At 54.4% G+C, this 51902-nt stretch carries 44 protein-coding genes and 1 pseudogene (1 of these 45 only partly in view); 12 read left to right on the forward strand and 33 right to left on the reverse strand.

The features are described from left to right. The 4 genes from ABNS66_RS06535 to ABNS66_RS06550 all read right to left on the reverse strand — a co-directional run. On the reverse strand, positions 1-468 hold the 5' portion of the coding sequence (locus ABNS66_RS06535; RefSeq protein WP_051171146.1) for a cytochrome P450. The gene continues 894 nt to the left of window position 1, outside the view; the window shows 468 of its 1362 coding nt (coding positions 1-468); it begins with the start codon at positions 466-468; its stop codon lies beyond the left edge, outside the window. Positions 469-1017: 549 nt separating this feature from the next. Then, positions 1018-1419 carry a PaaI family thioesterase gene (locus ABNS66_RS06540; protein WP_084498002.1) on the reverse strand — a complete coding sequence of 134 codons (402 nt, stop codon included), beginning with the start codon at positions 1417-1419 and terminating at the stop codon, positions 1018-1020. Positions 1420-1428: 9 nt separating this feature from the next. Further along, positions 1429-1902, reverse strand: coding sequence for a PaaI family thioesterase (locus ABNS66_RS06545; RefSeq protein WP_051171147.1), 474 nt, complete (start codon positions 1900-1902; stop codon positions 1429-1431). A 145-nt stretch (positions 1903-2047) separates the two neighbouring features. Continuing rightward, a complete protein-coding gene (locus tag ABNS66_RS06550; RefSeq protein ID WP_027873950.1) occupies positions 2048-2557 on the reverse strand; it encodes a MarR family transcriptional regulator in 510 nt (169 codons plus the stop codon). Between the two features lie 40 nt (positions 2558-2597). On the opposite strand from ABNS66_RS06550, the gene ABNS66_RS06555 reads away from it, so the two are divergent. The 5 genes and pseudogenes from ABNS66_RS06555 (at position 2598) to ABNS66_RS06575 (ending at position 10634) form a co-directional block, all read left to right on the forward strand. Then, positions 2598-3764, forward strand: a complete 1167-nt coding sequence (locus ABNS66_RS06555) for an efflux RND transporter periplasmic adaptor subunit (protein ID WP_161624250.1) — start codon at positions 2598-2600, stop codon at positions 3762-3764. Further along, positions 3764-6853, forward strand: a complete 3090-nt coding sequence (locus tag ABNS66_RS06560; protein WP_036256185.1) for an efflux RND transporter permease subunit — start codon at positions 3764-3766, stop codon at positions 6851-6853. The genes ABNS66_RS06555 and ABNS66_RS06560 overlap by 1 nt, the downstream gene beginning before the upstream one ends. Beyond that, positions 6850-7857 (forward strand): conjugal transfer protein TraF, encoded by a 1008-nt coding sequence (traF, locus tag ABNS66_RS06565; RefSeq protein WP_027873952.1) that lies wholly within the window; start codon positions 6850-6852, stop codon positions 7855-7857. The genes ABNS66_RS06560 and traF overlap by 4 nt, the downstream gene beginning before the upstream one ends. 67 nt (positions 7858-7924) lie before the next feature. Then, positions 7925-9101 (forward strand): annotated as a pseudogene (locus ABNS66_RS06570) (IS3 family transposase). Positions 9102-9221: 120 nt separating this feature from the next. Then, complete coding sequence (locus tag ABNS66_RS06575; RefSeq protein WP_205618954.1) at positions 9222-10634, forward strand: TnsA endonuclease N-terminal domain-containing protein; 1413 nt, start codon at positions 9222-9224, stop codon at positions 10632-10634. A 100-nt stretch (positions 10635-10734) separates the two neighbouring features. On the opposite strand, the gene ttcA is transcribed toward ABNS66_RS06575, so the two are convergent. The 6 genes from ttcA to ABNS66_RS06605 all read right to left on the reverse strand — a co-directional run bounded on the left by ttcA (position 10735) and on the right by ABNS66_RS06605 (position 17590). After that, complete coding sequence (gene ttcA / locus ABNS66_RS06580) at positions 10735-11577, reverse strand: tRNA 2-thiocytidine(32) synthetase TtcA (RefSeq protein ID WP_027875038.1); 843 nt, start codon at positions 11575-11577, stop codon at positions 10735-10737. Then, positions 11574-11993 carry a hypothetical protein gene (locus tag ABNS66_RS06585; RefSeq protein WP_051171364.1) on the reverse strand — a complete coding sequence of 140 codons (420 nt, stop codon included), beginning with the start codon at positions 11991-11993 and terminating at the stop codon, positions 11574-11576. Before ABNS66_RS06585 ends, ttcA begins: the two co-directional genes overlap by 4 nt. Beyond that, the gene (locus ABNS66_RS06590) at positions 11994-14321 is read right to left on the reverse strand and encodes a hypothetical protein (protein ID WP_036257006.1); all 2328 of its coding nucleotides are present in this window, start codon (positions 14319-14321) and stop codon (positions 11994-11996) included. It lies immediately after the preceding gene. Beyond that, positions 14308-15942: a hypothetical protein gene (locus ABNS66_RS06595; protein WP_051171363.1), complete on the reverse strand. Its 1635-nt coding sequence runs from the start codon at positions 15940-15942 to the stop codon at positions 14308-14310. The genes ABNS66_RS06590 and ABNS66_RS06595 overlap by 14 nt, the downstream gene beginning before the upstream one ends. Further along, on the reverse strand, positions 15939-17198 hold the full coding sequence (locus ABNS66_RS06600) for a site-specific integrase (RefSeq protein ID WP_036257005.1): 1260 nt from the start codon (positions 17196-17198) through the stop codon (positions 15939-15941). The genes ABNS66_RS06595 and ABNS66_RS06600 overlap by 4 nt, the downstream gene beginning before the upstream one ends. A 203-nt stretch (positions 17199-17401) precedes the next feature. Continuing rightward, positions 17402-17590, reverse strand: coding sequence for a hypothetical protein (locus ABNS66_RS06605; RefSeq protein ID WP_348655287.1), 189 nt, complete (start codon positions 17588-17590; stop codon positions 17402-17404). A gap of 294 nt (positions 17591-17884) precedes the next feature. On the opposite strand from ABNS66_RS06605, the gene ABNS66_RS06610 reads away from it, so the two are divergent. Then, the gene (locus tag ABNS66_RS06610; protein ID WP_204995792.1) at positions 17885-18865 is read left to right on the forward strand and encodes a malate dehydrogenase; all 981 of its coding nucleotides are present in this window, start codon (positions 17885-17887) and stop codon (positions 18863-18865) included. 93 nt (positions 18866-18958) lie between these two features. After that, positions 18959-19612 carry an NAD(P)H-binding protein gene (locus tag ABNS66_RS06615; RefSeq protein ID WP_348655275.1) on the forward strand — a complete coding sequence of 218 codons (654 nt, stop codon included), beginning with the start codon at positions 18959-18961 and terminating at the stop codon, positions 19610-19612. Between the two features lie 5 nt (positions 19613-19617). On the opposite strand, the gene rpoS is transcribed toward ABNS66_RS06615, so the two are convergent. From rpoS to ABNS66_RS06670, 11 genes are all read right to left on the reverse strand, one after another. Beyond that, positions 19618-20595 carry an RNA polymerase sigma factor RpoS gene (gene rpoS / locus ABNS66_RS06620; protein ID WP_204995794.1) on the reverse strand — a complete coding sequence of 326 codons (978 nt, stop codon included), beginning with the start codon at positions 20593-20595 and terminating at the stop codon, positions 19618-19620. A 65-nt stretch (positions 20596-20660) separates the two neighbouring features. Then, positions 20661-21431: a peptidoglycan DD-metalloendopeptidase family protein gene (locus ABNS66_RS06625; RefSeq protein ID WP_348655276.1), complete on the reverse strand. Its 771-nt coding sequence runs from the start codon at positions 21429-21431 to the stop codon at positions 20661-20663. Positions 21432-21603: 172 nt separating this feature from the next. After that, positions 21604-22509, reverse strand: a complete 906-nt coding sequence (locus ABNS66_RS06630) for a DUF368 domain-containing protein (protein ID WP_204995796.1) — start codon at positions 22507-22509, stop codon at positions 21604-21606. 31 nt (positions 22510-22540) lie between these two features. Then, the gene (locus ABNS66_RS06635) at positions 22541-23179 is read right to left on the reverse strand and encodes a protein-L-isoaspartate(D-aspartate) O-methyltransferase (protein ID WP_348655286.1); all 639 of its coding nucleotides are present in this window, start codon (positions 23177-23179) and stop codon (positions 22541-22543) included. A 56-nt stretch (positions 23180-23235) separates the two neighbouring features. Next, the gene (locus tag ABNS66_RS06640) at positions 23236-24258 is read right to left on the reverse strand and encodes a tRNA pseudouridine(13) synthase TruD (RefSeq protein ID WP_348655277.1); all 1023 of its coding nucleotides are present in this window, start codon (positions 24256-24258) and stop codon (positions 23236-23238) included. Then, a complete protein-coding gene (ispF, locus tag ABNS66_RS06645; protein ID WP_348655278.1) occupies positions 24248-24742 on the reverse strand; it encodes a 2-C-methyl-D-erythritol 2,4-cyclodiphosphate synthase in 495 nt (164 codons plus the stop codon). The genes ABNS66_RS06640 and ispF overlap by 11 nt, the downstream gene beginning before the upstream one ends. After that, positions 24742-25452 (reverse strand): 2-C-methyl-D-erythritol 4-phosphate cytidylyltransferase, encoded by a 711-nt coding sequence (ispD, locus tag ABNS66_RS06650; protein WP_348655279.1) that lies wholly within the window; start codon positions 25450-25452, stop codon positions 24742-24744. The genes ispF and ispD overlap by 1 nt, the downstream gene beginning before the upstream one ends. After that, positions 25449-25733, reverse strand: coding sequence for a cell division protein FtsB (gene ftsB / locus ABNS66_RS06655; RefSeq protein ID WP_348655280.1), 285 nt, complete (start codon positions 25731-25733; stop codon positions 25449-25451). The genes ispD and ftsB overlap by 4 nt, the downstream gene beginning before the upstream one ends. A gap of 62 nt (positions 25734-25795) precedes the next feature. Then, positions 25796-27079, reverse strand: a complete 1284-nt coding sequence (eno, locus tag ABNS66_RS06660) for a phosphopyruvate hydratase (protein WP_204995799.1) — start codon at positions 27077-27079, stop codon at positions 25796-25798. A gap of 71 nt (positions 27080-27150) precedes the next feature. After that, complete coding sequence (kdsA, locus tag ABNS66_RS06665) at positions 27151-28002, reverse strand: 3-deoxy-8-phosphooctulonate synthase (RefSeq protein ID WP_204995800.1); 852 nt, start codon at positions 28000-28002, stop codon at positions 27151-27153. A 72-nt stretch (positions 28003-28074) separates the two neighbouring features. Then, positions 28075-29700 (reverse strand): CTP synthase, encoded by a 1626-nt coding sequence (locus tag ABNS66_RS06670; protein ID WP_204995801.1) that lies wholly within the window; start codon positions 29698-29700, stop codon positions 28075-28077. A gap of 188 nt (positions 29701-29888) precedes the next feature. Between ABNS66_RS06670 and suhB the strand changes: the two genes are divergently transcribed. Beyond that, entirely contained in the window at positions 29889-30692 is an 804-nt protein-coding gene (gene suhB / locus ABNS66_RS06675; protein WP_204995802.1) for an inositol-1-monophosphatase, read from the forward strand. 76 nt (positions 30693-30768) lie between these two features. Here suhB and secF read toward each other — a convergent pair whose 3' ends face one another. From secF to purL, 3 genes are read right to left on the reverse strand one after another with little or no spacing between them, the layout of a single operon-like run. Further along, positions 30769-31692 (reverse strand): protein translocase subunit SecF, encoded by a 924-nt coding sequence (gene secF / locus ABNS66_RS06680; protein WP_348655281.1) that lies wholly within the window; start codon positions 31690-31692, stop codon positions 30769-30771. Positions 31693-31702: 10 nt separating this feature from the next. Further along, on the reverse strand, positions 31703-33577 hold the full coding sequence (gene secD / locus ABNS66_RS06685; RefSeq protein ID WP_204995804.1) for a protein translocase subunit SecD: 1875 nt from the start codon (positions 33575-33577) through the stop codon (positions 31703-31705). A gap of 58 nt (positions 33578-33635) precedes the next feature. Then, a complete protein-coding gene (gene purL / locus ABNS66_RS06690; protein WP_286838865.1) occupies positions 33636-37523 on the reverse strand; it encodes a phosphoribosylformylglycinamidine synthase in 3888 nt (1295 codons plus the stop codon). 131 nt (positions 37524-37654) lie between these two features. Here purL and mltF point away from each other — a divergent pair, with 131 nt between their 5' ends. Next, the gene (mltF, locus tag ABNS66_RS06695) at positions 37655-39106 is read left to right on the forward strand and encodes a membrane-bound lytic murein transglycosylase MltF (RefSeq protein ID WP_286838867.1); all 1452 of its coding nucleotides are present in this window, start codon (positions 37655-37657) and stop codon (positions 39104-39106) included. Between the two features lie 94 nt (positions 39107-39200). Here the strand turns inward: mltF and ABNS66_RS06700 are convergent, their stop codons facing one another. From ABNS66_RS06700 to ABNS66_RS06720, 5 genes are read right to left on the reverse strand one after another with little or no spacing between them, the layout of a single operon-like run. Continuing rightward, on the reverse strand, positions 39201-39965 hold the full coding sequence (locus tag ABNS66_RS06700; RefSeq protein WP_286695757.1) for a crotonase/enoyl-CoA hydratase family protein: 765 nt from the start codon (positions 39963-39965) through the stop codon (positions 39201-39203). 47 nt (positions 39966-40012) lie between these two features. Beyond that, entirely contained in the window at positions 40013-40795 is a 783-nt protein-coding gene (locus ABNS66_RS06705) for an enoyl-CoA hydratase-related protein (RefSeq protein ID WP_204995810.1), read from the reverse strand. Positions 40796-40844: 49 nt separating this feature from the next. Continuing rightward, a complete protein-coding gene (locus tag ABNS66_RS06710; protein WP_286838870.1) occupies positions 40845-41870 on the reverse strand; it encodes a phosphotransferase family protein in 1026 nt (341 codons plus the stop codon). A 12-nt stretch (positions 41871-41882) separates the two neighbouring features. Then, positions 41883-43112: an acyl-CoA dehydrogenase family protein gene (locus ABNS66_RS06715; RefSeq protein WP_286838871.1), complete on the reverse strand. Its 1230-nt coding sequence runs from the start codon at positions 43110-43112 to the stop codon at positions 41883-41885. A 45-nt stretch (positions 43113-43157) separates the two neighbouring features. Next, positions 43158-43817 carry a histidine phosphatase family protein gene (locus ABNS66_RS06720; RefSeq protein ID WP_286838873.1) on the reverse strand — a complete coding sequence of 220 codons (660 nt, stop codon included), beginning with the start codon at positions 43815-43817 and terminating at the stop codon, positions 43158-43160. A 106-nt stretch (positions 43818-43923) separates the two neighbouring features. On the opposite strand from ABNS66_RS06720, the gene ABNS66_RS06725 reads away from it, so the two are divergent. After that, complete coding sequence (locus tag ABNS66_RS06725; RefSeq protein ID WP_286695762.1) at positions 43924-44859, forward strand: LysR family transcriptional regulator; 936 nt, start codon at positions 43924-43926, stop codon at positions 44857-44859. Here the strand turns inward: ABNS66_RS06725 and ABNS66_RS06730 are convergent. Beyond that, positions 44856-47003 carry a 3-hydroxyacyl-CoA dehydrogenase NAD-binding domain-containing protein gene (locus ABNS66_RS06730; protein WP_286838876.1) on the reverse strand — a complete coding sequence of 716 codons (2148 nt, stop codon included), beginning with the start codon at positions 47001-47003 and terminating at the stop codon, positions 44856-44858. The two genes, ABNS66_RS06725 and ABNS66_RS06730, sit on opposite strands and share 4 nt — an antisense overlap. Positions 47004-47049: 46 nt before the next feature. Further along, a complete protein-coding gene (locus tag ABNS66_RS06735) occupies positions 47050-48258 on the reverse strand; it encodes an acetyl-CoA C-acetyltransferase (protein ID WP_286838878.1) in 1209 nt (402 codons plus the stop codon). Positions 48259-48412: 154 nt separating this feature from the next. Between ABNS66_RS06735 and ABNS66_RS06740 the strand changes: the two genes are divergently transcribed. Together ABNS66_RS06740 and ABNS66_RS06745 are read left to right on the forward strand one after the other, a co-directional pair. Further along, positions 48413-49456 carry an AraC family transcriptional regulator gene (locus tag ABNS66_RS06740; RefSeq protein ID WP_286838880.1) on the forward strand — a complete coding sequence of 348 codons (1044 nt, stop codon included), beginning with the start codon at positions 48413-48415 and terminating at the stop codon, positions 49454-49456. Positions 49457-49538: 82 nt separating this feature from the next. Further along, positions 49539-51089: a long-chain-fatty-acid--CoA ligase gene (locus tag ABNS66_RS06745; RefSeq protein WP_286838882.1), complete on the forward strand. Its 1551-nt coding sequence runs from the start codon at positions 49539-49541 to the stop codon at positions 51087-51089. A gap of 80 nt (positions 51090-51169) precedes the next feature. On the opposite strand, the gene ABNS66_RS06750 is transcribed toward ABNS66_RS06745, so the two are convergent. Together ABNS66_RS06750 and ABNS66_RS06755 are read right to left on the reverse strand one after the other, a co-directional pair. Beyond that, positions 51170-51607 carry a YtoQ family protein gene (locus ABNS66_RS06750; RefSeq protein ID WP_027875003.1) on the reverse strand — a complete coding sequence of 146 codons (438 nt, stop codon included), beginning with the start codon at positions 51605-51607 and terminating at the stop codon, positions 51170-51172. Between the two features lie 118 nt (positions 51608-51725). Beyond that, positions 51726-51875: a YdeI/OmpD-associated family protein gene (locus ABNS66_RS06755; protein WP_348655282.1), complete on the reverse strand. Its 150-nt coding sequence runs from the start codon at positions 51873-51875 to the stop codon at positions 51726-51728. Positions 51876-51902 lie beyond the last annotated feature (27 nt).

The following is a 51902-nucleotide window of genomic DNA, read 5'->3' on the forward strand; positions in this document are numbered from 1 at the left end:
TATGGCTGGGAAAAACAGGAAGTCTTCGCGACCGTCCCAGCCTTCCACAGCCTCCTTGAGCATAGGCCCCATAGTGCCGAAGTAGCCGCGCATGGCTTCGGTCTTGAACGCGCTCTGCATAATGCGGCGCTGGAAGCGATGCTCGCCGTGATCCCGCAGCAGCAGCGCTCCTTTGTAGAAGCGACCCAGAGTGCGCGCGTACCCCATCTCAGCGGAAAAATTCTTATCCTTGTCGAGGTAAACCTCCCCGTAGAGATCCGGCCCGATCAGCAGCACTCCCTTGAGGTACGCCACTCCTAGCCGCGATACTGGCCCGTAGCGGCAATACTGTCGGTCGATGGTGCCGTAAAGATCCGTCACCATCTCGAAGAAGTGCCCTATAACGGGAAGGCCAAAGGAGCCTGGAATGTGTTTCAGGTCGCGGTTGTCCGCGGCCTGCTTGTAGTTGTCCAATTCGGCAACGCTCATAATAGAATTCTTCACCTGTCTGGGGGTGTCGACACGGTTGTGCGGACACATCAAAAATTAGCTGCGGCCCTCTGCTTAAAAATCGCCTTCTGGCCCGCTGAAAGAGAACAGTTCACCGGGTCGTCCTACGAACTTTCCGTTTTCCCGTAATTGGTGACAGCCCAATGATTGGACTTGTGGATCCAATACAAGCGGGACTTTCGTCCTCAACTGTTGCGCGTACTGCGCAGGATCAACGGTATTATTGGGAACCAGCATGGGAAATGAATTTTGGCCATGCGCTTTTAGCTCGCGCCCCCAAAGTGTTGGCCTTTTCACTTGGGTAATCTAGCAACAGGCACCTCGAAAAAAATAGAGGCATTTGATCTAAAGATGGATACTTGTGATATGAAGGGTGTGGCGAGATGTGTTTACTCAGTCAGTAAAGATCACGCTTTGCCATGACGACAAAAGCAGTTTTGGTGAACGCTTAGGGCAACTCTTATAAAAATCCTCAATCGGGATTGCAATTGAAGTGGATGCCCCGGACTTTCTGCAGACCATGAGTTACTACTTTCCTGCGAACGTTAATGATGCGATTGCTGTTGGTTCATCCGGAGAGTTTTGCCACACAACAGCGCTGACCGTATGAACACGTTTTCCGCTTCGAACGACAGTGGCACGGCTAAACAAACTTTTATCACCTAAGGCTGGACGAAGGTAGCTCGTGTTTATAGAAAGCAATGCGCACTCTTTAGTCTTGGCAGAATTTATGACGGCGAGCGTCCCGGTCAGCTCAAGAACACCTGAAACTACGCCTCCGTGCCAGGCACGCAAAAGTGGGTTACCCGTAAAAACATTCTGCCACCGGGTTACGCACTCCGTCTCTGGTATTGAAGTAATTATTTCGGTCCCGTAGTTACGGGCATAAGGCGTTTCTTCAAGAAAATCGATAAGCTTTTGGTTTATCATTCGGCGTGCCTACGTTATTTCCATGCCAAGCACGGGGCCCGGCGTGTCAGATTTAAATATGCCAACAGCGTTGCAGCACATTATTTTTGAATTTACCTGATAAGCCGCCGCACCAACATAGATAAAATCCTCCGCATATTGATAGCAACTAGCTTCGATAACCAAGCCCCGCCCAGGCTCAGGTTTGCGCATGTAATCGATTCTTAGATTCACGGTCGCGATGGCTGCCGGCTTGCCGAGATGAAGCATCACCGCACAGCCGCAGGCGCTATCAATGGCCGTCGCTATTGCGGTTGTATGAAGACTGCCATTTTCTATTGAGTCAGCATGCTTACTCTGAAAAGGAAGATGAATTTTAGCGATATCTCCCTCTATATTTTGGAGCGTCAATCCAAGGTCACGATGCGTACCAACATGCGTGAAGAACATATCAAATAACTTTTCAGTGCTGCCAATACCAGTTTTTCCTTGCTCAAACACCATATTTTCCTCATTTAGATATTTAATAAGGCTCCGGATGCTCGAGGCATGCCTGGCATAGCATCGGCAGCTGCACGCAAGTCACAGCGTAGCGGAAATAATTATTACTAAAAGTTATTGCATCTTCTCTGTCTGCCCGAACCTGCAATCAGGTAAGCTCACGGACGCCGACCATGCGTGGCATATACGAATCCATTTCGCTAACACCATCATTTTCAATCTCTGCCTTACCGATTAAATTTTCGCGGACCTTGGCTAACATAGCGGTAAATTGCTCGCACTGCTTGACACTAAGCCCGCGCAGGGCGTCGGAGTAGAGTCGTATTGATTCTGCACGCATTGGCGCGACCAGCCGATCAAATGCTTTTGTGATGTAGATAAGATTGGCCCGCCTGTCTTCAGGGTGGGGACGTCGCTCAATTAAGCCCTTTTCCTGGAGGCGGTCGACAACTTTGCCCAGCGTGGCCCTGTCCATATCCGCCAGTTTCGCAAGATTAGTCTGGGTGTACCCATCTTCCCGATAAAGCTGTGCAAGCACAAACCACTGTGCTCGCGTCAAACCCAAGTGTCTGATTCGCGCATCGAAGGCCCGCCTCATCAGCCGCGCTGCATCGTCTAGCAGGTACCCTAAATTCCACTCCAAGTCCTCTCGCTTCATGGAATAACCTCTGTTTACATATGTTATGTATACTTATAGTATGTACAACGCCTTATTGCAAGAGGGTATTCCACTGCGCCTTATCAGCAAATCGATTTTTCTTGTGTCGCTGCCACTGATCGCCGCTTTTCATAGTGGCAAAGCATTTGCATCGGCAGAGAACGAAATTACTGAGCAAGCACCGCCATCCGAGCACTCTCAACCATCCCAATTCGCCTTACATACCGTCACTACTGAAAACGTTGTAAAACCCATTTTGGCAACCGGTACGATAATGGCTGCAAAATCCAGCAATATTGGCCCCAAGATCGAAGGAACGATTGAGGAAATCTATGTGCGCGTTGGCGATCGAGTGAAAGCTGGCGACGCCTTGTTTCGAACGCGAGACGTCGTACTCAGGTTACAAAAGCAGGAACTCGCTGCTTCATCCGCCCTATACGCGGCCGAATTTCGAAAGGCAAAGATTGAATTTAATCGGGTCTCCAATCTGCGCAACAAGGGAGTAGCTTCAGCAGCGCAATTTGACACCTCGGCCGCCGCTTTAGAAACTGCGAGAGCCCGTGTCGATATTACAAAGTCAAAACTCGCCCAGGTTGAACAGAGTCTTGAAGATGCTATTGCCCGCGCGCCCTACACCGGCGTAATCACCGAACGGTTTGTGGACGAAGGCGTTTTCATCTCAAGCCGAGCCTCAGGCATGGGAAACTCGGCCGTGGTCCAGGTAAAAAAAGCCGATCCTGTCGTAGCCGTCTGGAGTATAGCTGCCAAGTACTTACCCGAAATCACGTTAGGCACGAAAGTCGAAATCCGTATCGATGGTATACCGGATGTAATTGAATCTGAGATTCACATTATTAACGACCGAATCGATATAGCCTCTCGGTCGATTGACGCACGTTCAGTTATCACCAATGACGGCTACAAAATCAAACCGGGCCTTTTCGCGCGAGCCGAGATTTTTCCCAAGCCGCACAAAGTCGTTCTCCTCCCCCGTTCTTTATTGCGTGGCCCGCCCAACGACCCCTATGTCTTGCTCTACGAAGATGGCAAGGCAAGAATACGCCACTTAACAACACGTGACCACAACACTGATTCGGTTGAGGTGCTTAGTGGACTGGAGGCCGGCATGCGCGTATTGCCGAGCTCGCACCTTACTGACGTTTCTGACGATGTCGTCATGACCAGAAAAGAAGGATTGGAAAACTGATGTGGATTTCCGATCTGTCTATCCGACGACCGGTCTTTGCAACCATGCTAATCGGTGCACTGGTTGTACTTGGATCGATTTCGCTAGCACGTCTAGGTGTTAATTTTTTCCCCGAACTGGACATACCCTACGTATCTGTAACCACAGCGCTCGAGGGGGCATCGCCGGAAACTATTGAGACCGAAGTCACTGATGTCATTGAAGAAGCTGTAAACACCATAGCGGGCCTCAAACTTCTCCGTTCTGTGAGCTCAGAAGGACTGTCACAAATCTTTCTCGAATTTGAGATGGAGGACAACCTCGATGTTAAGGTCCAGGATGTCCGGGACAAGCTGGACGTTGCACGGCGTAATTTGCCCTTAGATATCGAGCCACCCATTGTTGAGAAAGTCGATCCTGCATCTGCGCCGATTTTGTCCGTCATGATCGCAAGTACGGTGCCAATCAGCGAACTGACAGTGTTTGCAGAGGACACCGTTAAGAATCGCCTCCAACGCGTTACCGGCGTCGGAACTGTAACAGTCGTTGGTGGACGTGAACGGCAAATACGAATTTGGCTAAATGCAGAACGCCTGCGCGCTTATGGTCTAACCGCCGATGAAGTAGTTCAGGCTATAAAGCGAGAACATGTGGAAGTACCAGGCGGCCGCATGGAAACCGAGATGAAAGATCGCGAATTCGGCGTTAAAACAAAAGGCGAGGTCGGTTCAATCCGTGAATTCGAAGAGCTCATCGTCGCATTTGACCGTCAAGCGCCTGTAAAGCTCGGTGATGTGTCCCGCATCGAGGATGGGTTGGAAGACGAGCGCACCTACGCGGAGTTAGACGGCCGCACCGGTATTTCCCTTGATATTCGCAGGCAATCTGGCACAAACGTCGTCGAAGTCGCCAACGCCGTAAAAGAGGCACTCGATGAGGTGCGGGCTTTAGCGCCAGAGGGAACAACTATCGTCACAGCTCAAGATGCATCTCTCTTCACCGAGGCCGGCATTCGAGACACATTTGCGGACATGATATTTGCCATCGGTCTCGTAGCTATCGTCACCTGGTTCTTTCTCCTCAGTATAGGGGCAACGCTGATTGTCTCTATCGCCATGCCATGTGCTTTAATTGCTACTTTTTTTGCCTTCTATACCGCAGACTTCACCATCAACATGATGACGCTGATTGCCCTCGCCATGGCCATCGGTCTTCTGGTGGACGATGCCATTGTTGTGCTAGAAAGTATTCAGCGGGAAATAGAAGGCGGCATGAGCCCGGCGAACGCAGCCTCCCACGGCGTCGATCGGGTGGGCGGTGCGGTCATTGCAGCGACAGTAGCAATCATGGCGGTTTACGTGCCCATCGCTTTTATGGAAGGGGTGATTGGCCGTTTTTTCCGTGAATATGGATTAACGGTAGTGTTTTCCATTGGAGTGTCGCTGCTCGTGTCGCTCACGCTCACACCTGCGCTGTGTGCTCGAATTTTAAAACCACAAGCGCACAAAGGCGCAATTAGCTCCCTAATCGATCGGGCTCTATCGCGCCTGGAAAACTGGTATAGCCGAATGCTGAGCATTTCCATTCGCTATCGCTATTTTGTGGTCGCGGCCGCGCTGGGTTCCGTGGTGATTGGCGTGCTCGTCGCTCAACGCTTGGCCATCGATTTTATCCCTTCGCTTGACAGGTCAGAGTTCATCGCCGACGTTGAATTGGAGCAAGGCGCAGGCATATCCCAGTCACGAGAGCTTGCGAAGCGCGCTGCCGCTGAGCTCGCAAAAATAAAACACGTTGATAACGTATTCTTCACCGTCGGCGGCAACCAGACCGAGCGGGTGAACGAGATTAGTTATTTTCTCAAACTTGTCCACAAAAAAGATCGCTTATCGGATCAATTTGACGTTATGGCCGAAGCGCGCCAGGTGCTCTACAAGGTTATACCCGAGGCCAAAACGATCTCTGTTTCTGAAATGCCCATCATGACCGGTGGCGGTCTTACGTCCTTTGATATGGAATATGCGTTGACCGGTTCAGATCTGGGGGAGCTTGAACGGATTACCGACGAGGTCATGCGACGTATGCGAGAAACCGGCATTTATGCGGATATACACTCTACGTACAAAATTGGCCGCCCAGAACTACAAATTGATGTCGATCGTGCCAAAGCGGCAGATTTAGGCGTCTCGATCAAAAGCCTTGCCAACAACGCGCGTATTATGCTGGGCGGGATAGAGGTCACTTCCTATGAGGAAAATGGAGAAAGGATCGAGGTGCGCGCCCAGATGGAGGAAGACGACCGCGCTGACATGCGCTGGGTCGAGCTCATTCAATCGCGGGCGTCGGACAGATCGCTCATTGATTTTGCCAATGTGGCCGACCTTCGCTTTGCTTCAGGCCCAGCCCAGATTGAGCGCCAGTCTCGATCCCGAAAAATTGGTATTTTCGCCAACACAAAGCCTGGCGTTGCGCTCGGGACTGCAACAGAGGAGCTAGACCGCATCGTCGCTGAGGTCGGCCTGCCCGAAGGTTATTCCGGCCTATACCTTGGTCAAGCCCGACGCATGCAGGACAGCACAGACGCGATTATTTTCGCCTTCGTTTTAGCCCTCGTGTCGCTTTACATGATCCTGGCGAGCTTATTTAACAGCTTTGTGCAGCCCCTAATTGTCATGGTCACGGCTCCCCTCTCTTTTATAGGCGCTTTCTCAATGCTCTATTTTTTCAATCAACCTTTGAACATTTTTGTTCAGATTGCACTCATTGCGCTCATGGGGCTTGTCATGAAAAATGGCATCCTGCTTGTAGACCTTGCAAATCAGTTCCGCGAGGCAGGGAAAGCGTCGAGGGACGCGGTGTTGAGTGCAGGCCCTCAGCGACTACGGCCAGTACTAATGACTGCTTTGTCCACTGTCTTGGGCATGGTGCCTGTGGCGTTAGCGAATAGCGACGGCTCTGAACTCCGTAATCCAGTCGGTTTTCTTGTCATCGGTGGTATGTCTTCGTCGACAATTCTCACGCTTCTGGTTTTACCAGCCGCCTATGTGATCGCGGACGATGCCGCACGATCGCTAAGAAAATTTAAAAGCGTAGCGCTAAGGAAGCGTGCGTGAAACATCCATTTATCATCCTGGTTACTTGCATCCGGCTAAGTACGCAAGTGCCTGTCGCAATCGCCCAACAGGCGCAATTAGTAGCGGCAGCGTTTTCCCCGTCACTTTTACCGGATAAACAGAGCGATAGCCCGCCATTACTGGGCATTACAGGGCGTGTTCGCATTACTGACAATGACAGATTCCTGAGTGAAGTGCTGGATTTAGCTGAACAAGCAAGAGGGCTCGGTGATCGTTCCGAATCCGGTGTGTTATTACTCGACTTCGAAACCGACTCTCTTATCGCGGAGATGAAAGAGCTGGATGGTCAATTCGCTACGGGTCGAGCTAATTTCGCGGTACTATTTGATGCGCCATTGCTACCAGAAGGTTGGCACCTGTGTGCTTGTGGCCAAGGGCGATTCGCCGGCACCTTTGTCTACGACCCCGAGGACGAACAGCGACTGCAATTGGCAACGATGACCGCGGGTCTCATGCCAGCCGATCTGGAATCCACGATAGAAACCGCCGGTGTAGCGGTAATCGATCTGGCTTTAATGAAACGCTTCAACGTCAACTGGCTAAAGGGTTTCAATTTCGGCGCCAGCTTCAAATACCAATACATTATCGTGCATGAACGAAAACTCCGATTGGTGGAGCACGAAGACGACGATCTTTTCGATCCCAGTCGCGACAGCAACGAGCATCATTTTGGCAATATCGATATAGGGCTAACCAAAAAATGGGCTTCATGGGATATCACCGCCGTATTGAGAAATCTCATTCCCGGCGAATTTGATGGTCCACTAACCGACTCCGGGTGGCAGTCCAGGCCTCATCTTGAGCTGCATGCGCAACGCCCCCTTTCGATCGGGTCTCTCTCGATATCGGGAGATATTACTGAGCGCACCGGCTTTTCACATGTACCCAAAGAACGCCGCACCGGTATTAAGCTTGTTTCTCCAATCCATCCAAAAATTAACTCGATTCTCGGTTATAAAAATTACGATAACAGCATCATGTAGTGGCATAGTGAATTTGGCCACCTAATTAGAGGTGATAGCATCACCTCATTCGATTACAGGTGACCCAATGACCAGACCATCACGCCCGACCTTCAGCCCCGAGTTTCGGCTCGAATCCGCACAGCTCGTCGTTGACCAGGGCATTCAGTGAAAGACGCCGCCGAAGCCATGAACGTGGGCAAGTCCACGATGGACAAATGGGTTCGCCAACTCAAGCAAGAACGTTCTGGTGGCAGCTACGATGCCTCTCCTATGACCTCAGAACAGCGTCGTATTCGGGAGCTCGAGCGGCAAGTTAAGCGCCTTGAAACAGAGAAAGACATTTTAAAAAAGGGTATGGCTCTCTTGATGTCAGACGAGCTGAAAAATATTCGATAATTCAGCGGCTTCAAGAGAGCTATCCCGTAAAGCTGCTGTGCCAGACATTCGATATTCAGCGTAGCAGTTACAAGTACTGGCGTAGTCGCCCAGAAGGCGATAGCCCCTACCGTCGCAAGCTGAAGTTGATGGTACGTGCCGCACACCAGTTGAGTGGTGGCTCCGCAGGTGCCAGAACGGTTGCCTCTATCGTCAACCAGCGAGGCGAAAAGCTAACGCGATATGTGGCGGGTGGTTTGATGAAAGAGTTGGGGCTGGTGAGTAATCAGCTGCCCAAACACGCTTATAAACGGGCTGAGAAGCTGCATGTGGCCATTCCCAACACACTGGATCGGCAGTTCGCTGTGGGTAAACCCAACCAGGTTTGGTGTGGTGATATTACCTACATCTGGACAGGCCAACGATGGGCTTATCTGGCGGTAGTGCTGGATCTATACGCTCGGAAACCGGTTGGCTGGGCGTTGTCGCTAAAGGCTGACAGCGAGCTAACCAGTAAGGCGTTACTGATGGCTTACGAATCGAGAGGAAGGCCTAATGGCTTGTTGTTCCATTCAGATCAAGGCGTTCAATACACCAGCCTGCGCTTCCGGCAACACTTGTGGCGCTACCAGATAAAGCAGAGCATGAGTCGACGGGGTAACTGCTGGGATAATGCACCAATGGAACGGTTCTTCCGCAGCCTGAAAACCGAGTGGGTACCGGAAACGGGATACCGCTCTTTTGCTGAAGCGAAGCAGTCGATCACGGATTATGTGATTGGCTACTACAGCGGAATCAGGCCGCATCGACACAACGATGACCTGCCGCCAAATGTGGCAGAAAGTATGTACTGGAAAACTTATAAACCCGTGGCCAGTTTTACTTGACCACTACACTTCCTCAAGAAGGTTACGCTCCACGGCTACGCCAACACCCGCACTGACGAGTTTGTCGACATCGCCATCGAGAACTTCCTGAAAGAGTCTGGCGAACTGCGCCCGGAAGGCTTGCTGCCCAAACTGGCGTTCTTCGCCGCAACAGTTGAAGAGCTGACCGAAGAGCTGAAACCTGCTGTGGAGCGAGCGCTTCTCAAACACGGCATCCCGACCTCGCGTATTCTGATCAACGTGGGTGACAGCAAGATTACCACTAACGATGACATCCGCGAATTTAACCGGCTCGACACCGAAGGATCGGAAAAGCAGTTCATCCTGCTGGTCAACAAGGGCCGGGAAGGCTGGAACTGCCGCTCGCTGTTTGGCGTTGGACTATTTCGTTCGCCTAAATCGAAGGTATTCGTACTTCAAGCCACCATGCGCTGTCTAAGGGCTATCGGGCAGGCTCAGCACACTGGTAATGTCTTCCTCTCCGAGGACAACCTCAACACCCTGAACGACGAGCTGCAGCAGAACTTCCGCATCAGCGCGGACGAGCTGCAGAAAACCGGCAAGGACAAGGAGCGCGTGGAGGTGCGCGTGGTTGAGCCGCCGGTCAAGATCAAGCTAGTGCGTGTGCGAAAGCAATACGAGATACGCGAAAAGCAGTTGTTGACGGGGCAAGCGTTGATGCCCGAGCGAGCGGATGCGCAGAAGTGGGGCGAACTGGTCGAGAAATACCGTCTGATCGAAACTCAGCAGGATGGTTTGACCGCCGTCGACGCGGCACTCGCTTCCGGCAGCCGCACCTTTGATCTCACATCGCGCCGGAAGAAGCGAACCTTCTCACAACTATCGCTTGTGGCCGAGGTATCCCGCTATCTGAACCGGTGTCCGCTGGAGATCGAGGAACTGCTAGCCAAGACGAAAGAGGGTTCCGACGAGCTGGTGGCCATCACCAATGAGTTCAACGAGCTTCTCTACGACGAAATCATACCGCGCCTGTTCCGCCAGCTCTACGACTTGGACGAATCGCAGCAAACCGAGGAGCACGAGGTCGATCTGATTAAGCTGCCCCCGAACGGCTACTACGAGATGTCGGCGGCGAAGGATAAGATCGTTCGGATGCACGACGAGAAGATCAACGATGAAGAGCGCGCCAAGAGCTTCCACCTCGACACCTACTGCTTCGACTCCGGCTCGGAGAACTGGCTATTCTGGGATCTGCTACGCGAGAAGCGTGTCAAAAAGCTCTACTTCACCGGAATGCTGACACACGGCCAGTCCGATTTCTTCATACAGTACATCGACCCCGATTCACGGACTGTGCGCAGCTACTACCCTGACTTCATTTTTCAACGTGAAGAAGCAGATGGCAGCCTGAAGTACGTTATCGTCGAGGTGAAGGCCGACAACCAGATCGAGGACGCTGTTGTACAGGCCAAGAAGGACTTTGCCCAGCAAATCGCGGTGGCAAGCGGGATGGAGTACCGTATCCTGAAATCATCGGATGCCGACAAGAGGCAATTTAGAGTATTACTCTAGAAATTGAATATCAGAACTTGCGTAAACCTTTCCCTAGACTGGGGAGCCTCATAGCTCCCCCGCCAACGCAATTGCCCGAAACGTTACTATCATTACGCCTCTAGGCTTCCTTCAAGAGGCTTTCAGTATTCACCTCGTCCGCAAGATTTGTTACGGGTATCAGAGCAGGACGCTCAATATGGAGCGAGGCAAAGTCAAATAGACTAGTGTCGGCAAGCTGAGAGGGCTTAACCGTCTGAAGACTGCGGAAAATATTAACCACACGATCCGGGTCTTGTGCGTCCCACTCTTCCAACATTGTTTTGGCTGCTTGGCGCTTTAAGCCTTCTTGGGAACCACACAAATTGCAGGGTATTATCGGATAGGCTCGATCCCTAGCAACCTTTTCGATATCTTTTTCACGACAATATGCAAGAGGACGGATAATGATATTCCGCTTGTCGTCGCTCAACAATTTTGGCGGCATAGCTGATAATTTAGCCTGAAAAAACATATTGAGAAACATTGTCTCAACAATGTCGTCCATGTGATGACCCAGAGCAATTTTTGTTGCCCCGATCTCTTCCGAAAAACCGTAAAGGCTGCCCCTTCTCAGGCGACTACAGAGCGCACAAGTTGTCTTTCCCTCTGGAACTTTCGCTTTGACGATAGAATAGGTATCTTTTTCCAGAATAAAGTATGGGATATTGTTTTCTTCCAAATATCTTGGAAGCACATCCTCAGGGAAGCCTGGTTGTTTTTGATCCATATTTACAGCAACAACCTCAAATTTTACTTTTGCGACTCGCTGTAAGTGCAGCAGTGCATCTAGCATTAAAAATGAGTCTTTCCCCCCACTTATCGCCGCCATAATTTTATCGCCATCCTCTATCATTTGATAATCTGAAACGGCTCTCCCTACCAAACGATATATCTTTTTAAGGCGTTTTCCAGCGTTTGTCATACTTTCGGTCTCACATTAAGTTCTTCAGGTCTTTCCTTTACGAGATCTCGAAGGTCAAGATTCGGAATAGCGGTTGCGTTGGCAAAAATACGATCAATCATTCGTAATTGTTGGGCGTTCTTTTCTTCCAAATCGCGAACTTCCTTTTCGAGGCGTGCTATGCGCTCCTGGGCATTAATATCTGACCGAGTGATGCTAGCCACAACCTCAGGAGTAACGCCGCGAAGGTCGCTTTTTCGGTTCGAATAAGCAGTGTAAATTCCTCTATAGGTACAAAGCGTTTGGCGTGTTGTTTTGATCTCCAGTTCAAGCTCAATCGCCTTCGCAAGCAGTTTCCAAGTCAGTTTGCCTTTCCAGTTGGAAATCAGTCGCTCGATACGCCGCTGGTCTTGCGCTGAGATGCTGGGTAGCGCCATTTACTCTGTCTCCGCAAGGCTGTATTTGGCCATTAATTCCTTCAAATCTCTATTGGAGCGAGGCTCGTCTGTAGCCTTTTCTTGTCTTGCAAGAGCGTTCTGCAAATCCTTATGGGAATCCGTAAGCTTGGCCAAAACTTGTGTAAGTTTCTTGGACTTAGCATCGAGGAGATTGAACTGTCGAGCTTTTTCACTGAAAGAGATCACAGTGCCGACTGGCATATCTTTCATTAGCTGGACGAGCTGAGCTAGGACTTGTGTATTAAAGTTATGGAGAACGAACCACTCCTGCATTGCACGTGAGGCACCGAGGCGATTATCATTTTTAACCGCCTCCAGGCGCCGGTGCTGGAATTGACAGTCCTTTTCGAGTGTATCGATAGCGTCACCATCTCCAGCTACATGGCAGGCATTCGGACACATGAAGCAACTCGATACAAAATCGTTCAGGTATTCGCACGGAATCACAACCAGATTCTGAGTGCAAAGACCCGTCGAAGTAACACTTGCGGGCAAGTTAAATTCCCGCGCAATTTCGTTGCTTGAGACCCAGCGAATCGGTTGGGTGGTTTCGGTCGCCTTTTTCTGAACGCCCGCCACTCTTGAACTGCGCTCAGCATGGCTGGTATGAATGTACTCGTATGTTTGCTCGCGACTTTTGCGACCCGACCAAGCTGTCAAGACTTCGTTGGGAATACCGCTTTTGTCGGCAATGGTATTCGTATAGTGACGGAGTTGATGTAGATTCAGAAAGTAGTTAGAACTGAAACCGTGACGTAGGAAAATATCACCACTTTTACCAAGCCCCCAACTAGCCATCGTTGAAAGAGAGCGCGGGGTCAGTATATGGTAGTATCCCTGCTGGCCTGGCACGCCTCCCCTTTTTCTATTAGCGCCGTTCTTAAAGAACTGATGACCTAAAACACAGAAGAGTGCAACGTCCATTTTGACGCTATTCAAATCACCAGTAGAAAAACCTGCAGGGAAGCTGGGGAATGCCTCTCTCTGCAAATCACGCACTACTTTCTCAAGCTGTCCAATAGAAATTAAACGATTCTGATTTGGGTCAAACCTCGGAGCCTGAGAAAAACTAAAATTGACTCCCAACAAACGCTCAATACCGGGTCGTTTTGCCAATCTCATCGCGTTTGATGAAATTTCATCCTCTATCTGCAGTTCGAATATGTACTTGGACTTCCAGCAGCTCTTGCGTGTGGCTAGTTTTATCGGTCTGCTTCTTTCGTACGGTGCCCCCTGATCTTCAGCGTCATGAATAAATACATGAACTTCTGTATCAACGTCATAGAAACCTAATGCGTAACCTAAAGTGAAAAGATGAGGTTTACGATTCAGGTCTATACGCACTTTTCTTTCCGGGTCGATTGGAAACCCTTTTAGTAGCTGCCCAAGTGTTTGGTCTGGCCGAGAGTAATAGGAAGCTACGATTCGACCTGGCTGACAGGCTTTTGAGAAGTAGTTTATCCCTTTCTCAACATGACCGCTAAGTGCCGAAAGAATATGGGTTCGATTGTCTTGATAGCCTTTGCTACCCGGCCAATCAAGATAAAAAACATCTGCTCGACCATCCTCTGAATAACTTTGGAGCTTCTGATTGACAAGAAGTGGCACTTCAGCCCCGGCTCGATTCGGTGATGCGCAGCAAAGCAAAACAATAAATGTAGTCAATGCATCTCGAAAACAGCCTTGTCCGGCATTTCCTTGTTTGAGACTGGTGATTGTTTTTGCATATATGTTCCCAGCAGCTCTTATGACCTCCTCATTGGCCATTTTCTCTCTGCGGGTGGCTTCGACACTGTGACCCGTCCGATCACGTTTATCCCTGATATTACGACGAACCTGATCGGATGCACGAGGCATCAGCCCTTGTCGCTCACAGAACTCAAGGAATACCACCATCCGATCAAGCCTAGTCTCCCCGAAACATTCGATGATCGTTGATCCTGTTTGTGTATGGAGGTTACCCTGCATGTTTGTGAGTAAGTATCGCGCCGCTCCGATACGTGCCTGTATCTCCGAGGCGAAAACAGAGGCATTAAACGCCTCAATCACGAAAACCTTCAACAAGTCTCCGTATGGCTCTGGCAATGCGTATTTAGGGGCTGAACCTGCCGATCCAGATCCTCTTGTGCCGTGCCTTCCGGTTAAAATCCGAGTTCTCTTGCCATTGTTTGGATCAATGTAAAACCAGACAAGATTATCGAAAGTTGCCAATTGGCCATCTAGGTTTTGGAACTGCTTGAAGGGCGCTTCATCCTTGTACTTTTGAATTAGTGCATGAGTACGGACAAGGTACTTATTCAACGCCACGTCGTACCTCCAGCACTTGATTACACACGTCTATCGTTCGCTTGATCCACGCGACCTGTTTTGTAAGCTTCTCCACACTGAGCTTTTCGACGGGCGAAAGTAGCTTTTTGCTATTGGCTGCCAGCTTCTGTTCAGCCAGCTCAAGCACTCCGGCGTGATCAGCTTCCAGAATTGGTCGAAAGTTGTTGCACCCGTAGCAGCCAATCGGTCGCCCGGTAACAGCCGAGCAAGAGTTGCAACTTTGCTTATCTCTTATGCCGCCGACGCTGTTGAACTGATGATCGAGGACCTCCGCATCTTTGCCTGAGACTCTCTCCAGTGGATCGCTGAATACAGCAGCTAAAAACTCCGATCCATCATAGAGTTCGTCGATCATCCGACGCGATCGGTAGTCAAGGTCAATGTAATGCCGAGCCGCGGGCTCAGTAACTCCTGTGATCTTTGCTAACGTCGCTGCGGTGTAGCCCGCCTGTGCGCCCCGAGTCAGCACTGTATGCCGAATTCTGTTCGACGTCACTGTGCAATCCTTCGTCCGGCTGGATTCAGCTGCAACGTATCTCATGCTCATCGCTATTGCAGATTCGTTGACATGAAATCCACGAGACTCTTGAGTAAACAGCGACCTCAAGCTCTCAATCGAGCCAATATTTTCATTGAACAAGCCAGTTAACGGGAACATCGGCATATGAGGCAAAAAATCACGCGTCTCTTCATGGGTGACCGGACAACCGCTATTTTTCAGCCAGAGCTGGACACCATGCATATAGAGCCGTTTGTAACTGGCGATTAGCTCTGAGCTTTGCGCGTTGAGAGCAACCGGGAACCTCTCTGGTGCCGTCCTCCACGATCTGCCGCTAGCCTTTGCATGAAAAAACCTTATCTGGAGTTGGTCGATGCCAATATTTCCAACTTCCTGGGATGGGTCGATTCGTTGGTCTTCAAACCCACTGCCTACTGGAATCACATCTATCCATTTGAGCATCGACAATTGTATGGGGCGACGAACAGTGATTGCCGCTAGTTTATTACTAATGGAACGGCAAATTTGGCTGAAGGATTGTGATTGGAAAAATTCGAGCGAGCGGTCTGCATTCCAGTCAATCGACTGGAGGCGCAGGTTCAAAGCGGCGCAAAAGCTATCAAACTCTTGGTGACTTAGCGCACCTCTTTTCGAATCAAATGTGAGTGTTTTTTCCTTGTCCAAGTTGGCTTTCGTGAATCCGTGGTAATCGTTGTATTGCTTGTATCCAAGTTTGCAAAGCGTGCCAAAGAATTGGTTAAGCCCCTTCTTATGAGACACCGGAAGGCCGCTCCACAGCGACCTCAACTTAATCAACGGTGGGATTCCTGATGATAGGTATAGTTTGGTATTAGATACAATTGTTGAGGTCGTACCGGCAGCCTTCGACGTCGCGTAGTGCGAATAGACCGTTAGCATGTCGCTTCTGTCTTCATCCGAAATAGCCGTATTCCAGACCCAGCTCATATCAAACTTCCAACCTTTACTGGTCGTCGCGAGCAGCTGCCAAGAATCGGCGGTTACGTCAACTTTAAGGCCGCTTTGAGCGGTAATTGTGTTTGGCTCATGCGACCGCATTGCCTGTTGCAACAGGGCATTCATTTCGCACCATCCACACGATCTTGGTGGGACTGCATGATTTTCCGAACTTTCTGATAGGTTCTTCGATCGTTGTATATGTCCGACATTGCCGAGTTAGCGGACCACCCCATTGCGTACTTTCTGGCATCTTCAACCTGTTGTGATGTGAAGTTCTGATGATCGCTATTGTCATCAAAAAGGTCGTTCCACATGTGCCGCATCAAATGTGGGTGTACGCGGTAACCAAGCACCTTTGAAAGCGTGAAGAACACTTCATTGATTGATTTCGCAGCAAGAGGCTGTCCTTTTGTGCCCTTCGCATTGCTGTTACTTACAAAGACAAAGTCGTTCTCGGCTGATCCGCATATCAGTTTCCGGTCACTTTCTATGTAGAACAAAAGGGCATCCATGACCGTGGGGTTCAGCGCCGCGAGGTGAGCTTTGGTTTTTTGGTTCGGTCTTTCCAACCGTGGGTCCGATACGTCATCGCGCTCTGGATAAATCCAAAGCGCCGCACCGGAGCTGTCAGAGCGTAGATCCGATATCTTTAACTTTGCCAGTGCGCCTCGCCGAATACCCGTGTCGAGAAGTAATGTGACGACCAGGTAGTTCCGCAATCGGTTACGTTGGGTGAATGGGTTGTTAGGGGACGATGGTCGAATGATCTCAATTAACTTGCAAAAGACGTCTGGCGGAATCGCATCTTTAGTTGGGTGTCGATTCACATGCGCCTCAACGACATTCAATGAACGCTCATCTTGGAGCATCTTCATTGTTAATTTCTCGAAATTGCGTTCGAGCTTCTCACCGACGGAAAGTGGATCATGGAATTGCTCAAACAACCACGTTATATAGCTTCGAAGCCGGTTCAGTCGTCCACGCTGAGTCTCGCTGGAGACCTTGCTGGCGACAAAGTTGTTTGACGCCATGATATTCCTGAACGTTTTGCTCTCAGCGTGGGACAAGAGCGGAACCACCTTTGAGTCAAGGTCGATATCAGAGCTCAAGGCACACTGCGTATGAAAATCCGAATACTCAGCCATGCTAATCAGGTCGCCGGAGGCTATTCGGCCAGTCAGATCAATGCCCTTTCGATCAAAGTACTTGAGGATGAATAGCAGATCTCTGCCGTAACGGTGCTGTGTGCTATTTGCGTATGAACTGAGCGTATTGAGATATGCCGAAACGTACGGCTCGAACGGGCATGAATGTCCATTAACGATGGCGAAGAAGGTCTTCTTATTCCATTTGTAACGCTTCAAGGTCGCATCAAGCATTCTTGACAAATCGCACCGGGCAATAATTTTTATACGACTGTATGCTGAAGCTTACATTTTGTCAAAAATAATCAATCAACAGTGAGGGTCAACTACAAACGGAGAAAAGAGAAAAGAGAAAAACTAGGTAATACCAACAAGATTAGCATGTCGTGACAGATGCAATAACCCTAGCAGCACAGTTGGCAGCTCTCAGCCAATGTTTACAAGATATTTACCGGACATAATTTACCACCGGACAGGCAAACCATCACCCGGTCGCCCTCTTCGATCATCTGAAAATCCTCTATCGCCTGCCCGGTGTGGCGGCGAAGGCGCTTCTGCAACTTGTTAAATTCCAGCTTAGACATTGCCGGCGTCGCGGCACTCGGGGTTTCAGAAGCGGAAAACATAGCTATTGCCTGTGTATCGGTGAACGAAGACGAGCGGCGCATTATATAGAGTTGGCTAAATATCAGCCACAAAGGCTTGAAAAATTCCCCTTCCGGCGTTGGAAACGCCGCTGCGACTGGTAATCTTTGCCTTAGGTGTCTATTATTAGCGCGCCAAAATCTGCTGGCATGAGGTGTTATTTTTACACGGCCAGACCCCGGCACGGGTGCATGCCGGATTGTGTAATCCACGTCCGGTCGCACCCGCTCACAACCGGCTTAAGACCAGATCACTTACCAGAAAGGGAACGCTCCATGAAACAACCCGTTCGTGTCACCGTTACCGGTGCAGCAGGCCAGATTGGCTATGCACTGCTTTTCCGTATCGCTTCCGGCGCTATGCTGGGCGACGATCAGCCCGTCATTCTGCAACTGCTGGACATCACTCCTGCTCTGGACGCGCTGGAAGGCGTAAAAATGGAGCTTGAAGACTGTGCCTTCCCACTGCTGAGCGGTGTTGTCTGCACTGACGACCCCAATGTTGGCTTCAAGGACAGCGATTACGCCCTGCTTGTTGGCGCTCGCCCACGTGGCCCCGGCATGGAGCGCAAGGACCTGCTGGAAGCAAATGCCGCGATCTTCTCTGTTCAGGGTAAAGCGATCGACGAAAACGCCAGCAAAGATATCAAAGTACTGGTAGTCGGCAACCCTGCCAACACCAACGCTCTGATCACGCAGCGCAATGCGCCTTCTATCAACCCGCGCAACTTCACTGCAATGACTCGCCTGGACCACAACCGCGCGATGACGCAGATTGCTCAGAAAACCGGCAAAACCGTTAACGACGTAACGAACATGACCATCTGGGGCAACCACTCTGCCACTCAGTACCCGGATCTGTTCAACGCAAAAGTTGCGGGTGAAACGGCCTCTGACCTGGTTGATCAAGAATGGCTGGAGAACGACTTCATCCCAACGGTTCAGCAGCGTGGCGCAGCCATCATCAAGGCACGCGGTGCGTCTTCTGCAGCGTCAGCAGCCAATGCGGCTATCGACCACATGCGCAGCTGGGCACTGGGTACTGAAGGTGACGACTGGGTATCTATGGGCGTATACAGCGACGGTAGCTACGGCATTCAAGAAGGCCTGATCTACTCCTTCCCCTGCCGCTGCAAAGGCGGTGACTGGGAGATCGTTCAAGGCGTTGACGTCAACGATTTCAGCCGTGCGAAAATGCAGGCGACTGAGCAAGAGTTGGCTGAAGAGCGCGACGGCGTTAAGCACTTGCTGCCCTAAGGCATCGTGCCAGGCAGTAAAGAAAAAGGCGGCCTTCAGGCCGCCTTTTTTGTAAGCGCGTAAATGGAACCAGCCATCAACGGGGACATATCAATGAATAAAACCGCAGTGGTACTCGGTGGCACAGGCCTGGTTGGCAGTGCGTTGCTGGAACTCTTGGTTCACAGCCCAGCATTCTCTAACGTGCGCTGCATCAGTCGCCGGGCTCCCCACCTCGACCATCCCAAATTAACGCATTGTCACGCTGATTTTGAGCAATTGGAAAACTACGCAGAGGCGTTTCAGGGCGACTGTCTCTTTTCCTGCCTAGGGACAACGCGCAAGCAGGCGGGCTCACTGGCCGCTCAGCGTCGCGTCGACGTGGATTATCAGCTTCGCGCCGCTCAAATAGCCGCCCAACAGGGCGTGCCACACTATTTTCTTGTGTCAGCCATGGGCGCGAATGCGGATAGTCTTAGCGCCTACATGCAAATGAAGGGAGAATTAGAGAACGCGGTCATTGCGCTTAACTTCGCGAGCACCAGCATATTTCAACCGTCGCTGCTGACAGGTGCTCGCGACCAACGCCGCTGGGCAGAATCACTCTCCGCCCCGCTTATGGAAGCCGCCTGCCACCTTCCGGGCTTAAAAAACTACCGGCCGATTTCAGGCACACAACTGGCACAAGCGATGCTGGAGCGCAGCCTGGAATACACTCAAGGCCTCAAGCGCTACCGCCTTGGGGAGTGTTTTCCAAAGTCAGAGTAGCCCTCTCAGTCGGGCTCGTCGGCAAACAGCGCACTCGCGCTAAGGCCATTGCTTTCAAACATGCCCCGTAGGCTTTTTAAGGCCTCAACCTGGATCTGCCGAACCCGCTCGCGGGTCAAGCCGATCTCACGCCCGACCTCTTCCAGTGTTGCCGCCTCGTGGCCACGCAACCCAAATCGCCTTACCACCACTTCTCTTTGCTTATCGCTCAGCTCATCGAGCCAGTGGTCAATGCTGTCGGAGAGGTCATCATTTTGCAGAATTTGACTGGGGTTTAGCGCGTTGTGGTCAGCGATTGTATCCAGCAGCACTTGATCTGAGTCCTGCGCCAGGGGCACATCCACCGACGCCACACGCTCTTTTAGCCCACACAGGCGCTTGGCCTCGGCAACAGGGCGATTCAACTCCCTTGCCATCTCTTCAGGCGAGGGCATGTGGTCCAGCTTTTGGCTCAGCTCGCGCTCCGCACGCAAATAACTGTTGAGCTCTTTTACCACGTGTATCGGCAAACGAATCGTGCGGGTCTGATTCATAATCGCCCGCTCAATAGTTTGGCGAATCCACCAGGTGGCATAGGTAGAAAAACGAAAGCCGCGCTCAGGGTCAAACTTCTCAACGGCGCGAATAAGCCCCAAATTTCCCTCTTCCACCAAGTCGAGCAAAGTAAGGCCTCGATTTAGATAGCGGCGGGCAATTTTCACCACCAAGCGCAGGTTACTCTCTATCATGCGCTTGCGACCGGCCTCATCGCCTTTGCGAGCCAGGCGCGAGTAATAGACTTCTTCATCGGCAGTGAGTAACGGCGAATAGCCGATTTCGTTGAGGTATAGCTGAGTAACATCTAACTCAGCGCTGTGGCGCTTACTGCGTTTTAAGCGACTGATGCCTTTTTCAGTTGTGGATTCTTGTTGTTTTTCTATATCCGTATCTGCCACGCCCTTAACAGGCCGCGACGCTTTTCCGTTCGATTCATATACCCGCATCGTCGAATCCTTATGCAAGATTGTTATTGTTTCGACTTGGGTGACGCCCTCTTGCTCCTCCTACTCTAACGCCGCGGAAGCAGCTTCAAGGGATCAACCGGTTTTCCGTCAATTCGAACTTCAAAATGCAATTTCGCCGAGTTCGTACCGCTATCGCCAAGTTCAGCGATCGTTTGCCCAGCGTTAACGCTCTCTCCCTCTTTTACCAGCAAGCGCCGATTGTGACCGTAGGCACTTAAGTAGCGCTCTGAGTGTTTCAATATAAGCAGGTTGCCGTAACCGACCAGGCCACTGCCTGCATAAACGACAACACCACTCCTCGATGCCCTTACAGGCTCACCCATTTTACCTTTGATATCAATACCCTTGTGGGCCTGCCCGGTCGCAACAAACCCTCGCGTAAGCGGCCCCTTTACCGGCCAGCGCCATGACTCCTTCGCGGCGCTACGCGGCGGCGACGGCTTTTTCGCAATGGTCTTTTTTTGAGGCTTTATGGTTGGCGTAGGGGTTTTTACTGAGGGTGAAGAAACGGATTTCCCCGCGATTTTTTTCGGCGCGGACGGCGCAGCATAACGCTCTTTCAACATGATCGCCTGGCCGGGGAAGATGGTGTACGGCGCTCGAATGTTGTTAGCGTTCGCTAACCGTTTAACGTCGAAGCCGTAACGCCATGCGATTGAAAAAAGGGTGTCACCACGGCTGACAATATAATAGGGCGGCGGTTTTTCTGAGGGGTTGTATCGGTCAACTACCGGCGCAGCACGATGGGGAGCACTGCATGCGCCAAGCGCCAGCAACAGCACAGCCACAAGCAGCGTGTATCCTACCCTCTTCACTGACGCGGAACCTTCATAGCGAGCTTTCCAGTGGCAATTTGTCATTGGCAACGACTCATTGACCCTAAAGCGAACAAAAGATTCTTTTTATCCGCAGCAGGGTCAAGCGGGTTTTGATTATTATCAGTGATTTAAACGCCTCGGCTTATGTAAAAATAATCTTAAAAAAGTCTCAATTTCTACTGGCTACGCGTTCGAGCAAAAGGACAGTCGCGAAACCCACGGCCATCAGCAGCGCACACATCAACCACTGAGGGTCCGCCTGTTCAGCGTACTGCATGGGCAAGACATTATGCCAATCGACGCTGTGCTCATCGGTTAATAACCGCCCAGCTGAGGAAAGCTTCCACGGCCAGATCACCGCCAATGATCCCAGCAGAATCCCCGTCAGCGTAGCCAGCAACGAGCGCCGATGGGTGTGCATCAGGTAGCTAAGCAGGCGCACAAACAACATCAGGCCCGTGGCGCAACCCAACATGAACACCGCGATCATGCCAAGGTCCATCGACTTAATGGCATTGATAATGGGCTCATACATCCCCAGCAACAGCAGGATAAAACTGCCTGAAATTCCCGGCAAGATCATCGCGCATATCGCCACCGCACCCGCGCCATAAACGGTCAGCATATTCACCGGCACCTCAGCCGGGCGCAGCGCGGAGATGACCAGCGCGAAAACCAAGCCCAGTACAACAAAGCCAACAGGCTGACCCCGGCCGGGAATCTGCTGGTAGACAAACAATGCCGACGCGAGAATCAACCCAAAAAAGAAGGCTGCCAGCAACAGCGGGTGAGTAGCCAGAGCCCAGGATATCGCCCGTGCCAGCGACAACACACTGATGGCGATTCCCAGTAATAAACTCAGCAGAAAACCGCCGTTAACGTACTGCCATGCCGCCGACGGACCACGCGTGAACAGTAACTTGAGTGCCTGCAGGTTGCAGGCTTTCAAACTTTCAATGAGCTGGTCGTAAATACCGGTGATGAAGGCAACCGTTCCCCCCGAGACTCCCGGTACAATATCAGCAGCACCCATTGCCGCCCCGCGCAGCATCACGCCGGCGCTAAAGCCCTTCATACATCTTCCTTAATTGAATTTGGCAACACGTTTAGGCGACAACACCACCCACCAAGGGCACAAATAACACCGGTTCAATGCATTGCTCTTCAATGCCGTCTTCGCGGCGGTCGTAAACATATAGACTCTGCGGTTTGCCCTGTTCACCGACGGGAATAACCAGCCTGCCGCCCACCGCGAGTTGTTCTAATAACTCAGCTGGCACCACCTCTGGCGCCGCCGCCGAGAGTATCGCATCGAAGGGCCCACGCTCAGGCCAGCCCATACCGCCGTCTGCATGGCGCAAATGCACATTGTGCAGGCCCAAATGGCGAAGGCGCTTGCGCGCTTTCTCCTGCAAGGGACGGATACGCTCAACACTGAACACGCGCCCGACGTGTTGCGCCAGGATGGCTGTTTGATAGCCCGATCCTGTGCCCACTTCCAGCACGCGCTCACGCGGGCCATTGGCCAACAACAGCTCTGTCATACGGGCGACAATATAGGGCTGAGACAGGGTTTGCTGGAAGCCTATCGGCAGCGAACTGTCCTCATAGGCGCGGTGAGCCAGCGCTTCATCCAGGAAAATATGCCGCGGCGTGGCGCGAATGGTATCCAGGACTTTTTGATTGCTAATACCCTGCGCTCGCAAACGCTCAATCAGTCGATCCCGGGTACGCTGGGACGTCATCCCAATACCTTGCAAGTTAATACTGCTCACCTTTGCTCTTCTCTGTTTTATGGCCTTCAGGCGTTAATAAATTCTCTCACAAGCGCTGTAGCGAAACAGCCACTGGGCAGTGAAAACTGCAACTGCAGCTGATCATCACTTAACCACTGCCAGCATAATTCCTTTGGAACAACCCGCAGACTGCGCCGTTCCATTTTCATACCGTGGCGCAGTAAACCGTCGCACAGCGTTTTATGGGCGGAGAACACCGATTGCTCCAAGGCGTCCACCTCAGCGGTAACGCTGTGGCGCGCCACCTTGCCAAACAGCGGGCCACTGGGGTGTATATCCCCCTCGGCGATACGTTTTGCGATCCCCTCATCAGGCTCAGCCGCAAAAACACTGCCGCTGTCGCGCAAGCTATATAGCTCACCTTCTAAGGGTAATAGCCACGTTCCTGCCTGCAATCGTAATGCCAAAACCTCATTAAACAGGTAAGAGCGCGCCGAGGACAGGTAAATACTTCGCTGAAATCGCTGAGGTTTACTCTCTCCCTCAAACCAAGCGCGGCACTGCTCGATATTCGCACCCTCGTGGCCAAAGCGCTGTTCACCGAAATAGTTGGGGTAGCCGGCGCACAGTATCTTCAGACGGCGATCGATGTCATCGCGGTCACCAACCACCTCGCGCAGGCGAATCACAAAGCGATTGGCACGGTGACTGCCAGGGCGCAGTTTCTGCCGGTGCCGCCCCCAGCGCTGTACCTTCCAAAAACTGTCGCCCGATAGCTCAGCAATATCGTCCCAGTCTCGCCCCTGCTTACCCGGCAGATGAACGCAGAACCATTGCCGAGTTAAGGCATGTCGATCCTTCAATCCACTATAGGTAACGGCTTTGAGGGAAACACCGGCTAGGTCAGCGATACGGCGGGCAACATACTCGGTGTTATTGCCACGCTTCTCCACCCACAGCCAATCGAATTCACCATCGAGGCTAAATTCAACATCAAACTGTTCTTCAACTTCAAAATCCTCGGGCACGCTGCGCAGGCGTCCGCGCGCCTGAGGAGCGCCGAGATAGGTCGGCCAGTCAGGCAGCATTGGTATCACGCTCAAGCAATACAACAGCGTCAACGGCAATGCCCTCTTCCCGGCCCACGAAGCCAAGTTTTTCAGTCGTGGTTGCCTTCACGCTAATATCAGCCAGCGCCACATTCAGGACGCTCGCAAGGCGCTGACGCATCATAGGGATATGCGGGGCGAGCTTTGGCGCCTGAGCGGCGATGGTAATATCGGCATTTCCCAGTGCATAGCCTTTCTGCTTTATCAGCGCGTAGCAATGCGTTAACAGCTCAGCACTATCGGCGCCCTTGTATGCCGCATCGGTGTCGGGAAAATGCTGACCAATATCGCCCAGTGCCAAGGCACCGAGCAACGCATCGCAGAGCGCGTGAATGGCAACATCACCGTCGGAATGCGCCTCCAGCCCATGGTGGTGATCGAGCCGAATACCGCACAAAACAATGTGATCCCCGCTGCCAAAGCGATGAACATCGTAGCCGTGACCAATACGCACACTACTCATCACCGCACTCCCTCGCGCGACTGCGCCTGCAAATAGAACTCCGCCAATGCTAAATCCTCGGGATAGGTCACTTTGATATTCGCGGCACTGCCTGCCACCAGCTGTACGCTGCCGCCACAGTGTTCAATCGCAGACGCTTCGTCGGTTACCGTCAAGCGGTGCTCTCGGCAGTAGCGCAGCGAGGACACCAGCTCTCCATAGCGAAATACCTGCGGCGTTAGCGCGCGCCACAAACCGCTGCGGTCCAGGGTTTCTTCAACCTCATTGGCTTGGCCCGCTCGTTTTACGGTATCGACAATCGGCGCCGCCAACAGGCCACCGCGCTGCTGAGAAAGCGTAGCCTGAATCAGCGCCGACAAATCGGCCGACGTCAGGCAGGGCCGCGCGGCATCGTGCACCAACACCCAATCTGCATCACTGGCCTCACCGCGCAGCGTCAGCAGTGCCATCTCCACAGAGTCAGCACGTTCACTGCCGCCAACGACGGCCCGAACCCGGGAGTGATGGCTTAAGGGTAGAGACGAAAACTGCTCGTCACTGGGGTGGAGAGCAAACAACACGGCTGATATTTGAGGTTCAGCCAGCAGGGCTGATGCACTGTGTTCGATAACCGTGCGGCCAGCGAGAGGCATGTACTGCTTGGGACGCTCACTGGCAAAACGGCTGCCTCGGCCGGCCGCTGGAATAATGGCCCACAAACGCTGTGTCACGGTGAGTCTTCTATGATGAGATAAAACGTTTCGTCCTCGCGAATCAGCCCCATATCATTCCGGGCTCTCTCCTCGATACTATCGAGGTTATTCTTGAGGCTATGTACCTCGCCCAGCAGCCGATCATTGCGCTGCCGAAGCGCGGAATTGTGTTGCTGTTGATCGCCAATTTCCCGCCGCAGACTAACAATCTGCTCCCAACTGCCGCTGCCATTCCACAGGCGCAATTGCAGCGCAAGCAGTAATACCAGTAGCAGTAGCAGCAATCGGCGGCGGGTCATTGCTTATCCTTTGTCGGTGCTCAGAGACCACGCTTGCCTCTGAGCACACGTACACAGTGCGATCAGGCGCGGAACTCATCGCGACCGCGATAGGCTGCGCCGAGTTCTGCTTCAATACGAAGCAAGCGGTTGTACTTAGCAACGCGGTCAGAGCGGCACAGTGATCCGGTTTTGATCTGGCCAGCAGAGGTTGCAACCGCCAAATCGGCGATCGTGGTGTCTTCTGTCTCACCGCTGCGGTGAGAAATCACAGCCGTGTAACCGGCATCTTTTGCCATTTTGATTGCATCCAGTGTCTCGCTCAGCGAGCCGATTTGGTTGAATTTAATCAAAATTGAGTTGGCGATGTTGTTATCGATACCGCGCTTCAAGATGCTGGTATTGGTCACAAACAGGTCGTCGCCCACCAGTTGCACACGCTCACCGGTCAGCTCAGTCAATGCAGCCCAGCCGTCCCAATCGCTCTCATCCATACCGTCTTCGATAGAAATAATGGGGTAGCGCTGAGACAAGCCGTCCAGATAGGCGGCAAAGCCGGCGGCATCAAACTCTTTACCTTCGCCGCTGAGCTTGTACTTACCGTCTTTGTAAAATTCAGAGGCCGCGCAATCCAGCGCCAGAGTCACGTCTTCGCCAAGGGTGTAACCTGCGTTAGAAACCGCCTCTGCAATCACTTCCAGAGCCGCTTCGTTCGAGGGCAAGTTGGGAGCAAAACCGCCTTCATCACCCACAGCGGTGCTAAGACCACGGCCGGCAAGCACCTTTTTCAATGCATGGAAGATTTCAGCGCCAATGCGCAGCGCTTCCGCAAACGTCGGCGCCGCAACGGGCTGAATCATGAATTCCTGAATATCGACGTTGTTATCCGCGTGCTCGCCGCCATTCAAAATGTTCATCATCGGCACCGGCATGGTGTACTGGCCTTCCGTACCGTTAATTTGTGCAATGCGTTGGTAAAGCGGAATACCTTTCTCTGCCGCAACCGCCTTTGCAGCCGCCAGAGAGACTGCCAAAATCGCGTTGGCGCCAAACTTCGCTTTGTTCTCGGTACCGTCGGCGTCGATCATCGCTTTGTCGATCGCACGCTGATCTTCGGCATCCATCCCCATCAACAGATCGCGAATATCGGTATTGATATTGGCGACGGCTTTGGTCACGCCCTTACCCAGGTAGCGCGACTTATCGCCGTCACGCAGTTCGAGGGCTTCACGTGATCCCGTCGATGCACCAGAGGGAGCACAGGCACTACCTACCGCCCCAGAGGCCAACACAACGTCTGCCTCCACGGTGGGGTTACCGCGAGAATCCAGTACCTCGTATGCCTTAATGTCGACGATTTCTGCCATGGGGTGATCTCCTTCCTATAAGTCGTATCGCGACGCCGAGCGTCGTTATTGTTTTAAAAAATGAATAGGGTTTAGCGAATGTCCAGCGCCGGCAATGACTTCACAAGATCATCGACAGCTTTCATTTGCTGTAAAAACGGTTTCAGTGCAGACAGCGGCAGCGCGCTGGGGCCGTCGCATAACGCTTGATCCGGATTCGGGTGCGCCTCCAGAAACAGCCCAGCCAGCCCCTGGCTCATCCCCGCCCGACCCAGCTCCGCAACCTGGTGACGGCGGCCACCGGAGGCCGCGCCCATCGGGTCGCGACACTGCAGGGCGTGGGTAACGTCAAAAATTAACGGCGCGCCGCCACTGACTTCACGCATGGTGCGAAAACCCAGCATATCGACAACCAGGTTGTCATAACCAAAATTACTGCCGCGCTCGCACAGCATGACTTTTTCGTTGCCACACTCCGCAAATTTCTCGACGATATTCTTCATTTGCGCGGGGCTCAGGAACTGCGGCTTTTTGATATTAATCACCGCATCGGTTGCCGCCATCGCCGCAACTAAATCCGTTTGCCGGGCGAGAAAGGCTGGCAGCTGAATAACATCGCAAACCTTAGCCACCGGCGCGGCCTGATGAATTTCGTGAATGTCGGTGATCACCGGCACATTAAAGCTGCGCTTGATCTCTTCAAAGATTTTTAAGCCTTCATCCATACCGGGGCCGCGGTAAGAATGAATGGAAGATCGATTGGCTTTATCGAAAGACGCCTTGAAAACATAAGGAATACCCAGCTCGGCGCACACCTCCACGTAGGCCTCCGCCACGCGCATTGCCAAGTCTCGCGACTCCAGTACATTCATACCACCGAAAAGCACGAAGGGCAGATCATTGCCCACATCCAAGCCAGCAACGTTGAGATGTTTATCCTGCATAGGGAACTCCGCTTGCAAGGCGGCGCGCATCCCGCACCACCATGTTTTTAGTTAGGGGCGCGGGCGCGATCATTACGCCTGCTGGTGCTTCAGGGCAGCACGCACGAAACCGGTGAACAACGGGTGACCGTCGCGCGGTGTCGAGGTAAATTCCGGGTGGAACTGGCAGGCGACAAACCAGGGGTGGTCCGCCACTTCAACCACTTCGACCAAGCTCTTATCGGCCGACCAGCCACCAATGCGCAGGCCATTATCCTGCAGAGCCTGAACGTAATTATTATTCACCTCATAGCGGTGGCGATGACGCTCGGTAATTTGCGCGGCGCCGTATATCTCCTTCGCCAACGAGCCGTCGCTGAGGTGGCACATCTGAGCACCCAAGCGCATGGTTCCCCCCAGGTCGGATTCAGCGTCACGCTGCTCCGTTTCACCTTCAGAGGTCACCCATTCAGTGATCAGACCAACAACCGGATTGGCGCCATCTTCAACGAATTCACTGCTGTTGGCATCGCTGATACCCAGGACATTGCGCGCGAATTCAATAACGGCAACTTGCATACCCAGGCAGATGCCCAAGTAGGGAATGTTATTTTCGCGGGCGTACTGCACAGTGCGAATTTTACCTTCGACGCCGCGATTACCAAATCCACCCGGTACAAGAATACCGTCGACATCCTTCAGCGCATCAACACCTTCGGTCTCGATGGTTTCGGAGTCGATATAGCGCACATTGACCTTGGTGCGCGTGTGAATACCGGCGTGCTTCAGAGCCTCGTTCAGCGACTTATACGCGTCGAGCAGCTCCATATACTTGCCCACCATCGCAATGGTCAGGCTCTGATCCTGATGCAAGTCACCGTCGATAACGCTATCCCACTCCGACAGGTCGGCCTGAGGGCAATCGAGGCCAAAGCGCTCAACCACTAAGTCGTCCAGGCCTTCCGCAGACAGCAGCGAGGGAATACGGTAGATGGAATCCACATCGCGCAAAGGAATAACCGCGCGCGACTCCACATTGGTAAACAGTGCAATCTTGTGACGGCTGCTGAGGTCGATTTCGTGATCTGAGCGACAAAGCAATACGTCTGGCTGCAGACCAATAGAGCGCAATTCCTTCACCGAGTGCTGAGTTGGCTTGGTTTTGGTCTCACCGGCTGTCGCGATATAAGGCACCAGCGTCAGGTGCATCAGCATCGCGCGCTTGGCCCCGAGCTCTATTTTCAGCTGACGAGCTGCTTCGAAGAACGGCAGGCCTTCAATATCACCAACGGTGCCGCCTATTTCGACAATGGCGACATCTGCATCACCAGCACCCGCAATGACGCGGCGCTTGATCTCGTCGGTAACATGGGGGATCACCTGCACCGTGCCACCCAGGTAGTCGCCGCGGCGCTCCTTGCGCAATACGGTTTCGTAAACGCGGCCGGTGGTGAAATTATTACGCTTGTTCATTTTTGCACGAACAAAACGCTCGTAGTGGCCAAGATCCAGGTCGGTCTCTGCGCCATCTTCAGTTACGAACACCTCGCCGTGTTGAAACGGGCTCATGGTGCCTGGATCCACGTTGATGTAGGGGTCCAATTTCAGCAGGGTTACTTTCAGCCCACGCGCTTCGAGAATCGCCCCGAGCGATGCAGAGGCAATACCTTTGCCAAGAGAAGAAACAACGCCGCCAGTGACGAAGATGAAACGCGCCATGTGATGCCTATATATCGAGCTAGTAAGGGTGCAGGACTCAAAAAAGCGATGCTTTAAAGGCCCCTATATGATGGGCGCTCAGTTTAACAGCATGGATCGACCTAGACAATGAAATTAGGCCTCTGAGCCAGGCGTATGCTCTGTTATACTGCCCGGCTAATTGCTTGCACATTCAAGGTCTTAGTTCTATGCAACCCATGTTGAATATCGCCCTGCGCGCCGCGCGCAAGGCCGGTGATCTGGTCGCCCGCGCCGCCGAGCAGATTGACCGCCTGAAAATTGAATCAAAGGGCGAGAATGATTTTGTTACCGAAATCGACCGCAAGGCCGAACAGGAAATCATCTACCACCTCCAAAAAGCCTACCCCGAGCATCGCTTTCTCGGTGAAGAGAGCGGCGAAACCGGTAACCCCGACAGCGATTACTTGTGGATTATCGACCCCATCGATGGCACCACGAACTTCGTGCGCGGCATCCCGCACTACTGCATCTCGATCGCCTGCCTTCATCAAGGGCAGATTGAGCACGCCGTTGTCCTGGACCCGATCCGCCGCGAAGAATTTACCGCCAGCCGTGGCCGCGGCGCCCAGTTAAATGGTCGTCGAGTCCGCGTGACAATGGCCGCCAGCCTGGAAGGCACCCTGATCGGTACCGGCATTCCATTTAAGTCGCGCAGTGAACAGCATATCGCTGCTTACATGAAGAGCCTGGAAGCCGTCGCGCGCGAAACCGCGGGAATCCGCCGCGCGGGTTCAGCTGCTCTCGACCTGGCCTATGTTGCGGCAGGTCGCCTGGATGGCTTCTGGGAAATCGGCCTGAGCAAGTGGGATATTGCTGCTGGCGTGCTGTTGGTTCGCGAGGCCGGTGGTCTGATTAGCGACTTCCAAGGCGGTGGCAACTATCTGGAGAGCGGCAACATCGTGGCCGCCAATCCGAAGTGCTTAAAAGGCTTGCTGCAGGCAGTGAAACCGCCGCTTGAGCACATTCGCTAGTCGCTACTAGCCATTTGTAAAAACCAAAAAGGGCGCTACATGCGCCCTTTTTTTTGCCGTAAATACCGCGATATTGCTACGGCAATTCGTCCAGCTCGGCGCCCTCTTTCTCCGGCACCATCAAATCCTCTGGACTGATCTTCATTGCCACCAACAAGCTCGCAACAATAAATACCGACGAATAGGTACCCACACCCACACCGACCAGCAATGCCAGTGCAAAGCTATGGATCATTTCACCACCCACCAGCGCCAGAGCCACCAGCACCATCAAGGTGGTACCCGAGGTCACCAACGTACGGCCAAGCGTATCGGTAAGCGAGATATTGACGATATCCACCGGGGAGTATCCGCGCATACCACGCAGATTCTCGCGAATCCGGTCGGCAACAACAATGGAGTCATTCAAGGAATAACCGATAACCGCCAGTACGGCCGCCAAGACCGTTAAGTCGAAATCCCAACCGACCAGCGAAAACACGCCCAAGGTGATGACCACATCGTGCGCCAATGCCAATACAGCGCCAAAGGCAAACTTCATCTGGAAGCGCATTGCCACGTAAATCAGCACCACAATCAGCGCCAGCAATACTGCCAGGCCACCTTGTTCACGCAGCTCCTCACCGACCTGTGGGCCAACAAACTCAATACGGCGAAGCTCTACGTCGTAAGGGCTGTCCGCGCGCAGCGCCGACAACACTTGCTCGCCCAGCGTGGGGCTCAAGCCCTGGGGCAGTCGCACGAGAACATCGGTATCGGAGCCAAAATTGACAACGATGGCACTCTCAAAGCCATTGGTTTCCAGCGTATTGCGCACCTCTTGCAGGGGCACCGATTCTTCGTAGATCACTTCGATCAATGTGCCGCCGGTGAAGTCCAAACCGAAGTTCAGGCCCTTCACGGCGATCAACAATATGGAGGCAAGCACGGCCGCCAACGAGAATGCCGCCGCCACTTTGCGGGCACTCATAAAACGGATAAATTTCTTTTCCTCTGACATGGGCCCTTCCTTATATTGCCAGTTTGCTGACACGGCGGCGGCCGTAGATCAGATTCACAATTGCACGCGTTCCCATGATCGCTGTGAACATCGACGTCACAATGCCCAGTGACAGGGTTACGGCAAAGCCGCGCACTGGGCCAGTGCCCACCGCATAGAGGATCACCGCCACCAGCAGGGTGGTAATATTGGCGTCCATGATTGTGACAAAGGCTCGGCCGTAGCCCGCATTAATGGCGTGTTGCGGCGATGCCCCTTCGGCAATTTCCTCCCGTATTCGCGAGAAGATCAACACATTGGCATCCACCGCCATACCCACGGTAAGGACGATACCCGCAATACCCGGCAGGGTTAGCGTTGCGCCCAGCAGCGACATGGCGCCGACAAGCAATACAATGTTAAAAGCCAGCGCCACCACGGCGATAATGCCGAACACGCGGTAGTAAACCAGCATGAATAGCGCTACCGCAGCGAGACCGATCTGCACCGACAACAGGCCTTTAGAGATATTCTCTGCCCCGAGTGATGGACCTACCGTCCGCTCTTCAACAAAATCGATCGGCGCGGCCAGGGCACCTGCGCGGAGCAACAGCGCCAGTTCAGTAGCCTCACCGGGCGCATCGAGGCCAGTAATACGGAACTGGACGCCCAGGGCATCGCGAATGGTTGCCAGAGAAATGATTTTTTTCTCGTCGTAGGGAACACGAACAACCTGCTCTTCCCCAGCGGCATTGGTTTCATAACGCGTGCGGCTCTTGCGCTCAATAAACAGCACACCCAAACGGCGGTTGATATTGTGGCGGGTAACACGGTGCATCAATGCGCCGCCCTCGCTGTCCAGGGTAATGCTTACCTGAGGCATGCCGTTTTCATCGAAGCTGGCTTGAGCGTTGGCAACACGCTCACCGGTGATCACCACTTCGCGCTCCAACCAGGCGTTGGGCTCACCGCGACCGGGGTTGCGGAAATTAAATTGTTCCCGATCAGAGGGCTCGGCGTCGTAGCGCGCCTCAAGCCGGAACTCCAGGTTCGCCGTTTTACCCAAAATTCGCTTGGCCTCTGCGGTATCCTGAATGCCGGGTAATTCCACAACAATGCGGTTGCGCCCCTGACGCTGAACCAAGGGCTCTGATACACCCAATTCATTGACGCGGTTGCGCAGCGTGGTCAGGTTTTGACCCACGGCGTAGTCTTCAATCTCTTTGCGTTTGGTTTCAGAAAGCAGCGCCTCGAGATAAAACGCCTCCTCCCCTTCCGGGGCTGAAACGCGCTGGGCGGTAAGCTCGGTATATTCCTTGCGAATCACACTTAAGGCTTTGTCGCGATTCTCTTCACTGCTGAATTTACCGCGAATAATGCCCTGCTCACCCAAACGCACAAAGCCGCGAATACGCTCTTCACGCAGCTTCTTTTTAATGCCGGTGCTGTAATGCTCCAGGCGGGTAGCAATGGCCGCGTCGGTGTCGACTTCAAGCAAAAAATGCACACCACCACTGAGGTCAAGCCCCAGCTTCATTGCACCGGCCCCGAGTCCGCTCAGCCAGTCAGGCGTGTTTGAGGCCATATTGAGGGCGACCACATAGCCATCACCCAAGGCGCGCTGAATTAATTTCTGCGCGTGGAGCTGGTCGTCAGCATGGCGGAGCCGCACCAAACCACTTTTGCCAGTGGTATCGGCTTCAGCGCCAAAATGGTCGATATCGGCCGCCGTCAACGCCGCCGTGATTTTATCGATTTCCCGGGCAGAAATTTGCGTACCGCTGCTTTCACCAGAGATCTGTACCGCAGGGTCTGGCCGGTACAAATTCGGCGAGGCATACAGCAAACCAATCCCCAGAACCGCCACGATAAGCAGGTTCTTCCACAGGGGGTATTTATTGAGCATTGTTATCCACCAAAACCACCGCAACGGCGGTATCCATTTTTATAAATTTGATCGCCGGCTAATCAACCCACACCCGCGCATTGCGGAACATACGCATCCAACCGCTATCTTCACCCTGATCTGCAGGTGCCCAGCTGTTGGTAACGCTGCGGAATACGCGCTCCGGATGCGGCATCATAATGGTGACACGGCCGTCATTGGAGCTCACGCCGGTAATACCCTGAGGCGAACCATTGGGGTTCGCCGGATACTGCTCGGTAAGTTCACCAGCATTATTCACATAGCGCAGTGCGACATTCCCCGACGCCGCCATCGCCTGAAGCTGCTCAGCTTTCGCAAACTCAGCACGGCCCTCGCCGTGCGCGACCGCTACCGGCAGGCGCGAACCGGCCATACCGCTTAACAATATGGAGGGCGATTCGGGAATTTCAACCATTGCCACCCGCGCCTCAAACTGTTCTGAGCGGTTGCGCACAAAATGCGGCCAGTGCTCGGCACCGGGAATCAGCGAGTGCAAATTCGACATCATCTGACAGCCGTTACACACGCCCAGCGCGAAGCTGTCCTGGCGGTTGAAAAACTGCTGGAACACATCCCGCGCACGGGCATTGAACAAAATACTCTTCGCCCAGCCTTCGCCCGCACCCAGCACATCGCCGTAGGAGAAACCGCCACAAGCCGCCAAGCCTTTAAACTCGGCAAGGTCGAGGCGACCGCTGAGAATGTCACTCATGTGAACATCGACGGCGGCAAAGCCTGCGCGGTCAAAGGCCGCGGCCATTTCCATTTGGCCATTGACGCCCTGCTCACGCAGCACCGCCAGCTTGGGCCGCTCACCTCGCTGAATATAGGGCGCAGCGATGTCTTGCTGAGGATCGAAACTCAGATCGACAAATAAGCCGGTGTCGTCCTCGCGCAAGGCGTCAAATTCCTGCTCGGCGCACTCGGGGTTATCGCGCAGGGCCTGCATACGGTAGCTCAACTCCGCCCAGCGACGGTGCAACGCCAACCGGTCTGCCAGCAGAATCTCGTCGCCGTTTAGCGACACCTTAATCTGGCTGCCCAGAACAGGCACACCAATATCCTGAACCAAATCACTGAGGCCGTAATCGGCAAACAGCGCCATCACCGCCGCCAAATCACTGCGGCGCACCTGAATCACGGCGCCCGCTTCTTCGGCAAACAGCTCAGCTTGCGGCGTCGCAGAACCTTGCAACGCAATATCCAAACCGCAGTGTCCGGCGAAGGCCATTTCCAACAGGGTAATCAGCAAACCGCCATCAGAGCGATCGTGGTAAGCCAGAATATGGCCTGACTCCAATAAGGCCTGGGTGGCATTGAAGAAGGCTTTCAACAGTGCGGGATCATCGATATCCGGCGCATCATTGCCCAGCTCGCCGCAAACTTGCGCCAGGCAAGACCCGGCCATGCGACGTTGCCCGGCGCCCAGATCGATGGCCAGCAGCACGCTGTCCTGCTTGGCATCCAGGACCGGCGTCACGGTCTTGCGCACGTCGACCACCGGCGCAAAAGCGGAAATTACCAGCGACATCGGCGCGGTAACGGCCTTGTCTTCACCGTCGTCCTGCCATGCGGTGCGCATCGACATACTGTCTTTACCCACGGGGATAGTCAGCCCCAAGGCTGGGCAAAACTCCATGCCAACCGCTTGCACTGTGTCGTACAGGCGCGCGTCCTCGTCGCCGTGACCCGCTGCGCACATCCAGTTTGCTGACAGTTTGATATCCGACAACCGAGCAATGCGCGTCGCCGCAATATTGGTAATCGCTTCCGCCACCGCCATGCGACCCGATGCCGGCGCATTCACCAGGGCCAGCGGCGTGCGCTCGCCCATCGACATCGCCTCACCCGCGGTGCTGTCGTAACTCACCGTGGTCACCGCGCAGTCGGCCACAGGCACCTGCCAGGGGCCAACCATTTGGTCTCGATGAACCATGCCGGTAACCGAGCGGTCACCGATGGTGATCAGGAAGTTCTTGCTGGCAATCGCTGGCAAGCACAGCAGGCGGTCCAGCGACTCTTCAACACTCAGCGCACAGTCGAATGCGGGCTGAACCACGTCACTGCGCTGCGCTTCTCGGTGCATTTTCGGGGGTTTGCCGAACAGTACCGACATCGGCAAATCAACGGGATTGTTATCAAAGTGACGGTCGCCGACGCGCAGTGTTTTGTCTTCGGTCGATTCGCCCACGACCGCATACGGGGCGCGCTCGCGCTCGCAAATGCTTTCGAAGGTCGCCAGGTTTTCCGGCGCAATGGCAATAACATAGCGCTCCTGAGACTCGTTACACCAAATCTCCAATGGCGACATACCCGGCTCGTCATTGGGGACTTCGCGCAGCTCAAAATTACCGCCGCAGCCTCCGTCTTTCACCAGCTCAGGAAAAGCGTTGGACAGGCCGCCAGCGCCCACATCGTGAATAAAGGCGATGGGGTTATTCTCGCCAAGTGCCCAGCAGCGGTCGATCACCTCCTGGCAACGACGCTCTATTTCGGGGTTTTGACGCTGCACGGAAGCGAAGTCCAGATCGGCACTGGAGGAGCCAGAACTCATCGACGAGGCCGCACCGCCGCCCAGGCCAATCAACATTGCCGGGCCACCCAGGGCGATCAGCTTGTAACCGGCTGGGAATTCGTCTTTGACGACATGCTCGGCCTTAATATTGCCGTATCCGCCCGCCAACATAATCGGCTTGTGGTAGCCGCGGCGCTCTTCGCCCTCAGCGGTAACAATATTCTGCTCGTAACTGCGGAAATAGCCGCACAAGTTAGGGCGGCCAAATTCATTATTGAATGCCGCGCCACCAATTGGGCCCTCAATCATAATATCCAGGGCCGAGACAATGCGCTCTGGCTTGCCGTAATCCTGCTCCCACGCCTGCTCAAAGCCGGGCACCTGCAAGTTAGACACGGTAAAACCGGTCAGGCCGACTTTGGGCTTGGAGCCACGACCCACCGCGCCCTCATCGCGAATCTCGCCGCCCGCACCGGTGCCGGCACCGGAGAATGGTGCAATTGCCGTAGGGTGATTGTGCGTCTCCACCTTCATTAGCAGGTGAATATCTTCGTGATGGAATTGGTACTCCGCCGTTACCGGGTCGGGATAAAAACGCCCACCAGGGCTACCCACCACAACCGCGGCATTATCCGAATAGGCGCTGAGTACATTCTCGCCGCCCAATTCGTTGGTGTTTTTGATCATCGCGAACAGCGACTTGTCTTGCGGCTTACCGTCAATCGTCCAACTCGCGTTGAAAATTTTGTGACGGCAGTGCTCAGAGTTGGCCTGCGCGAACATCATCAGTTCAACATCGCTGGGGTTGCGCTGCAGTTCTTTGAAGCTATCGACCAAGTAGTCAATCTCATCCTCGGCCAACGCCAGGCCCAGCTCGGCATTCGCCGCCAGCAGAGCCTCGCGCCCACCGGCAAGCACGTCTACGCGCTGCATCGGTTTGGGGGAATGCTGACTAAACAATTGCGCGGCGGCGGGCACCGAGTCTAAAACCACTTCCACCATCCGGTCGTGAATAGCCGCCGCCACCGTCGCGCGCTGACTTTCACTAAGCGGTTGCTCACTTTCCAGCCGGTAAAGAACACCTCGCTCCAGGCGGCGTAGCGTCGTCAAGCCGCTGATATGGGCAATATCACTGGCCTTGCTCGACCAGGGCGATATCGTGCCCGGGCGCGGCACAACAAAAAACTCACTGCCGCTTAATTCAGCCGGCGCCGCGCCTGAGCCGGGCCCATACTGCAGCAATTGCTCAAGTATTGTCTGCTGTTCATGACTGAGTTCACCCTCCACGTCGGCCAAGTGCACAAACTGCGCACTGAGCGCCTGTAGCTCCGGAATCGCGGTGCGCAGGGTGGTCAGCAGTTTTTCAATACGGAATTCAGAAAGCGCCGCAGCGCCGGGAACGATCAGCATGCAGGTCTAGAACCTCGGTCGACGGGAATAAAGGCCGACATTGTACAGGAATCGCAAGGGAAAATTCAGGCTTATGGTGTGAACTCTGCAAGCCCGATACAATGATTAAATAATTCTGCGGAGCACAGCGATTGAGGAACACAAAAAACAGTCATTCGTGGCCCTTTCGACGCCTGGGCGTCTGGCTACTACTGCTGTTTTGCGGCGCGTGCTCTCCCCCGCAAGATGCCCTGGACACCATCCGCGAGGAAGGCGTTCTGCGCGTATTGACCCGCAACGGCCCAACCACCTACTACGAAAGCCAGGGCAACCCCAGCGGTTTTGAATACCATTTAGTTAAAGATTTCGCCGACTACCTGAATGTCGAGCTGGAAATGATCCCGGTGGTCAGCCTGGACGAGCTATTTGAAAACCTCCACGAAGGTCGCGCCAATCTCGCCGCAGCTGGACTCAGCATTACCCCGGAGCGCAGCGCCGCACTGCAATTCGGCCCCAGCTACATGAGCGTAAAACAGCTATTTATCTACAACCGCACGCTTACCGACAAGCCCGCCGATTACGCCGCCCTGCCCGACTTGCGCATTCGCGTGCTGGGTAACAGCTCACACGCCGAAGTGCTGCGGGAATTGCGCGAGCAGTACCCGTCATTAACGTGGAGCGAAAGCCGCGACCAGGAAACCATCGACCTACTTGAGCAACTGCAGCAAGGTGAGATTGATATCACCATGGTCGACGCCAACGAATTTCACGCAAACCGGGCCTTCTACCCCGATTTCCGAATCGCCATGAGCGCGGGCAAACCGGGCAAGCTGGCCTGGGCACTTAGCAAGAATGCAGACAACACCGCCCTCCAGCAAGCGCTTGAAACATTCTTTGAAGAGATCAAGGCAAACGGCGAGCTGGACCGGCTGATCGATCGCTTTTTTACCTTTAATGAGCGCCAGTCGTTTATTCGCACACAGACCTTTCTCAAGATGAAAGAGCAGCGCCTACCCAGCTATAAAGGCCTGATCGAGCAGGTCGCCATAGAATACGATATGGACTGGCGCTTTCTCGCCGCCATCAGCTACCAGGAATCCTTCTGGAACCCCAAAGCAAAATCCCCAACCGGGGTGAGGGGCATGATGATGCTCACCCGCCCCACGGCCAAAGAGTTGGGCGTGGACAATCGCCTGGACCCACTGCAGAGCCTGCGTGGCGGCGCGCGCTACTACAAGAAACTGTATACCCGTCTGCCCAGCGGCATCGAGCCGCCGGACCGCAGCTGGTTTGCGCTGGCAGCCTACAACATTGGACTGGGGCACCTGGAAGATGCCCGCATACTCACCGAAAAAGGCGGCGGCAACCCGAACCTGTGGAGCGATGTTAAAGAACCCCTGCCACTACTGCGACAACGAAAGTGGTACAAACAAACCCGCTATGGCTATGCCCGGGGCGATGAGCCGGTGCGTTATGTGGAGAATATACGCCGCTATTATTCCCTGTTGACCTGGGACGAACTGAATCGCTACCGCGTGCCGCCGCCGCGTATTGTCTCCGACTATTTACCGGAATCGCTGAACCGGGGTTTGGACGCGCTCTAAGCCGTAGCGATCAGGCTCCCCCTGAAGAAAGAACGCTCACACAAAAAAGCCGGCATATGCCGGCTTTTTATCGAACGAGATTGATACGCGTCGACTAGCAGCCCTTCCACTGCGGAGGACGCTTTTCGGCGAAGGCAGTCGCGCCCTCAATAGCGTCCTTGCTGGCAAAGACTGGCAATGCGATATCATTTTGTTTTTTGAACATGTCTTCCGATGACCACTCTTCCGACTCGTTCATAATCTGCTTACTGGCCAATACCGCCATCGGCCCGTTGGCAGCAATTTTATCGGCCAGCTCGCGCGCTGCAGCCAGCGCCGTCCCCGCCTCTACCACGCGGTTTATCAGGCCAAGGTCATACGCGCGCTGAGCGTCGATGGCATCGCCGGTCAGGGCCAACTCCATCGCCACCCGGCGAGGAATTTGCCGAGGCAGCTTTAACAAGCCACCCGCCCCGGCAACCAGCCCGCGCTTCACTTCGGGAATACCAAACTTGGCGTTACCGGCGCTCACGATCATGTCGCAGCTAATCGCCAGCTCAAAACCGCCCGCTAACGCGAAGCCCTCGACAGCGGCGATAAGCGGCTTGCGCGGCGGCGCTTCAACAAGCCCGGCAAAACCGCGGCCTTCAATAATGGGCAGCTCGCCGGTGACGAAGGCTTTCAGGTCCATACCGGAACAAAAGGTTCCCTCCGCGCCGGTGAGTATCGCAGCGCGAATCTCATCATTGCTGTCCAGCTCTTCCATTGCGGCGGCAATCCCTTTGGCAACGGCCAAATTGACCGAATTTTTTGCCTCCGGGCGGTTGATGGTGATCAGCATCACCCCATCTTCAACCGCAACGATAACTTCATTGGCCATAATCCACTCCCTTTCAATCGTTATTATGTGCACGCATGCTGTGCTTGCTACTTACCCTTGAATACCGGCTGGCGCTTTTCCAAAAAGGCGCCGATGGCCTCTGCTGCATCTTCACTGCCAAGGCAGGTGTTTTGCGAGCGCGCTTCCGACATAAACGTTTGCTGAAAACTCTGCGCCGCCGCGCCGCGCAACAGTGCCTTGGTCTCGCGCAGTGCAATCGGCGCTCGCTCGGCCAGCGCTGCCGCCCACGACTGTGCGTCGCTCAAAACCTTGTCGGCGGTCGCCAGCTTGTTCACCAAACCGAGCTCCAGGCACTGGGCCGCATCCAGTCGCCCGCCTTCAGCAATAAAAGCAAAGGCGCGCTGATAGCCCATGCCGCGCAATAAATTCCAGCTGGCACCGCCGTCGGGCACCAAGCCAATATTGGTAAATGCCATCACCATGCTGCCGCTGTCGGCCATCACCGACAGGTCGCAGTGCATGGCCAGCGCCGCGCCAATGCCAGCCATTACGCCGGGCACTGCCGCAATAACGGTCTGCTCCATTGAGGCGATCATGGTGAAAATAGGCAGGTACTCATCGAGCAGCTGCCGCTCGACACTCTGACCGGGGCCCGGGCCTTCAGACAAATCTGCACCCGAGGAAAACCCGCGCCCTTGAGCGCCAAGTACCACCACGCGTATGGCGCTGTTCTGGCTGACTTCTTGTAACGCTGCCAGCAAGTCACTGCGCATTTCACGGGTGAAGGCATTGAGCGAGTCGGGGCGATTTAGAAGGATGGTGGCTACCGCCCCCTCGCTACTCAACATTACGGTTTGTCGGTCTGTCATGAATCTCTCCTGATAGGGCTGGGGTCGCCATCGTTGCGACCCACGGCACTCACGCTCCCTGCTCTACCACCTGAACGCCCATTTGCGCCAGGGGGGCAGTCATACCACCAAGCTGTTTTGCCTTGTCGTTGGAGGCATTGCCGTCGAGGGCGCGTTTATAAACACCCTGCAAAATGGCACTGAGGCGAAAGAATGAAAAGGCCAGGTAGAATACCCAATCATCAATGGCACTGATACCGCGGCGCTCACAGTAGCGGCGCACATAGTCTTTTTCGCTGGGAATACCCAGTGCTTCGCGGTCCACATCCCCCAAGCCGGGAATTGCGGCACTGCCAGGCAGGCGCCACTGCATGCACTGGTAGGCGAGGTCTGCATAAGGGTGGCCCAGGGTCGATAGCTCCCAATCCAGCAGCGCGATAATATCGGTGCCGCCCTTGGCGAACATCATATTGTCCAGCCGGAAATCGCCGTGCACCAAACACACCTGGCCGTCATCCTCGGGCAAATTCGCCTCCAGATAACTGATGAGGGTTTCCACCGGCTCCAGGCGCTGGGTTTCACTGGCCCGATACTGCTTGGTCCAGCGATCCAGTTGCCGGGCAAAGTAGCTGCCGGGCTTGCCGTAGTCCGACAGACCAACAGCGTCGACATCAACATTGTGCAAATCAGCGAGGAGCTGATTCATATTGTCGTACATCGCGCTGCGGCGCTCAGGGTCGAGCTCCGGCAGCGCGGCGTTCCAGTATATGTCGCCGTCGAGGTAGTCCATCAAATAAAACATGGAGCCAATCACCTGCTCATCCTCGCAGAGAATGCGCATGGTCGGCACAGGCACCTTGCTGCCGGCCAGCGCCGACATCACGGTAAACTCGCGATCCACGGCGTGTGCAGATTTAAGCAGCTTCCCCGGCGGCTTGCGGCGCAACACATAGGCACCACTTTCCGCATCAATGCGGTAGGTGGGGTTGGACTGCCCACCGGGAAATTTTTCTGCGGTAAGTGGCCCGGAAAACCCATCGATGGATGTTTCCAGATAGGCGCATAGCGCGTCGGTATCGAGATCAAAAGCTGCCATATTCCCTCCTTTTTATGCCTCACCGCTAAAGCGGTTGATAATCTGCTTGCCCAGCGCCATTTGGTGTACCTGATCCGGGCCGTCAGCCTGGCGGCACCAGCGCGCATAATTGAAGGCCTCAGCCATCATATAGTCTTCGGTAAAGCCGCCCGCACCGTGCAATTGCATGCAGCGATCGATCACCGTTTGCACCAGCAAGGGCACCGTGGTTTTCGTTGCGGCAATCATATCCACTGTTGCCATGGGGCCCTGCTCGTCGATCAGTTTGCAGGTTTTTAAAATTAGCAGGCGCGCCATTTCTATTTCAGAGAAGCTGCGCGAAATATCCTCGCGAACCGACTGATGGCGGCTCAGCGTGCGGCCAAAGGTGGTTCGCGATACCGCGCGCTGACAGGCCAGCTCCAGGGAGCGTTGGGCGGCGCCGATCAACCGCATACAGTGGTGCATACGCCCGGGCGCTAGACGCCCCTGGGCAATTTCAAAGCCGCGACCCTCACCCAGCAACACATTCTCCAGGGGCACGCGCACATCAGTAAAGCGCATCTCGGCGTGGCCAACCGGCGCATCATCGTAACCGAAGGTTGTCAGCGGGCGAATAATCTCCATACCCGGCGTGCCTTTGGGCACCAGCACTTGTGTCTGCTGCTTGTGCCGACTGGGGTTATCGGGGTCAGATTTACCCATCACAATAAAAATTTGGGTACGCTCGTTCATCGCCCCGGTAATAAACCACTTGCGACCATTGAGCACCCATTCGTCGCCGTCTTTTTCGATGCGCAGCTCAATATTGGTCGCATCACTGGACGCCACCTGCGGCTCCGTCATGGCGTAGGACGAGCGAATATCCCCTGCCAACAGCGGCGTTAACCAGCGCTCGCGCTGCGCATCCGTGGCGTATTTCATTAACACTTCCATATTGCCGGTGTCCGGCGCGCTGCAGTTAAAGACTTCTGCCGCCCACAGCACTCGCCCCATTTCCTCACACAGGGGGGCGTAGTCCAAAAAGCTCAGACCGCCGCACTCGCTGTATTGGCCGTACTCTTCCGGCACAAACAAATTCCATAGCCCGGCCACCTTGGCCTTGGCTTTTAGCTCGTCCATCAGTGGCATCGGCGCATAGCGATTACTGGCCTCGGCCAGCTGCTCGGCGTAGGCCTTCTCGTTCGGGTAGATATGCGCGTCCATAAAGTCTTTTAAACGCGCCAGCAGATCTTGCGCTTTAGCAGAGGGTCGTAAATCCATCATATTCTCCTTGGGCCGCAGCCCTGGCCAATGCGGTGTAGGTAATTAGGTATAGGTAATTAAGTGGCGGTCCTGCGGGCGCTCCAAATGGGGAACGCCATTGAAGCTGTTTAGCTGGAAGCTGCCCGCCTTGCAGAAGTACTGACTGATGCCGGTATTTTTCGCCTGCAAATTCAACTGGATCATGGTGTTCACATCCAAGGTGAGCACCTCGCGCAATATCGCACTGCTCGCCCCACCGGAGGTCACCACCAATACGCGGCCGCGCTGGCTGCCAATTTCCATCATGGTGTCTCGCACCCGCTGTTCAAACTGTTGCCAGCTTTCGCTGACGCCCGCTATTTCATCCCGGCTCCATGCCAGCAGTGCGCGGCGCAGTAAGCGGTAAAAATCGCGGGCGTCGTTCAGGTCAATGTCGTCGTCGAGGCTGGGTAAATACGCATCAACCAAGGAGTGGAAGTCATATTCGTTTAACCCCGGCAATACGGTGGCCTCGGGTGTCGTGGCCAACACATCCTTCACGCCGGCCAGCGTTTCGCGGTGGCGGCGCATACTGCCGGTATAGACCGCATCAAAATGCAGATCGCGGCCGTGGCAGTATTCGCCCAGCAAACGCGACTGCTCCCAGCCAACCTCGGTTAAGCGGTCGTAGTCATCGGTGCCAAAGGCTGCCTGACCATGCCGCACGACATACACTTCGCTCATATCGCCTCCTGAACATCTACACGGAGTCTACCCAGCCGATAATAATTAAAGAAATTTATTTTTCTTATCGGTTATCATCATCGAAACTTATAGCAAGGTGAGCGATATGAACCTCTCTCGCATCGACCTAAACTTATTTATCGTCTTTGATGCCATCTACACCCACCACAGCCTCACGCGTGCAGCGGGTGTTTTACATGTCACCCAGCCCGCCGTTAGCAATGCACTCACGCGACTGCGCAACACCCTCGACGACCCATTGTTCGTGCGCAGCCCGCAGGGCATGAGCCCGACACCGCTGGCCCGGCAGTTGATCACGCCGATCCGCGACGCCTTGCAAGGCCTGGAACAGTGCGTACAAACCCGCCAGCAATTCGATGCTGCAACGGCAAAACAAACGCTGCGCCTGCATACCACCGAGCAGGCCGAAATCTTCCTACTCCCTCGCCTGTTGGAACGGCTGGCCAAACACGCGCCCGGCATCAACCTGGAAGTGGAATTTATGCGCCGACGGGAAATCCCGCTGGCACTGGCGGCTGGCGAACTGCAGCTCGCGATTGACGCGCCGCTGATCAACCACAGCGAACTGGTATCGAAACCCCTTCGCCGCGACCACTACGTTTGCGTGATGCGCCGCGACCATCCGCTCGCCAAACACGAGCTGAGTCTGGAGGACTTTCTGGCCGCGCGTCATATTCATATCTCCAGTCGCAGCCGCGGCTCGGGGCATATCGATCTGGCGCTGCGCAGCCTTGGCCACCAACGGCGTATCGCCCTGCGCCTGCAACACTACTCCAGCCTGCCATCCCTGCTGGCACGCAGCGATGACCTTGCGGCCATTCCCCAGAGCCTGGCCCAACTTGGGCCCTGGCACAGCAAGCCCCTGCCCTTCGACTGCGCCGCTTTGGAATTGCATATGTTCTGGCACAAAAATGCCGACCACGAACCCAGCATTAACTGGCTGCGGGAACAGCTTGTGCAGTGTTGCGAAGAATTAGAGAAAGAGCTGCCGGAGAACGCCGGCAGCTCATCGTCGGCTTAGGCGAAGGTCTCGCCTTTTTCAGCCTTATCGAGCAGGACTTGCGGTGCAGCGAAGCGCTCGCCGTAGCGGCTTTCCAGCTCGGCCAAACGCGTGGCAAAGGCTTTCAAGCCGTAGGTGTTTACGTACTGCAAAACACCCCCGGTGTGAGGCGGGAAACCAATGCCCATAATCGAGCCGATGTTGGCATCCGCCACTTGGTTCACCACGTTTTCTTCGTAGCAGCGCAGCGACTCAACAATCTGCCTAAACAGCAAACGATCTTTAATATCGTCTACGGGCAGGTCCACCTCGGGCTTGTGGTACAGCGAGTAAAGCTCCGACCACAACTGCTTTTCGCCACCCTCGGGGTAGTCGTAGTAACCGCCGCCATGGGCGCGGCCGCCGCGGCCGTATTCATTCAGCATTTTGCTGGCAATGCGGTAGCTGGCCGTTTCTCCGGCAAACTTGTCGCCGAGGCGCTCGTCTAGTTCGCGATTCGTTTCGCTCACCTTCACCGCCAATTGCTGGCTCACTTCGTCTTGCACGGCGAGCGGGCCAACCGGCATACCCACAGCGCGACCCAGGTTTTCGATCAATACCGGATCAACACCTTCTTCAATGAGTTGCGCCCCTTCCTCAATGTAGGTAGCGAATACGCGCGAGGTAAAGAAGCCACGCGAGTCGTTGACCACAATCGGCGTTTTGCGAATCTGCTGAGCATAGTCAAACGCGCGCGCCAGGGTTTCATCAGAGGTCTGCTCACCGGTAATAATTTCCACCAGCGGCATCTTGTCGACGGGCGAGAAGAAGTGAATACCGATGAAGTTCTCGGGGCGTTTTGCCGGCTCTGCCAGCAGGGTGATAGGCAGGGTTGAGGTGTTTGAGCCCCACACGCCGTTTTCAGCCAGCTTGCCCTGCAACTCTTCCGTGATCTTATGTTTGAGGTCAACGTTTTCAAACACCGCCTCAATAATCAGGTCGCAGCCTTCGAGCAGGTCAGCATTATCAGTAGGGGTAATCAAGCCCAGCACTGACGCTTTTTTCTCTTCGGTCATGCGTCCACGGGCAACACGCTTGGTCAGCAGTGTATCGCTGTAGGCCTTACCCTTATCCGCTGCATCCTGGCTGATATCTTTAAGGATGACTTCAATGCCAGCCATCGCCGACACATAGGCGATCCCCTGCCCCATCATACCGGCGCCGAGAATACCGACTTTCTTCACAGCGGTTTTCTCGATGCCTGCCGGACGACTGCCGCCGCCGTTCACCTGATTCATTTGCAGGAAGAAGCTCATCAGGTTTTTGGCAACTGGCGTGGTCACCAAGCCGACAAAAACCCGCGCCTCAATTTCCATTGCGGTGTCGAAATCGACACGCAAGGTGTCGGCAACCACGTCCAAAATCTTAACGGGCGCTGGCACCAAGCCCCGCGTTTTTTGGAACAGCATGGGGTTGGCACCCTGCAACATTTGGGTGATCTTGGGGTTCTTGGCGTTGCCACCAGGAATTTTAAAGCCCTTCACATCCCAGGGGTTCATCGCCTCTGGGTTGGCTTTGATCCACGCCTTGGCTTTGCTGATCATGCTTGGCACATCGTCAGCCAGCTCTTCAACCAAACCGGCTTCCAGTGCTTTCTTGGCATTAAAGCGGGTGCCTTCCAGCAGCGGCATAATGGCGCGCTCAACACCAAATTTATTCACCATGCGCACGATACCGCCACCGCCAGGCAGCAGACCCAGGCTCACTTCCGGCAGGCCCACTTGCACGGCCTTGCTGTCGAGTGCAACGCGGTGGTGACAGGCCAGGCAAATCTCGTAACCGCCGCCGAGCGCCGCACCGTTAATGGCGGCAACCACTGGGCGACCCAGTTTCTCCATGCGGCGCAGCATACCTTTGATATTGAGGTTCATCTCAAACATTTCTGCCTCGCCCTCACCGGGCTTCAGGCTGAGCATGCTTTTGATATCGCCGCCGGCAAAGAAACTGCTTTTTGCAGATGTGAGCACCACACCGGCAATGGATTCACGCTCCGCTTCCAGGCGGTCAATGGTCTCGCCCATCAGCGCTACATATTCGTCGTTCATCGCATTGACCGGACCGCTCATGTCCATAGTCACCGTTACGATGTTGTCGCTATCTTTTTCGTAGTTGAATGTTCCAGTCATCGGACTTACCTATTCTGTTAAATCTGAAAAATGCGGGGCTGCGCGCTTACACTCGCTCAACAATCGTTGCGATACCCATACCGCCGCCCACACACAAGGTCACCAAGCCAAAGCGCTGTTGGCGACGCTCCAGTTCATCCAGCACTGTGCTGATCAGCATGGCACCGGTCGCGCCCAGGGGGTGCCCCATTGCAATGGCGCCACCGTTTACATTGATCTTTTCCCAGGGGGCTTGCGTGTCTTTTTGGAAACGCATCGCCACTGACGCAAACGCTTCGTTGATTTCAAACAGGTCGATCTGATCGATCGTCATACCGGCTTTTTCCAGTACCTTAAATGTGGCGGGGCCAGGGCCCGTCAACATAATGGTAGGCTCGGTTCCGGTAACCGCTGTCGCCACTACGCGGCCGCGGGGCTTCAGCCCCAGTTTGGCGCCCGCCGCTTCGCTGCCGATCAATACCGCGGCTGCGCCGTCGACAATACCTGAGGAGTTACCCGCGTGGTGAACGTGATTAATACGCGCAACGTGGGGGTATTTGCTCAAGGCGATATCGTCAAAACCCATGCCGCCAAGCATCTCAAAGGATGGCTTCAGCGCGCTTAGGCTCTCTACGGTGGTACCCGGCTTGATAAAGTCGTCGCGCTGCAAAATGACCATGCCGTTGCCGTCTGTTACCGGAATTACCGAGCCGTCAAAGTAACCGGCCTCGCGGGCCGCCGCTGCGCGCTCTTGTGAGCGAACCGCAAAGGCGTCAACGTCTTCGCGGCTAAAGCCTTCCATTGTTGCAATCAAGTCTGCGCCCACACCCTGGGGAACAAACGCAGTATCCGATGCGGTTTGCGGGTCTTCACCCCAGGCGCCGCCGTTAGCACCCATGGGCACGCGCGACATGCTTTCCACGCCACCGGCAACCACCAGCTCTTCCCAGCCCGAGGCAATCTTCATCGCCGCCAGGTTTACGGCCTCAAGGCCAGATGCGCAGAAGCGGTCCAGCTGAACACCGGCCACTGACTCATCCCAGCCCGCCTTCATCACCGCGGTTTTCGCAATACAGGAACCCTGCTCACCCACTGGCGTTACACAGCCCATGACTACGTCATCCACCAGGGCGGTATCTAAACCGTGGCGGTCACGCAGGCCGTTTAGCAGGCTAGCAAGAAGATCGACGGGCTTCACCTGACTCAGGGGCGAACCCATTTTGCCTTTGGCACGCGGTGTTCTTACCGCGTCGTAGATAAAAGCACTGTTGCTCATGATGGTTCTCTCACTTTGCATGAAAATCGTGCACCAAAGATTGGACGCGGGGGGCCGCCTGAACAATGATCTGCTGTGACAGACGATAGACATTTTCTTACAGGTCGACGTAGACTGGCGCGCCAAGACAAAAGAATGACGGAGCGCCAAAGTAGTGAATGTCAGTGACCACCGCACGATTTCTGCCGCCTTTGTGCGGGCCATCGGAGCGCGCCAGCCCCTGTCGGCAAACCAACAATCGGCGCTGCTCGCCGAGTGCGACATTCCTGAAAGCGTGCTCACCAGCGACCGCGCCCGCATACGCCCGGCCCAGTTCGCACGCCTCATTGAAGCCGTCACCGAGCTGAGCGGTGACGAGTCACTCGGCTACAACAAACACCCTCAAAAACCGGGTACGCTGTTGGCGCTAATGCGCTATGCCCACAACAGCGAAGACCTGCTTCAGGCATTTGAAAGACATATCGAACTGTTCAACCTCTTCGACTTTGGTTACAAGGTCAGCCTGCAACAGCGTGACGACTACGCCTTTTATCGACTGAGCCCGGAGCCGGGCTTTGAATTAACACCGTGGACCTGCGAGCAGCATATGTTGATGCACCACCGCTATTTTTGCTGGTTGTGTGGCACGCGGCTGCCCCTGCTTCGGGTCAACCTGCACTACCCCGTACCTCGCCACCGCGATGAATACCACTACCTGTTTCATACAGAAACGCGCTTCGCCCAAGCCCACACAGACTTTGTGTTTGCTCGCCGCTTGCTCAGCCTGCCGATAGTACGCAGCGCCGCCGAGCTGGAAGAGTTCCTGCCTCGGGTTCCCTATGAACTCATGCATATGCCCGACCAAGACGGCAGCTATACCGAGCAGATCAGGCGCTATTTAAAGAAGTCGCTGCCGCAGCTCCCCAACTACGAACACATTGCCGAGGCACTCGGTATCGGCGCACAAACACTGCGGCGACGGCTCGCTCAGGAAGGCTGCGACTACCGCCAGCTCAAGCACGAATTACTGCGCGACCTCGCCATCGATTTACTCGCCGACCCGGAGCTGGATATCAAAAGTATTTCTTATCAACTCGGCTTCTCTGAGCCCAGTGCTTTTATCCGCTCTTTCAAAAAGTGGACCGGCAGCAGCCCCGGCGAGTACCGACGCAACAACACAATTAGCACCGAGCAAGACACAGTCAAACCGCTGCCATAACAGGCTGGCAAAACGCGCTGAGGCGTTTTACATTGATAGCCGCGAGCAAATAATACTGATAACACGCCAAGGAGCTCCGGCTATGAAGATTCACCAGTTCGTCGACTATCACGCGCGGGTGCGTGCTAGCAGCGACTGCATCATTTACCAAGACACCGTCCTCAGCTACGGCGACATTACCGAGCAATCTCACCGCATTGCTGCAGGGTTACTGGCGCGGGGCATTGAACCCGGCGACCGCATCGCCATCATGTGTCAAAACTGCCCGGACTTTCTCACCGTGCTGCTGGCCTGCAGCCGCATTGGCGCGGTGTTATGTGCGGTAAATTACCGCCTTGCCCCCGAAGAAATTCGCTACGTTGTGCAAGACAGCGAAGCAAAATTACTGATTGTTGCCGACGAGGAACTGGCCACTTTGAGCGACGCTGTGCAACAAGCCCAGCCCGAGCTGAATATTCTGGCCAGCCACAACCAAAGCTGGACAGAGTGGCTGTCCTCGCTGAGCGATGCTGGCGAGGTCGATAACAGCAGCGACAGCTCGGCAGCGCTACTCCAGCTCTACACCAGCGGCACCACCGGCCGCCCCAAAGGGGTGGTGCTCAGCCAGCGAAACATCTTGTCGCTGTACTGCATGACCAGCGCGTCCTGGGAGGTTAAGTCCGGGCCTGGCGGCCGCGATCTCGTTAGCGCGCCCAACTTCCATATCGGCGGTGCAGGTACACTGATCCTGCCGGTGTTATCCGGCGCCAGCGTGGTACTGCACAAGACCTTCGACCCCTTTAAAATCGCAGAAGATCTTGAGCGTTATAAAATTGAAAACACCTTTATGGTTCCGGCGATGATCATGGCGCTGATCCATATGGTGCCGGACCTGCGCCAACGCGACTTCAGCCACCTGCGGCAAATTGTGTACGGCGCCTCGCCCATCAACAGTGCACTGTTGCAGGCGGCGATGGAGGTATTCGACTGTAATTTCTATCAGGTATACGGCATGACCGAGACCTGCGGCGCTGTCGTGTCACTCTCGGCAGACGATCACCGCCGCGCAGCGAACGACGCCCCCGAACTGCTCGCCTCCTGCGGCCGGCCCCAAGCGGGCGTTGACGTAAAAGTGGTCGACCGCGACGGCAACCCACTACCCAATGGCGAAACCGGCGAACTGCTCATCCGCTGCGACGCCAACATGATGGAATACTACAACCGCCCCGACGCGACCGCCGAAACCCTGGCCGGCGGCTGGGTGCACACCGGCGACTCGGCAGTGATCGACGAGCACGGTTATATTTTCCTGCGAGACCGCATTAAAGACATGATTATTAGCGGCGGCGAAAATATCTATCCTATCGAGATCGAAAACGCCCTCAGCCAACATCCGGCCGTGGCAGATGTTGCCGTGGTGGGCATTCCCTGTGAAAACTTTGGCGAAACGCCACTGGCCTGCGTGGTGCTGGCCGAGGGCAAGCAGCTAAACGAGGCGGAGATGATCGAGTTCTTACGCAATGACCTGGCAGGCTACAAAATTCCTCGCCAGCTCAAAGTGTTTGCCGAACTGCCGAGAAACCCAACCGGGAAAATTCTGAAAAAAGTGCTGCGCGAACCCTACTGGGAAAACCAGGAACGGGCGATTAACTAACGCCAGGCTTGAAATGAAGGTGAGCTGGCGCAGTTACCCACCGCGACAGCTCAGCCTTCACCCCTCAAAACACGAACAACCTACGACTCAGCAACAATGTAGGTCAGCATCTCCACTACCTGCTCTGGTGTCGTCGCCCAGGCATACGCGGCGGCATCCACCTCTTTCAATGGGTGAATAATCTCCTCACCGTGCAGCGTGATATAGGGCTTACCCTTCGCCGCGCAGTATCCCGCATCAAAGGCCGCGTTCCACTGCTTATACTTGTCGCCAAAGCGGATTACCGCGATATCGCACTGCTCGATAAGCGTGGATATCCGCATCGCATTCACCTTTGCCGACTTGTGATCGCGCCAAAAACTGTTCTCCTCCGCGCCCAACACATCACCCGCGGCATCACTGGCCTCATGATTCGTCACCGCCGATGAAAACGTAATACCACTGCCCTTGCAGCCAGCAATAATTTGCTCCCGCCAGTCTGTATGGATTTCGCCGGAAAGATAGACATTCAATTTCATGTTAACAGCCCTGGAGATCGATTTAGAGAAAGAAGTGATACGCAAAAGAAGCGCGAATGGTATCGGAATCTGGGCTGACCAGCCAAGCGCCATCAACAAACCGATGGCCACCTTACAGTTACTTCGGCTTTTCCTCGTTCGCCAGCATGGTTAGGTATTTGGCAAAACGCCGCTGCCGCGTCTCCGGCTTTTTCGCACTCAGCAAATCGTAGGCAATCACAAAACGGCTCGCTTTATTCAGCTGACCTTTCCCCAGAGTTAGTACCACAGCCCCGATGAGATTATCCAAAAGTTA

Origin of the sequence: uncultured Spongiibacter sp. (assembly GCF_964011655.1) — a bacterium.
Taxonomy (GTDB): Bacteria; Pseudomonadota; Gammaproteobacteria; order Pseudomonadales; family Spongiibacteraceae; genus Spongiibacter; species Spongiibacter marinus.

Coding starts and splice junctions, on each gene's coding strand:
- ABNS66_RS06540 (WP_084498002.1), bottom strand. CDS start 1,419: ATGATAAACCAAAAGCTTATCGATTTTCTTGAAGAAACGCCTTATGCC.
- ABNS66_RS06545 (WP_051171147.1), bottom strand. CDS start 1,902: ATGGTGTTTGAGCAAGGAAAAACTGGTATTGGCAGCACTGAAAAGTTA.
- ABNS66_RS06550 (WP_027873950.1), bottom strand. CDS start 2,557: ATGAAGCGAGAGGACTTGGAGTGGAATTTAGGGTACCTGCTAGACGAT.
- ABNS66_RS06555 (WP_161624250.1), top strand. CDS start 2,598: ATGTACAACGCCTTATTGCAAGAGGGTATTCCACTGCGCCTTATCAGC.
- ABNS66_RS06560 (WP_036256185.1), top strand. CDS start 3,764: ATGTGGATTTCCGATCTGTCTATCCGACGACCGGTCTTTGCAACCATG.
- ttcA (WP_027875038.1), bottom strand. CDS start 11,577: ATGACAAACGCTGGAAAACGCCTTAAAAAGATATATCGTTTGGTAGGG.
- ABNS66_RS06585 (WP_051171364.1), bottom strand. CDS start 11,993: ATGGCGCTACCCAGCATCTCAGCGCAAGACCAGCGGCGTATCGAGCGA.
- ABNS66_RS06595 (WP_051171363.1), bottom strand. CDS start 15,942: ATGAATGCCCTGTTGCAACAGGCAATGCGGTCGCATGAGCCAAACACA.
- ABNS66_RS06600 (WP_036257005.1), bottom strand. CDS start 17,198: ATGCTTGATGCGACCTTGAAGCGTTACAAATGGAATAAGAAGACCTTC.
- ABNS66_RS06605 (WP_348655287.1), bottom strand. CDS start 17,590: ATGTTTTCCGCTTCTGAAACCCCGAGTGCCGCGACGCCGGCAATGTCT.
- ABNS66_RS06610 (WP_204995792.1), top strand. CDS start 17,885: ATGAAACAACCCGTTCGTGTCACCGTTACCGGTGCAGCAGGCCAGATT.
- ABNS66_RS06615 (WP_348655275.1), top strand. CDS start 18,959: ATGAATAAAACCGCAGTGGTACTCGGTGGCACAGGCCTGGTTGGCAGT.
- rpoS (WP_204995794.1), bottom strand. CDS start 20,595: ATGCGGGTATATGAATCGAACGGAAAAGCGTCGCGGCCTGTTAAGGGC.
- ABNS66_RS06630 (WP_204995796.1), bottom strand. CDS start 22,509: ATGAAGGGCTTTAGCGCCGGCGTGATGCTGCGCGGGGCGGCAATGGGT.
- ABNS66_RS06635 (WP_348655286.1), bottom strand. CDS start 23,179: ATGACGTCCCAGCGTACCCGGGATCGACTGATTGAGCGTTTGCGAGCG.
- ABNS66_RS06640 (WP_348655277.1), bottom strand. CDS start 24,258: ATGCTGCCTGACTGGCCGACCTATCTCGGCGCTCCTCAGGCGCGCGGA.
- ispF (WP_348655278.1), bottom strand. CDS start 24,742: ATGAGTAGTGTGCGTATTGGTCACGGCTACGATGTTCATCGCTTTGGC.
- ftsB (WP_348655280.1), bottom strand. CDS start 25,733: ATGACCCGCCGCCGATTGCTGCTACTGCTACTGGTATTACTGCTTGCG.
- eno (WP_204995799.1), bottom strand. CDS start 27,079: ATGGCAGAAATCGTCGACATTAAGGCATACGAGGTACTGGATTCTCGC.
- kdsA (WP_204995800.1), bottom strand. CDS start 28,002: ATGCAGGATAAACATCTCAACGTTGCTGGCTTGGATGTGGGCAATGAT.
- ABNS66_RS06670 (WP_204995801.1), bottom strand. CDS start 29,700: ATGGCGCGTTTCATCTTCGTCACTGGCGGCGTTGTTTCTTCTCTTGGC.
- suhB (WP_204995802.1), top strand. CDS start 29,889: ATGCAACCCATGTTGAATATCGCCCTGCGCGCCGCGCGCAAGGCCGGT.
- secF (WP_348655281.1), bottom strand. CDS start 31,692: ATGTCAGAGGAAAAGAAATTTATCCGTTTTATGAGTGCCCGCAAAGTG.
- secD (WP_204995804.1), bottom strand. CDS start 33,577: ATGCTCAATAAATACCCCCTGTGGAAGAACCTGCTTATCGTGGCGGTT.
- purL (WP_286838865.1), bottom strand. CDS start 37,523: ATGCTGATCGTTCCCGGCGCTGCGGCGCTTTCTGAATTCCGTATTGAA.
- ABNS66_RS06700 (WP_286695757.1), bottom strand. CDS start 39,965: ATGGCCAATGAAGTTATCGTTGCGGTTGAAGATGGGGTGATGCTGATC.
- ABNS66_RS06705 (WP_204995810.1), bottom strand. CDS start 40,795: ATGACAGACCGACAAACCGTAATGTTGAGTAGCGAGGGGGCGGTAGCC.
- ABNS66_RS06710 (WP_286838870.1), bottom strand. CDS start 41,870: ATGGCAGCTTTTGATCTCGATACCGACGCGCTATGCGCCTATCTGGAA.
- ABNS66_RS06715 (WP_286838871.1), bottom strand. CDS start 43,112: ATGGATTTACGACCCTCTGCTAAAGCGCAAGATCTGCTGGCGCGTTTA.
- ABNS66_RS06720 (WP_286838873.1), bottom strand. CDS start 43,817: ATGAGCGAAGTGTATGTCGTGCGGCATGGTCAGGCAGCCTTTGGCACC.
- ABNS66_RS06725 (WP_286695762.1), top strand. CDS start 43,924: ATGAACCTCTCTCGCATCGACCTAAACTTATTTATCGTCTTTGATGCC.
- ABNS66_RS06730 (WP_286838876.1), bottom strand. CDS start 47,003: ATGACTGGAACATTCAACTACGAAAAAGATAGCGACAACATCGTAACG.
- ABNS66_RS06735 (WP_286838878.1), bottom strand. CDS start 48,258: ATGAGCAACAGTGCTTTTATCTACGACGCGGTAAGAACACCGCGTGCC.
- ABNS66_RS06745 (WP_286838882.1), top strand. CDS start 49,539: ATGAAGATTCACCAGTTCGTCGACTATCACGCGCGGGTGCGTGCTAGC.
- ABNS66_RS06750 (WP_027875003.1), bottom strand. CDS start 51,607: ATGAAATTGAATGTCTATCTTTCCGGCGAAATCCATACAGACTGGCGG.